General features: G+C 69.5%; 61 protein-coding genes, 1 tRNA gene and 2 pseudogenes (1 of these 64 running past the window's edge). 27 read left to right on the forward strand and 37 right to left on the reverse strand.

Translation table 11 applies throughout. The annotated features are described in order from the left end of the window. The 6 genes from RJT50_RS08490 to RJT50_RS08515 form a co-directional block, all read left to right on the forward strand. On the forward strand, window positions 1–314 hold the 3' portion of the coding sequence (locus RJT50_RS08490; protein ID WP_313695884.1) for a 4Fe-4S dicluster domain-containing protein. Its footprint begins 16 nt before the window's first position; only the last 314 of its 330 coding nucleotides appear in the window; its start codon lies off the left edge, out of view; its stop codon occupies window positions 312–314. A 171-nt stretch (window positions 315–485) separates the two neighbouring features. Continuing rightward, window positions 486–1,337 carry an electron transfer flavoprotein subunit beta/FixA family protein gene (locus tag RJT50_RS08495; RefSeq protein WP_313690768.1) on the forward strand — a complete coding sequence of 284 codons (852 nt, stop codon included), beginning with the start codon at window positions 486–488 and terminating at the stop codon, window positions 1,335–1,337. Between the two features lie 2 nt (window positions 1,338–1,339). Beyond that, the gene (locus tag RJT50_RS08500) at window positions 1,340–3,079 is read left to right on the forward strand and encodes an electron transfer flavoprotein subunit alpha/FixB family protein (protein ID WP_313690769.1); all 1,740 of its coding nucleotides are present in this window, start codon (window positions 1,340–1,342) and stop codon (window positions 3,077–3,079) included. 94 nt (window positions 3,080–3,173) lie between these two features. Further along, window positions 3,174–4,838, forward strand: a complete 1,665-nt coding sequence (locus RJT50_RS08505; protein WP_313695954.1) for an FAD-dependent monooxygenase — start codon at window positions 3,174–3,176, stop codon at window positions 4,836–4,838. Continuing rightward, on the forward strand, window positions 4,835–5,254 hold the full coding sequence (locus RJT50_RS08510) for a DUF8055 family protein (RefSeq protein ID WP_313690770.1): 420 nt from the start codon (window positions 4,835–4,837) through the stop codon (window positions 5,252–5,254). The genes RJT50_RS08505 and RJT50_RS08510 overlap by 4 nt, the downstream gene beginning before the upstream one ends. Window positions 5,255–5,314: 60 nt before the next feature. Further along, on the forward strand, window positions 5,315–6,049 hold the full coding sequence (locus RJT50_RS08515; protein ID WP_313690771.1) for a GNAT family N-acetyltransferase: 735 nt from the start codon (window positions 5,315–5,317) through the stop codon (window positions 6,047–6,049). Here RJT50_RS08515 and RJT50_RS08520 read toward each other — a convergent pair. Then, window positions 6,046–6,210, reverse strand: a complete 165-nt coding sequence (locus RJT50_RS08520) for a DUF8014 family protein (RefSeq protein ID WP_313690772.1) — start codon at window positions 6,208–6,210, stop codon at window positions 6,046–6,048. The genes RJT50_RS08515 and RJT50_RS08520 overlap by 4 nt on opposite strands. A 106-nt stretch (window positions 6,211–6,316) precedes the next feature. Here RJT50_RS08520 and RJT50_RS08525 point away from each other — a divergent pair, with 106 nt between their 5' ends. The 12 genes and pseudogenes from RJT50_RS08525 to RJT50_RS08580 all read left to right on the forward strand — a co-directional run bounded on the left by RJT50_RS08525 (window position 6,317) and on the right by RJT50_RS08580 (window position 14,766). Beyond that, complete coding sequence (locus RJT50_RS08525) at window positions 6,317–6,994, forward strand: cyclase family protein (RefSeq protein ID WP_313690773.1); 678 nt, start codon at window positions 6,317–6,319, stop codon at window positions 6,992–6,994. A gap of 217 nt (window positions 6,995–7,211) precedes the next feature. Next, window positions 7,212–7,574 (forward strand): 50S ribosomal protein L7Ae, encoded by a 363-nt coding sequence (gene rpl7ae, locus RJT50_RS08530; RefSeq protein ID WP_313690774.1) that lies wholly within the window; start codon window positions 7,212–7,214, stop codon window positions 7,572–7,574. 6 nt (window positions 7,575–7,580) lie between these two features. Next, complete coding sequence (locus RJT50_RS08535; protein WP_313690775.1) at window positions 7,581–7,805, forward strand: 30S ribosomal protein S28e; 225 nt, start codon at window positions 7,581–7,583, stop codon at window positions 7,803–7,805. A 3-nt stretch (window positions 7,806–7,808) separates the two neighbouring features. Next, window positions 7,809–7,970 (forward strand): annotated as a pseudogene (locus tag RJT50_RS08540) (50S ribosomal protein L24e); the annotation flags it as partial. 11 nt (window positions 7,971–7,981) lie between these two features. Beyond that, window positions 7,982–8,464, forward strand: a complete 483-nt coding sequence (ndk, locus tag RJT50_RS08545; RefSeq protein WP_313690777.1) for a nucleoside-diphosphate kinase — start codon at window positions 7,982–7,984, stop codon at window positions 8,462–8,464. A gap of 613 nt (window positions 8,465–9,077) precedes the next feature. Next, window positions 9,078–10,067 (forward strand): 2-phospho-L-lactate transferase, encoded by a 990-nt coding sequence (cofD, locus tag RJT50_RS08550; protein ID WP_313690778.1) that lies wholly within the window; start codon window positions 9,078–9,080, stop codon window positions 10,065–10,067. Then, the gene (locus RJT50_RS08555) at window positions 10,067–10,852 is read left to right on the forward strand and encodes a tRNA-dihydrouridine synthase (RefSeq protein WP_313690779.1); all 786 of its coding nucleotides are present in this window, start codon (window positions 10,067–10,069) and stop codon (window positions 10,850–10,852) included. The genes cofD and RJT50_RS08555 overlap by 1 nt, the downstream gene beginning before the upstream one ends. Next, entirely contained in the window at window positions 10,849–11,676 is an 828-nt protein-coding gene (locus RJT50_RS08560; RefSeq protein ID WP_313690780.1) for a triphosphoribosyl-dephospho-CoA synthase, read from the forward strand. Before RJT50_RS08555 ends, RJT50_RS08560 begins: the two co-directional genes overlap by 4 nt. Next, window positions 11,673–12,308: a DUF447 domain-containing protein gene (locus tag RJT50_RS08565; protein ID WP_313690781.1), complete on the forward strand. Its 636-nt coding sequence runs from the start codon at window positions 11,673–11,675 to the stop codon at window positions 12,306–12,308. The genes RJT50_RS08560 and RJT50_RS08565 overlap by 4 nt, the downstream gene beginning before the upstream one ends. Before the next feature lie 43 nt (window positions 12,309–12,351). Continuing rightward, window positions 12,352–12,549 carry a 30S ribosomal protein S17e gene (locus tag RJT50_RS08570; RefSeq protein WP_313690782.1) on the forward strand — a complete coding sequence of 66 codons (198 nt, stop codon included), beginning with the start codon at window positions 12,352–12,354 and terminating at the stop codon, window positions 12,547–12,549. 142 nt (window positions 12,550–12,691) lie between these two features. Next, on the forward strand, window positions 12,692–13,858 hold the full coding sequence (locus RJT50_RS08575) for a DUF63 family protein (RefSeq protein ID WP_313690783.1): 1,167 nt from the start codon (window positions 12,692–12,694) through the stop codon (window positions 13,856–13,858). Window positions 13,859–14,001: 143 nt separating this feature from the next. Beyond that, window positions 14,002–14,766: an SDR family oxidoreductase gene (locus RJT50_RS08580; protein ID WP_313690784.1), complete on the forward strand. Its 765-nt coding sequence runs from the start codon at window positions 14,002–14,004 to the stop codon at window positions 14,764–14,766. Between the two features lie 283 nt (window positions 14,767–15,049). Here RJT50_RS08580 and RJT50_RS08585 read toward each other — a convergent pair whose 3' ends face one another. Both RJT50_RS08585 and RJT50_RS08590 read right to left on the reverse strand, forming a co-directional pair. Beyond that, window positions 15,050–16,879, reverse strand: a complete 1,830-nt coding sequence (locus RJT50_RS08585; RefSeq protein WP_313690785.1) for an acetyl-CoA carboxylase biotin carboxylase subunit — start codon at window positions 16,877–16,879, stop codon at window positions 15,050–15,052. A gap of 145 nt (window positions 16,880–17,024) precedes the next feature. Next, window positions 17,025–17,687 (reverse strand): helix-turn-helix domain-containing protein, encoded by a 663-nt coding sequence (locus RJT50_RS08590; RefSeq protein WP_313690786.1) that lies wholly within the window; start codon window positions 17,685–17,687, stop codon window positions 17,025–17,027. A gap of 81 nt (window positions 17,688–17,768) precedes the next feature. On the opposite strand from RJT50_RS08590, the gene RJT50_RS08595 reads away from it, so the two are divergent. After that, on the forward strand, window positions 17,769–19,166 hold the full coding sequence (locus RJT50_RS08595; RefSeq protein ID WP_313690787.1) for a cytochrome P450: 1,398 nt from the start codon (window positions 17,769–17,771) through the stop codon (window positions 19,164–19,166). Here the strand turns inward: RJT50_RS08595 and RJT50_RS08600 are convergent. The 4 genes from RJT50_RS08600 to RJT50_RS08615 form a co-directional block, all read right to left on the reverse strand. Continuing rightward, on the reverse strand, window positions 19,163–19,420 hold the full coding sequence (locus RJT50_RS08600; RefSeq protein WP_313690788.1) for a DUF8022 family protein: 258 nt from the start codon (window positions 19,418–19,420) through the stop codon (window positions 19,163–19,165). The genes RJT50_RS08595 and RJT50_RS08600 overlap by 4 nt on opposite strands. Beyond that, the gene (locus RJT50_RS08605) at window positions 19,420–20,964 is read right to left on the reverse strand and encodes an acyl-CoA carboxylase subunit beta (protein WP_313690789.1); all 1,545 of its coding nucleotides are present in this window, start codon (window positions 20,962–20,964) and stop codon (window positions 19,420–19,422) included. The genes RJT50_RS08600 and RJT50_RS08605 overlap by 1 nt, the downstream gene beginning before the upstream one ends. A 110-nt stretch (window positions 20,965–21,074) precedes the next feature. Continuing rightward, window positions 21,075–21,947: an ATP-dependent ribose-1-phosphate kinase gene (locus RJT50_RS08610; RefSeq protein ID WP_313690790.1), complete on the reverse strand. Its 873-nt coding sequence runs from the start codon at window positions 21,945–21,947 to the stop codon at window positions 21,075–21,077. After that, on the reverse strand, window positions 21,948–22,979 hold the full coding sequence (locus RJT50_RS08615; protein ID WP_425499670.1) for a ribose 1,5-bisphosphate isomerase: 1,032 nt from the start codon (window positions 22,977–22,979) through the stop codon (window positions 21,948–21,950). Window positions 22,980–23,078: 99 nt separating this feature from the next. Between RJT50_RS08615 and RJT50_RS08620 the strand changes: the two genes are divergently transcribed. Beyond that, window positions 23,079–24,755 (forward strand): acetate--CoA ligase, encoded by a 1,677-nt coding sequence (locus tag RJT50_RS08620; RefSeq protein ID WP_313690791.1) that lies wholly within the window; start codon window positions 23,079–23,081, stop codon window positions 24,753–24,755. Between the two features lie 33 nt (window positions 24,756–24,788). Here RJT50_RS08620 and RJT50_RS08625 read toward each other — a convergent pair whose 3' ends face one another. From RJT50_RS08625 to RJT50_RS08690, 14 genes are all read right to left on the reverse strand, one after another. Further along, window positions 24,789–25,874 (reverse strand): methionine synthase, encoded by a 1,086-nt coding sequence (locus tag RJT50_RS08625; RefSeq protein ID WP_313690792.1) that lies wholly within the window; start codon window positions 25,872–25,874, stop codon window positions 24,789–24,791. Next, on the reverse strand, window positions 25,871–26,893 hold the full coding sequence (locus RJT50_RS08630; protein ID WP_313690793.1) for a 5-methyltetrahydropteroyltriglutamate--homocysteine methyltransferase: 1,023 nt from the start codon (window positions 26,891–26,893) through the stop codon (window positions 25,871–25,873). Before RJT50_RS08630 ends, RJT50_RS08625 begins: the two co-directional genes overlap by 4 nt. 59 nt (window positions 26,894–26,952) lie before the next feature. Beyond that, complete coding sequence (locus RJT50_RS08635) at window positions 26,953–27,564, reverse strand: HemK2/MTQ2 family protein methyltransferase (RefSeq protein WP_313690794.1); 612 nt, start codon at window positions 27,562–27,564, stop codon at window positions 26,953–26,955. Further along, window positions 27,554–28,864 carry a mechanosensitive ion channel family protein gene (locus RJT50_RS08640; RefSeq protein ID WP_313690795.1) on the reverse strand — a complete coding sequence of 437 codons (1,311 nt, stop codon included), beginning with the start codon at window positions 28,862–28,864 and terminating at the stop codon, window positions 27,554–27,556. The genes RJT50_RS08635 and RJT50_RS08640 overlap by 11 nt, the downstream gene beginning before the upstream one ends. Next, window positions 28,861–29,727, reverse strand: coding sequence for a 16S ribosomal RNA methyltransferase A (locus RJT50_RS08645; protein ID WP_313690796.1), 867 nt, complete (start codon window positions 29,725–29,727; stop codon window positions 28,861–28,863). The genes RJT50_RS08640 and RJT50_RS08645 overlap by 4 nt, the downstream gene beginning before the upstream one ends. A gap of 76 nt (window positions 29,728–29,803) precedes the next feature. After that, entirely contained in the window at window positions 29,804–30,463 is a 660-nt protein-coding gene (locus RJT50_RS08650; RefSeq protein WP_313690797.1) for a DUF655 domain-containing protein, read from the reverse strand. Between the two features lie 54 nt (window positions 30,464–30,517). Then, the gene (locus RJT50_RS08655) at window positions 30,518–30,874 is read right to left on the reverse strand and encodes an RNA polymerase Rpb4 family protein (protein WP_313690798.1); all 357 of its coding nucleotides are present in this window, start codon (window positions 30,872–30,874) and stop codon (window positions 30,518–30,520) included. Window positions 30,875–30,878: 4 nt separating this feature from the next. Further along, window positions 30,879–31,175 carry a 50S ribosomal protein L21e gene (locus tag RJT50_RS08660; RefSeq protein WP_313690799.1) on the reverse strand — a complete coding sequence of 99 codons (297 nt, stop codon included), beginning with the start codon at window positions 31,173–31,175 and terminating at the stop codon, window positions 30,879–30,881. Window positions 31,176–31,277: 102 nt separating this feature from the next. Next, window positions 31,278–32,309 (reverse strand): amidohydrolase family protein, encoded by a 1,032-nt coding sequence (locus RJT50_RS08665; RefSeq protein WP_313690800.1) that lies wholly within the window; start codon window positions 32,307–32,309, stop codon window positions 31,278–31,280. Beyond that, window positions 32,306–33,541, reverse strand: coding sequence for an HD domain-containing protein (locus RJT50_RS08670; RefSeq protein ID WP_313690801.1), 1,236 nt, complete (start codon window positions 33,539–33,541; stop codon window positions 32,306–32,308). Before RJT50_RS08670 ends, RJT50_RS08665 begins: the two co-directional genes overlap by 4 nt. 139 nt (window positions 33,542–33,680) lie before the next feature. Then, window positions 33,681–35,012: a glycoside hydrolase 5 family protein gene (locus RJT50_RS08675; RefSeq protein ID WP_313690802.1), complete on the reverse strand. Its 1,332-nt coding sequence runs from the start codon at window positions 35,010–35,012 to the stop codon at window positions 33,681–33,683. Between the two features lie 82 nt (window positions 35,013–35,094). Then, window positions 35,095–36,258 carry an HD domain-containing protein gene (locus RJT50_RS08680; protein WP_313690803.1) on the reverse strand — a complete coding sequence of 388 codons (1,164 nt, stop codon included), beginning with the start codon at window positions 36,256–36,258 and terminating at the stop codon, window positions 35,095–35,097. A 96-nt stretch (window positions 36,259–36,354) separates the two neighbouring features. Then, the gene (locus tag RJT50_RS08685; RefSeq protein WP_313690804.1) at window positions 36,355–36,804 is read right to left on the reverse strand and encodes an Lrp/AsnC family transcriptional regulator; all 450 of its coding nucleotides are present in this window, start codon (window positions 36,802–36,804) and stop codon (window positions 36,355–36,357) included. Between the two features lie 42 nt (window positions 36,805–36,846). Then, window positions 36,847–37,671: an inositol monophosphatase family protein gene (locus tag RJT50_RS08690; protein WP_313690805.1), complete on the reverse strand. Its 825-nt coding sequence runs from the start codon at window positions 37,669–37,671 to the stop codon at window positions 36,847–36,849. A 91-nt stretch (window positions 37,672–37,762) separates the two neighbouring features. Here RJT50_RS08690 and RJT50_RS08695 point away from each other — a divergent pair, with 91 nt between their 5' ends. Together RJT50_RS08695 and RJT50_RS08700 are read left to right on the forward strand one after the other, a co-directional pair. After that, window positions 37,763–38,032 carry a DUF8101 family protein gene (locus RJT50_RS08695; RefSeq protein WP_313690811.1) on the forward strand — a complete coding sequence of 90 codons (270 nt, stop codon included), beginning with the start codon at window positions 37,763–37,765 and terminating at the stop codon, window positions 38,030–38,032. Window positions 38,033–38,106: 74 nt separating this feature from the next. Then, window positions 38,107–38,358 carry a hypothetical protein gene (locus RJT50_RS08700; protein ID WP_313690813.1) on the forward strand — a complete coding sequence of 84 codons (252 nt, stop codon included), beginning with the start codon at window positions 38,107–38,109 and terminating at the stop codon, window positions 38,356–38,358. A 131-nt stretch (window positions 38,359–38,489) separates the two neighbouring features. On the opposite strand, the gene RJT50_RS08705 is transcribed toward RJT50_RS08700, so the two are convergent. Together RJT50_RS08705 and RJT50_RS08710 are read right to left on the reverse strand one after the other, a co-directional pair. Beyond that, window positions 38,490–38,573 (reverse strand) — tRNA-Leu (locus RJT50_RS08705). A gap of 51 nt (window positions 38,574–38,624) precedes the next feature. Then, on the reverse strand, window positions 38,625–38,909 hold the full coding sequence (locus tag RJT50_RS08710) for a hypothetical protein (RefSeq protein WP_313690814.1): 285 nt from the start codon (window positions 38,907–38,909) through the stop codon (window positions 38,625–38,627). A gap of 183 nt (window positions 38,910–39,092) precedes the next feature. Here RJT50_RS08710 and RJT50_RS08715 point away from each other — a divergent pair, with 183 nt between their 5' ends. Further along, window positions 39,093–39,578, forward strand: coding sequence for a DUF309 domain-containing protein (locus tag RJT50_RS08715; protein ID WP_313690815.1), 486 nt, complete (start codon window positions 39,093–39,095; stop codon window positions 39,576–39,578). Between the two features lie 77 nt (window positions 39,579–39,655). Further along, complete coding sequence (locus RJT50_RS08720) at window positions 39,656–40,480, forward strand: M14 family metallopeptidase (protein WP_313690816.1); 825 nt, start codon at window positions 39,656–39,658, stop codon at window positions 40,478–40,480. 1 nt (window position 40,481) lies between these two features. Here RJT50_RS08720 and RJT50_RS08725 read toward each other — a convergent pair whose 3' ends face one another. Then, on the reverse strand, window positions 40,482–40,736 hold the full coding sequence (locus RJT50_RS08725) for a hypothetical protein (RefSeq protein WP_313690817.1): 255 nt from the start codon (window positions 40,734–40,736) through the stop codon (window positions 40,482–40,484). Window positions 40,737–40,966: 230 nt separating this feature from the next. Continuing rightward, the gene (locus RJT50_RS08730) at window positions 40,967–41,251 is read right to left on the reverse strand and encodes a translation initiation factor eIF-1A (protein WP_313690818.1); all 285 of its coding nucleotides are present in this window, start codon (window positions 41,249–41,251) and stop codon (window positions 40,967–40,969) included. 285 nt (window positions 41,252–41,536) lie between these two features. Here RJT50_RS08730 and RJT50_RS08735 point away from each other — a divergent pair, with 285 nt between their 5' ends. Further along, complete coding sequence (locus tag RJT50_RS08735) at window positions 41,537–41,950, forward strand: carboxymuconolactone decarboxylase family protein (RefSeq protein WP_313690820.1); 414 nt, start codon at window positions 41,537–41,539, stop codon at window positions 41,948–41,950. 67 nt (window positions 41,951–42,017) lie between these two features. On the opposite strand, the gene trmB is transcribed toward RJT50_RS08735, so the two are convergent. Both trmB and RJT50_RS08745 read right to left on the reverse strand, forming a co-directional pair. Beyond that, window positions 42,018–43,055, reverse strand: coding sequence for an HTH-type sugar sensing transcriptional regulator TrmB (gene trmB / locus RJT50_RS08740; RefSeq protein WP_313690821.1), 1,038 nt, complete (start codon window positions 43,053–43,055; stop codon window positions 42,018–42,020). Window positions 43,056–43,265: 210 nt separating this feature from the next. Then, the gene (locus RJT50_RS08745; protein ID WP_313690822.1) at window positions 43,266–44,021 is read right to left on the reverse strand and encodes a proteasome assembly chaperone family protein; all 756 of its coding nucleotides are present in this window, start codon (window positions 44,019–44,021) and stop codon (window positions 43,266–43,268) included. A gap of 117 nt (window positions 44,022–44,138) precedes the next feature. Between RJT50_RS08745 and RJT50_RS08750 the strand changes: the two genes are divergently transcribed. Next, entirely contained in the window at window positions 44,139–45,143 is a 1,005-nt protein-coding gene (locus tag RJT50_RS08750; RefSeq protein WP_313690823.1) for a mechanosensitive ion channel family protein, read from the forward strand. Between the two features lie 80 nt (window positions 45,144–45,223). Here the strand turns inward: RJT50_RS08750 and RJT50_RS08755 are convergent, their stop codons facing one another. The 7 genes from RJT50_RS08755 to RJT50_RS08785 form a co-directional block, all read right to left on the reverse strand. After that, on the reverse strand, window positions 45,224–45,424 hold the full coding sequence (locus RJT50_RS08755; RefSeq protein ID WP_313690824.1) for a dodecin: 201 nt from the start codon (window positions 45,422–45,424) through the stop codon (window positions 45,224–45,226). Window positions 45,425–45,520: 96 nt separating this feature from the next. Further along, window positions 45,521–46,192, reverse strand: a complete 672-nt coding sequence (locus tag RJT50_RS08760) for a DUF2238 domain-containing protein (protein ID WP_313690825.1) — start codon at window positions 46,190–46,192, stop codon at window positions 45,521–45,523. Further along, entirely contained in the window at window positions 46,189–46,827 is a 639-nt protein-coding gene (locus tag RJT50_RS08765) for a hypothetical protein (protein ID WP_313690826.1), read from the reverse strand. Before RJT50_RS08765 ends, RJT50_RS08760 begins: the two co-directional genes overlap by 4 nt. Window positions 46,828–46,932: 105 nt before the next feature. Continuing rightward, a complete protein-coding gene (locus RJT50_RS08770; RefSeq protein WP_313690828.1) occupies window positions 46,933–47,886 on the reverse strand; it encodes a metal-dependent hydrolase in 954 nt (317 codons plus the stop codon). Between the two features lie 102 nt (window positions 47,887–47,988). Continuing rightward, window positions 47,989–48,543, reverse strand: coding sequence for a mechanosensitive ion channel domain-containing protein (locus RJT50_RS08775; RefSeq protein WP_313690829.1), 555 nt, complete (start codon window positions 48,541–48,543; stop codon window positions 47,989–47,991). Between the two features lie 66 nt (window positions 48,544–48,609). Then, window positions 48,610–48,852 (reverse strand): DUF5816 domain-containing protein, encoded by a 243-nt coding sequence (locus tag RJT50_RS08780; protein WP_313690831.1) that lies wholly within the window; start codon window positions 48,850–48,852, stop codon window positions 48,610–48,612. Between the two features lie 113 nt (window positions 48,853–48,965). After that, window positions 48,966–49,895 carry a DMT family transporter gene (locus RJT50_RS08785; protein WP_313690832.1) on the reverse strand — a complete coding sequence of 310 codons (930 nt, stop codon included), beginning with the start codon at window positions 49,893–49,895 and terminating at the stop codon, window positions 48,966–48,968. Between the two features lie 186 nt (window positions 49,896–50,081). Here RJT50_RS08785 and RJT50_RS08790 point away from each other — a divergent pair, with 186 nt between their 5' ends. Beyond that, a complete protein-coding gene (locus RJT50_RS08790; protein ID WP_313690833.1) occupies window positions 50,082–50,567 on the forward strand; it encodes an Lrp/AsnC family transcriptional regulator in 486 nt (161 codons plus the stop codon). Between the two features lie 37 nt (window positions 50,568–50,604). On the opposite strand, the gene RJT50_RS08795 is transcribed toward RJT50_RS08790, so the two are convergent. The 3 genes and pseudogenes from RJT50_RS08795 to RJT50_RS08805 all read right to left on the reverse strand — a co-directional run. After that, window positions 50,605–50,973: a HesB/IscA family protein gene (locus tag RJT50_RS08795; protein WP_313690834.1), complete on the reverse strand. Its 369-nt coding sequence runs from the start codon at window positions 50,971–50,973 to the stop codon at window positions 50,605–50,607. Window positions 50,974–51,092: 119 nt separating this feature from the next. Continuing rightward, complete coding sequence (gene hisD / locus RJT50_RS08800) at window positions 51,093–52,379, reverse strand: histidinol dehydrogenase (RefSeq protein WP_313690835.1); 1,287 nt, start codon at window positions 52,377–52,379, stop codon at window positions 51,093–51,095. Window positions 52,380–52,601: 222 nt separating this feature from the next. Next, window positions 52,602–53,285, reverse strand: a pseudogene (locus RJT50_RS08805) (protein sorting system archaetidylserine synthase); the annotation flags it as partial. Window positions 53,286–53,292 lie beyond the last annotated feature (7 nt).

Raw genomic sequence — 53,292 nt, forward strand, 5'->3', positions numbered from 1 at the left:
GGTTCGAGGACAATCGGGAAGTCGCCGAGGAACACGACGGGCACAAGGTGTGGGGGCCGGTCGAGGAACCCGAGACGCTCGGCATCCACGGCACGCACGTCGCCGTGGACTTCGACATCTGTCTCGGCGACGGCGCCTGCGTCGACGACTGCCCCGTGGACGTGTTCGAGTGGGTCGACACGCCCGGTCACCCAGAGAGCGAACTCAAGGCCGACCCGGCACACGAGGACCAGTGTATCGACTGCATGATCTGTGTCGACGTCTGCCCGGTCGACGCCATCGACGTCGACGCGGGCCGGGCCGGCCGACTCTGAGGGTCGGGGACGAGCGGGACGACGAGTTCGCGCCGGGAACGTCCGGCCGCGTTCGCTCCGTGACGACGTCCGCCTAGCGGCCGTGCCGTGGCGAATTCGGCCGATTCGGCAGTTCACCGCAGCAACAGTTATTAATTTTCGTTAGGAAACGGGGGACGACGAGTGTTTCCAATGCACACGGTAGTTCTGACGAAAGGTGTTCCCGACTTCCGCGAGGGGGTGGTGTCGTTCGACGAGGACGGCCACCTCGAGCGCGGGAACACCCCCACGACGATGAATCCGAACGACGAACACGCCCTGCGCGCGGCGTTACAGACCCGCGTCCGCCACGGCGGGCAGGTGGACGTGATGAGCATGGGCCCGCCCGGCTACAAGGACGTCCTGCGCGAGGCGATGGAGTCGGTGTACGCCGACGACCTGTATCTCGTCTCCGACAAACAGTTCGCCGCCGCCGACACCTGGGCGACGGCGATCACCCTGGCGACCGCCATCCAGCACCGGGGCGAACCGGACCTGGTGTTCGCGGGGTTCAAGACCGCAGACGGGGAGACGGGCCACACCGGCCCCCAGACCTGCTGGTGTCTGGACGTGCCGATCATCACCCACGTCGTCGCGCTCGACGTGGATCAGGAGGAGGAGCGAGTGCGGGCAAAGCGGCTCGTCGAGGGCGACGTCTCCGAGATTGAGACGGTCGAGGCGCCGATGCCGGCCTTCATCGTCGCGGACCCGGAGTTCGAGCCGTCCTACCGCACCGCGCGGGACCGACTGGAGCGCAAGCGACTCCGCGCCGACGCCCGCGACCGGGCCGAGACCGCCGAGGAGCACGTGACGATGTGGGACCACTCGGAACTGAACCTCGACCCGGACTACGTCGGACTGGACGGCTCGCCGACCATCGTGAGTTCCGTCGACCCCATCCCGAAGGCACCCTCCGAGCGGGAGGCGACCGTCGTCGACCCCGACGACGCCGATGGGATGTCCGCGGTCGTGGACGAACTCGCGCCGTTCGCGGGGGGTGACTGACCGTGCCGTCGTTCGACCCGTCGGAGTTCGACGTCTCCGAACTCGGACCGAAGGTCCAGGGCATCGAGGACGTCGAGGAACTGGAGGAGCTGCTCGCGGCCGAGGAGGATGGCGAGAACCGAGCGGCCGTCCTGACGGTCATCGAGAGCCGAATCGAGTCGCTCTCGGCGGACGACGAGGAGGGGGACGCGGACCTCGACCTCGCGGAGATGAGCGCCGCCGACGTCGGCAACGCGCTGCAGGGCATCGACGACGTCGAGCGACTCCGGGACATGCTCGACCGCGAGGAGTCCGGCGAGGATCGCGACGCCGTGACGCGGCTGATCCGGCGACGCATCGACTCGCTGGAGGGCGGGGACGGGGAGGATGAGGAGGCCGGCGACGAGGAACCCGAGAGCCCCGAGGAGCGCCATCCCGATCTCGACCACCCGACCGCCGACAAGCGGTACGTCAAGGCCCTCGAGAGTGGCTCCTTCGGCGACATGTGGGTGTACTGTGAGACGCAGGCGGGCGAACTGCTCGACGTGACGCGCGAGATGCTCGGGCACGCTCGCACGATGATGGACGACTACAACGAGACGTACGTCGACGACGACGCCGAGGACGAGCGCGTCGTCGCGGTGCTCATCGGCGACGACCCGGCCCGACACGCCGACGACTGCATCGCGCTCGGCGCGGACGTCGTCGTCTACCACGAGGACGAGCGCCTCGACCGGTTCCGACACAAGCCCTACACCGAGATCTTCGCGGACATGGCCCGCTGGGGTGCCGACCCGCCGAACCGGGCGGGCTCGGAGGGCCACGGCGGCGAGACGGCCGACTGGCGCGACTACGACGAGCCGCGGTACACGCTCTACCCCGCCACGAACAACGGCCGTGACCTCTCCGCGCTCGCGCAGGCCGAACTCGACTCGGGGCTCGCCTCGGACTGTTCGGGGCTCTACATCGAGGAGACGGTCATCTCGAACCCGGTGAAGACCGGCAGCGCCGGCACGAACCGGACGTTCGAGCGCGTGCTCCACATGAAGCGCCCGGACTTCTCGGGCTTCGAGTACTCGACCATCCTCTGTCTCGACAACCCGAACCGCGAGTTCCACCCGCAGGGCGCCTCGGTCATCCCGGGGAGCTTCGACCTCCCGGACCCCGACGATGACCGCGAGGGGCTGGTGGTCGAACACGACGCGGACCTCGATGACGACTGGTTCCGCGTCGACGTGACTGAGTTCGACCGGCTGGAGGGTGGCGTCGACCTCACGGGCCACGACGTGGTCGTCGCCGTCGGCCGCGGCATCGGCGACGACCCGACGCGTGGCATCGAACTCGCGGTCGACCTGGCGGAGGCGTTCGAGGACGCCGACGTCGGCGTCTCGCGGGGCATCGTCACCGGGTCGTACAACTTCGACGGCCACGTCGAACGGTACACCGAGGAGGAGCGACAGATCGGCGAGACGGGGCAGGTGATCGAACCGGAGATCTACATCGCGGCGGGCATCTCCGGCGCCGTCCAGCACAAGGTCGGCTGTGACGAGTCGGACACCATCGTCGCGGTGAACACCGACCCGGACGCCCGCATCTTCGACTGGTCCGACTACTTCATCGAGGGCGACCTGTTCGAGGTGCTGCCGGAACTCACGGAGGCGGTGAAGGCCGGGGAACTGAGCGTGGCCGCCGACGGCGGAATCGTGCGGGGCGGAACCGACGACGATGCTGCCGAGGGGCGACGGGGTGATTCCGATGAGTGACACACGAGACGCCACGACGGACCGGGGAACCGACACCGTGACCGACGGGGGGACGGCGACTGCGGCCGGCTCCGCGGGGGCCGACGCGGCCGACGTGACCGACGCCGAGCAGTTCGAGGCGGTCGTCGTCGGGGCCGGGCCGGGCGGCGCGGCCGCCGCAGCGGTGCTGGCGAACAACGGCATCGAGACGCTGGTGCTGGAGCGGGGCGTCGAGGCCGGCTCGAAGAACGTCTCGGGCGGGCTCATCTACGCCGAACAGTCGGCCGCCTACACCGTCGACGACCTGTTCCCCGAGTTCCGCGAGGGCGCCAGCGAGCGCCCGGTCACGCGGAACCACATGGACAACATCGCGGGCGAGACGGTCCACACGGTGGACCTGAAGGGCGTCCACGAGCACGACACCGAGTGGTGTGACTCCGTGCTGCGCCGACCGATGGACGCCTGGCTCGCGGAGCGGGTTCACGAGATGACCGCGGAGACGGGCGGCGGGCTGCTCACGGACGTCCGGGTGAACGGCCTGCTGTGGGACGACGGCGAGATCGTCGGCGTCACCTGCGACGAACTCGACCCGATCCGCGCGGATCTGGTCGTCGCGGCCGACGGCGTCAACAGCGAACTGGCCCGCGCCGCGGGCCTCATGGACTGGGACGAACCCGACGAGTGGTTCCAGGGCGTGAAGGCCGTCGTGGACGTCGAGCCGGACGTCATCGACGAGCGGTTCGGCATCGACGAGGACGAGGGCGTCGCCCGGCTGTTCGGCGGCGACCTGTTCGACGGCGTGCGCGGGGGCGGCTTCCTCTACACGAACCGCGACTCGCTCTCGATCGGGACCGTCTTCCACCTCGACAGCCTCGCGGACGAGCGCGCGGAACCACACGAACTGCTCGACAACCTGCTCACTCACCCGCACCTCGGCCAGTGGCTCCCGGACGAGTACGAGGAGCGCGAGTACTCCGCGAAGCTCGTGCCGGACTCGAAGAAGGTCGCCCACGGCTCGCCCCACCGCGACAGGCTGCTGCTGGTCGGCGACGCCGCCGGCCAGATGCAGGCTCAGGGGCCGATCATCAAGGGGATGAACCACGCGGTCAACGCGGGCGGGCTGGCGGCCGAGGCGTACGTCGAGGCCAAGTCGCGCAACGCGCCCCACCGCGCGGGCGAGCGGTACGAGACCAAGCTCCGCGAGGAGGGCGTGATGGACAAGCTTCGCCCGACCAGGTACGAACTCTCCCGGCCGCTCAGCGAGTCCGGCGTCGTGACCGGCGCGCTCGACGGCCTCGCTCGCTCGGCCGTCGGTCGGTTCGGCGTCAGGGCCGTCGGGGGGCTCACGGAGCGGGTGTTCAACTCGCCGTTCGCGCTCGGGATGCTCCCCGATACGCACACGTCCTACGTCACCGTGCCGACCATCCTCGCCGAGGAACTCGGCGAGCCCGTCACCTCGGAGAACGACGCCGACCCTCCGACCCTGGAGGAGCGAATCGGGGAGCTCACCTACGACACCGACGTCGGGAACCCCCACATCGAACTGCGCGACAACTCCTACGAGGCCAGCGGCGTCGCCGTCACGGCCTGCCCGGTCAGCGCAGACGGGTTCGGCGGGGGCTGCTACCGCGAGGAGACCGTCAAGTCGAACGGGAGCGAGGAGCGCGTCGTCAGCCTCGACACCCAGCCCTGCGTCGAGTGCGGGACCTGCGCGGTCGTCGCCGACACGACCTGGACGCACCCGCGCGGCGGCAAGGGCGTCGAGTACGATCAAGGATGACGGGAACCGGGACGGGGTCGGACGCCGCCGGCGACGGGGACGGCGCCGACGGCCGTCGCTCGGACGCGCTCCCGTCCATCGAACGGCTCGCCGCCGACGCGCGCGAAGCGCGCGAGGCGGCGGACGCACCAACGGACCCGCCCGACTCCGAGGCGGCCCTCGTCGCGGCCCGGGACGGGCTCGGACCGGTCGTCGCCCGGTACATCGCGGCGCGGACGGGGGAGACGGAGCGACTCTCGGCGCGACAGCTCGACGGGCTCGATCGTGCGACGAACGACTGGCTCGCGGCGTACGCGCGCCACCACGGCGTCGAAACCGACCCGGACGTCACCGTTCGGACGGCCGCGGAACTCGTCATCGAGACGCATGACGTCGTGGCGACGGCACGGCTGCTGACCGACGTTCCCGACCGCTGAGCCGCCTCGCACCGGGTTCGGGCACGTACAGTTAAGTGATGTTAATTGTTATCATCGTTCATGGAGTTGACCGAGCGGCTGTCGTTCACCGACGACGACCGAAAGGACCTGTACCAGTACGTCGAGCAGCACGGGACGGTGCGCGAGGACGCGGCCCGGCGCGCGCTCAACATGGACCAGACGGCGTTCGGCCACCACGTCACGGTGCTCCAGCGGGACGGCTACGTCAGGCGCGTCGACGGCAAACTCACCGTGGCGTACGGCGAGGAGGAGTCCCGCGAGCATAGCGCGGGCGGCGTGGACTACGTCATCCGCCAGGCCGGGCAGGCCGACCTCTCCGGCCTCGTGGACGTCATCCGCCGGGTCGCGGGCGACGGCAGCTACATCGAGGCCGAAACGGTCGCCGACGTGGTCGAGTCCGAGGAGGTCGTCCTCCGGCACAACCAGCTCGGCTCCCGGCTGTTCTTCGTCGCCGTCGTCGACGACGCGGTCGTCGGCTGGGTCCACCTCGACCTGCCCGAGGCCAGGAAGCTCGCTCACACGGCCGTGTTGACGGTCGGCCTGCTCGCGGAGTATCGGGACAAGGGAATCGGGGAGCAACTCCTCGCCCGGGGCGAGGAGTGGGCCACGGAACAGGGGTTCGAGAAGCTGTACAACAGCGTCCCCTCCACGAACGAGAACGCCATCGCGTTCCTGGAAGCACACGGCTGGGAGACCGAGGCGGTCCGGGACGACCACTACCGGATCGACGACGAGTACGTCGACGAGGTGATGATGGCCAAACGGCTCGACTAGGGCCACTCCGAGTCGGTCCCCTCCAGCGGCTCCGCGACGACGCCGTCCTGCTGGACGAGCGCCCTGGCGTGGGCCGCACAGACGCTCCGGTCGGCGTCCCAGGGGACGTGGAGGCGGACGCTCGCGGCCGCCTCACAGTCGTCCTCGGTACACTCCGCCATCGCTCGGTCATTCTCCGCCGCCCGTTATCGGTCTGTCGCCCGTGGGAGCGGTGACTCCGACTGGACTCCGTGGTGTTTTGTGGGCTCGGCGTCTCCCGCTCGACGAATGGCGCTCCACGACCTCACGCGGCCCATCGAGGACGGCATGGCCACGTATCCGGACGACCCGTCCGTCGCCGTGTCGCCCCACGCGAGGATGGACGCTGACGGCTACCGGGTCAGTGAACTTCGGCTCGGAACCCACGCCGGGACGCACGTCGACGCGCCGAGCCACGTGCTCGCGGGCGGCGCGAGCCTGGGGGAGTTCGACCCCGAGGCGTTCCGGTTCGACGCGCACGTCGTCGACGTGAGCGACCTGGGCGCGCGGGCGGAGATTCCGGCCGAGGCGGTTCCCGCGACCACCGCCGACCTCGTCCTGTTCTACACCGGCTGGGCGGCGCACTGGGGAACCGACCGCTACCGGGCACACCCGTACCTCTCGCGGCGGGCCGCCGAGCGCTGTGCGGGGCGGGGACTCGCCGTCGGGCTGGACTGCTTCGGGCCGGACCCGACGCCGCTCGCTCCCGGATTCGTCGTCGAGACGGACCGCGACGACGACGCCGAACCGGACCTCGACGGGTACGGGACGCCCGCTCATCGAGCGCTCCTGGAGAAAGGCTGCCTGATCCTCGAGAACCTCGTCGAGCTCGACGGGCTCCCCGAGCGGTGCTCCGTCACCGCACACCCGCTCAGCGTCGACGCGGACGGGGCGCCCGCGCGGGTCGTCGCGGAGACCGGCGAATAGGGTCGGGAGCCGGCCCCCGGCGGCGATCTCGGGACCCCGGTGTGAGCCCGCCACGCCACCGTGTATCGACGTCACATGGACGGGATACTTTGAAAGCGTTTATACGGCAACCCGGCCTACCGATGGAGTACAACCTTCCCGGGGTCGTGACCCTCCCCGTCGTCAGGGATTTACAGCGGCGGGGAAGTCGAGCCGCCGGGAGGGAGGAGATCCACAAATGTCAGTCTACGTCGACTACGATGTACCCGCGGACCTCGCGGAGCGAAGCCTCGACGCGCTCGAGGTCGCCCGCGACACAGGCACCGTCAAGAAAGGAACCAACGAAACGACCAAAGCCGTCGAGCGCGGCAACGCCGACCTCGTCTACGTCGCCGAGGACGTCGAACCCGAGGAGATCGTGATGCACCTCCCCGAACTGTGCGAGGAGAAAGGCATCGCCTACGTCTTCATCGAGACCCAGGACGACGTCGGCCACGCCGCCGGCCTCGAAGTCGGCTCGGCCGCCGCCGCCGTTACGGACGCCGGCGACGCCGACGAGGACGTCGAGGACATCGCGGACAAGGTCGAGGAACTCCGGTAACCGACCATGTCGGCTGAAGAACAAGAGAGCGGCTCCACGCCCGCCGAGGTCATCGAGATCGTCGGCAAGACCGGGATGCACGGCGAGGCCATGCAGGTCAAGTGCCGGATCCGGGAGGGCGACAACCAGGGCCGCATCATCACGCGAAACGTCCTCGGTCCCGTGCGGGAGGGCGACGTCCTCCAGCTGCGCGAGACCCAGCGGGACGCGGACGCGATCGGAGGTCAGTAACCAATGCCACAGCATCGAAACTGCGACTACTGCGGCGCGGACATCGAACCCGGTACGGGCACGATGTTCGTCGGGACGGACGGGAGCATCACGCACTTCTGCTCCGCGAAGTGTGAGAAGAACGCTGATCTCGGGCGCGAGGCCCGGGATCTGGAGTGGACCGAGGCGGGGAGCGAATGAGCGACGCCGCGGAACGCACCTTCGTGATGGTGAAACCCGACGGCGTCCAGCGGGGGCTCATCGGGGAGATAGTCTCCCGATTCGAGCAGCGCGGCCTGAAGCTCGTCGGCGGGAAGTTCATGCAAATCGACGAGGAGCTAGCCCACGAACACTACGGCGAGCACGAGGGCAAGCCGTTCTTCGAGGGGCTCGTCGAGTTCATCACCTCCGGGCCCGTCTTCGCGATGGTCTGGGAGGGCGCGGACGCGACGCGGCAGGTCCGCAGCATGATGGGCGAGACGGACCCGGCCGAGTCTGCCCCGGGGACGATCCGTGGCGACCTCGGGCTCGACCTGGGTCACAACGTGATTCACGGTTCCGACCACGAGGACGAGGGCGCGAACGAGCGCGAGATCGCGCTGTTCTTCGACGACGAGGAGCTGGTCGACTGGGACCTCGACGCCGCGGAGTGGGTGTACGAGGACGCCGGCGGTCACTGAGTAGCTGCACTGACTTCTGCGGCACGTCACTCTCGAGCTCCGTGCGATACCGTCAACAGCATCGGTGCGACCGTTGTGACGACCGCGGAAGCCCCCGCGACTCTCGGCTCCCGCGACCACGCTGCGCTCCTCGCTCCCTCCGGTCGCTGTGGTGCTTGCGGGGTCGGGGTTCCCCGAGAGCCGCGGCCCCTTCCAAGTCCCACCCTGCCGGCTTTCCGGCCGAGCGTCGGTCCTCTGACCACCGGCTGCGCACGCCGGGGGTAGTCCAGCGTAACGCTGGCCGGCCGACGGTCGGTGGGATGCGGCCGGCGCACACGCGAGCGACCCGTGGGAGCGAGCCTGCGCCCGCGGGAGGCGTGGGGAGCATACGCGATGTAGCCCGACCTTCCACGGGACGGGACCGAAAGGGGCCGAGCGCTCGAACCGTCCCGGACGACGCAAGCACCGCAGCGACCGAGGGAGTGAGGAGCGCAGTGAGGCCCGGAGGGTCGAGCGCCCGGGGCTTTCGAGGTCACGGTATTGGTCCCCACGGTCTGCTCACCAACCTCCCAGCCACACGCACATGGCTCCGGTATCGCAAGGGTCCAAGTCCCCCCGGACCCACCGAACACCCATGGTCACGTTCCTCGCCGGCGGCACCGGCACGCCGAAGTTGCTGGAGGGTGCCGCCCCCGTCTTCGCCCCCGCGGACACGACGGTCGTCGGCAACACCGGCGACGACGTCGAACTCGGGGGGAACCTCGTCTGCCCCGACGTCGACACGGTGCTGTTCGCCGGCGGCGGCGTCCTCGACCGCGAGCGCTGGTGGGGAATCGCCGACGACACGACGGCGACCCACGACGAACTCGCGCGACTCGCGGAACGGGCCGACCTCGAACCGGGGCCACGATACCTGCCCGACGAGGCACAGACCGCCGGCCGCGACATCGCGCGCTGGCGCCGGTTCTCGGGCGTCGCGGAGTTCATGGAGATCGGCGACCGGGACCGCGCCGTCCACGTCACTCGCACCTCGCTGCTCGACGAGGGCCGCTCGCTCACGGAGGTCACCCGGACCCTTGCGGCCGCGTTCGAACTCGACGTCGACCTCGTGCCGATGAGCGACGACCCCGTGGCGAGCATCGTCCACACCCCCGAGGGGGAGATGCACTTTCAGGAGTTCTGGGTCGCGAGACGCGCCGAACCGACCGTCGAGAACGTGGAGTTCCGCGGGGCCGACGCGGCCGAACCCGCGGCCGCGGCCCTCGACGCGCTCGCCGACGACGTGGTCGTCGGCCCCTCGAACCCCGTGACGAGCATCGGGCCGATGCTCGCGGTTCCGGGCATCGAGGAGGCCCTGCGGGAAACCCGCGTCGTCGCCGTCTCCCCGTTCGTCGAGGACGAGGCGTTCTCGGGACCCGCCGCCGACCTCATGGAGGGGGTCGGGTACGAGTCGAGCACCGCCGGCGTCGCCGACGCCTACCCGTTCGTCGACGCGTTCGTGCTCGACGACTCGGACGGGACCGACCTCGACCGGCCGGTCGTCCGGACCGACACGCGGATGGACGAGGAGGCTGACGCGGAGCGGGTCGCCGGCGCCTGTGACACGGCGCTGGAGGCGGTCTGATGTCCGGCTCCGGGCGACCGTTCGACCCGCCAGTCGCGCTCGCGTCGCTATCGGGCGAGTCCGTCCACGAGTGGGCCGAACGCGGTGCGGAGTACGCCGGGGCGGCGTTCCTCGGGGGCATCGCGATCGACGAGGAAAGCCGGGAGGCGGCCCGGGCGATGGTTGCCGACCGCGACCGAACCGAGTTTCTGCCGGCGGACCCGCTGGCGTGGATCGACCGCCAGCTCTCGGCGCTCGCGGATGCCGACGTCCGGCCCGCCGTGAACGTTCGAAGCGCGACCGTCCCACCCGTTCGCGCCGCAGCCGAAGCCTGTGTAGCCCACGGCGCGATCCTCGAAATCAACGCGCACTGTCGCCAGGCGGAACTGTGCGCGGCGGGCTGTGGCGAGACGCTGCTTCGTGATGCCGACAGGCTCGCGGAGTACGTGAGGGCCGCGAGCGAGGCGGGCGCGACGGTTTCGGTCAAAGTGCGCGCCGAGGTGGCGGGCGTCGAACTGCGTGAGACGGCCGCCGCCGTCGAAGCCGCCGGCGCCGACTGTCTCCACGTCGACGCCATGGACTCGGAGGGCGTGGTCGCGTCGGTCGTCGAGGCCGTCCCCGACCTGTTCGTCGTCGCGAACAACGGGGTCAGGGACGCACGAACCGTCCGCGAGTATCTCACGTACGGTGCCGACGCCGTGAGCGTCGGCAGGCCGAGCGACGACCCGCGCGTGCTCCGGCGCGTTCACGACGCGACCGCCGAGTGGTTCACCGAGTCCGAGCAGAGACGGGAGGTCCAGCCGTGAGCGACCACGCCGCGAACGCCGAACTCGCGCTGCTGCTGGAGGTCGCCGGGACCCCGAAGCCGGGCAACGTGGACCGCCAGCGCGACCTGCCGAACCTCCGGTTCGAGCAGTTCCTCGCCGGGGCGGTCGGCGCGCGGGAGGGACTGGAACGCGCCGCCGCCGGTGAGCCGGTGGGAGAGGCGTTCGAGACGGCGGTCGCCGGGATGAGCGAGCGATCGGGCGACAACACGCAGTTCGGTTGTCTCCTCCTGCTGGTTCCCTTGGTTCGTGCAGCGGCTGCGGGCGATCTCTCGCGGGCGGGCGTTCGCGGGGTCCGTGCGGAAACCACCGTCGCGGACGCGGTCCGCTTCTACCGGGCGTTCGACCACGTCGACGTCGCGGTCGCGGACCCGCCGGAGGGGATGGACGAACTGGACGTACGCCGCGGGGGCGACGCGGCGGCGACGCTGCGCGACCGCGGACTCACGCTCGCGGACGTGATGGCCCGGTCGGAGGGGGACGCGAACGCACGCGAGTGGGCCGAGGGGTTCCCCCGGACGTTCCGCGCGGCCGAAGCCATCCTCGCTGACGAGGGGCCGGTCACCGACCGCGCCGCCCGCGCGTTCCTCGACCTGCTCGCGGAGTCCGAGGACACCCTCGTCCGGATCAATCACGGCGAGTCGGTGGCCACGGAGATCCGCGAAGGCGCCCGCGAAATCGGTTCGCTCGCCGAGGCGGAGGCCTGGGCCGACGAACTCGTCGAGCGGGGAATCAACCCGGGGACCACCGCCGACCTGACTGCGGCGGCGCTGTTCGTCGCGCTCGAACGGGGAGTCGAACCGTGACCGACGAGGACTCGATCCCGAGGGCGAACGGGACCGTCGAGTGGCCGGTGCGCCTCCGGGGCGTCACCGAGTCCGTCGTGGCGACGCTCGGGCCGAACGACCTCTGGAACCTCGCGGCACTGGGGCTCCACGCGCCCGAGGAGGACGGCCGTGACGCGGGCGACCCCGTCCGGGCGCGAACCTGGGGGCACACCAGAACCAGGCGGAACTTCGAGGCGCGTGGCGAGGGCGTCGTCCAGTTCGTGACCGATCCGCGGGAGTTCGTCGACGCCGCGGTGACCGTTCGGGAGGAGCCGGAACCGGTGCTCGACTCGGCCGAGGCCTGGGCCCGCGTCACGGTCGAACGAGTCGGTTCCGGGACGGAGGGTGACACGGAGTGGCTCGACTGGCACCTCGCCCCGGTCGAGACTGTTTCGCGGGAGCCCGAACCGACGACGATCGATCGCGGCTTCGCCGCCGTGATCGAGGCGACGGTCGTGGCCTCCCGGCTCGACGTTTCCGGATACGACACGGGGGAACTGCTCGACCGACTCGCGTACTTCGCGGACGTGGTCGATCGCTGTGGGGGACCGCGCGAGCGGGCGGCCTTCGAGACGCTCTCGACGGCGACCGAGTGGCGGAAGCGCCGGTGAGCGTTTCGAACGCTTTTAGTTCTCGTCAGGAGAACCGTTCCACATGGCGATCAAACCGAAGTACATCAAGCAGCTGGCGAACGTGCTGCTCGAGGAGTACCCCCAGTCGTTCAACCAGGACTTCGAGACGAACAAGGAGAGCGTGGAGACGCTGACGAACGTCGAATCCAAGGGCGTCCGGAACCGCATCGCGGGCTACATCACGCGCAAGAAGTCCGGCGCGGCCGCGAAGGCGGCGTAATCGGGTCACCGTTCTCGCTCGTACCGTCGACGGTCAGCGACGGCGTCGACCGGATCCGGCCACGGTGGAGGGCGGTCCGGCCCCGCGACCGCGTCGCGCTCGGGACCGACACCTTGAACGATGAGGCGGCCCCCGCTCCGCTATGTCACGACTCGCGGACAGGCTCGGAACCTCCACGCTCGGCGCGTATCTCCTCGCCGTCGGTGCCGGTGTCCTGGCGCTCGTCCTCGGTTCGTTGCTGTTCCCGCGGACGGTGTACGACGGCTTCGTCTGGCACTACTTCTGGGGGCCCGTTCAGGCGGACGCGAACAACGCCGTCTGTGCCGTGCGGGAGGCGGGAGAAACGGTGTATCTGGGGAGCGCGTCGGCCTGCGGGTCGGCGGCCGAGCCGGTCGCGTACCCCGGCTACACGCTCGTCTCCGAGGCCGGCTACGTCATCGTGTTGCTGGTCGCACTCTCGGGGCTCGTGTTGCTCCTCCGGGAACTGGATCTGGGGAGCAGGATCGACTTCTTCTACGCGCTCGTGCCCTTCTTCCTCTTCGGCGGCGCGCTCCGGGTGCTCGAGGACGCCGACAACGCGCTCGGCGACACGCTGTTCCCGTACCCCTGGGACACGCTGCTCATCTCGCCGATCATCTACTTCACCGTCTTCTTCATCACGCTCGCCACCATTCTGGTCGCGGTCGCGCTGGTCCAGCGCGACGTCGTCTCGGATCACAACCGGGTGGTCCTGTGGACCGGCATCGGCCTGAACGTCCTCACGGTCGGCGCGCTGTTCGTCCTCGGGCTCGGCGGCGTCGGACCCGCGACGTTCCACCCGCAGGTGCTGCTCGTCGCGCTCGGACTGACGGCGGTCTCGACCGCGGTGGCCTGGTACGGGACGAAGCGGTACGCGCCCTGGGTCCACCACGGCACGGGAACGGCCGGCGTCGTCGTCATCGCCGCTCACGCGCTCGACGGGGCCGCGAACGTCATCGGCCTGAACTGGATGTCCGCGCTCGTCTACGGCGGCGGGTTCGCCCCACGGCCGCCCAGCGTGAACGGGAACCTGATTCCGAAACACCCGGTGAACGCCGGCATCGTGAACTTCGCGCAGGCGAACTTCCCCGACGTGGTGCTCGCGACGCTGGGCGACGCCTGGCCGTTCCTGATCGTGAAACTCGTCGCCGCGGTCGCCGTCCTCGCCATCTTCGAGGAGGAGATGTTCGAGGAGTCACCCCGCTACGCGATCATGCTGCTGATCGCAGTGACGGCCGTCGGGATGGGGCCAGGATCGCGTGACCTGCTGCGGGCGACGTTCGGGGTCTGAGTCGACCGTTCTTTCACGCCGTCGGCACCACCCAGTTCCCGGGCGGAACCGCTTGCCTGAACCGTGGACGCCCGGCCGGGACGTGTCACTGAACCTACCTCCGTCAGTAGTGTTTTCATCGTTCTCGGGGTAGTCTCCCGACGATGAGTTCGTTTACCGACTCGGTCGTCGTGGTAACGGGTGCCGGATCCGGGATCGGCCGGACGACTGCGCTCGAGTTCGCGGATCGCGGCGCGAACGTGGTCGTCGCCGACGTCGATTCCGGCGGCGGCAGGGATACGGTCGAGGCGATCGGGGACGCCGGCGGTGAGGCGTCGTTCGTGGAGACCGACGTGACCGATCCCGCCGCTGTACAGGAGATGGTCGACGTCGCCGTCGCGGAGTACGGGCGGCTCGACTGCGCGTTCAACAACGCCGGAATCGGCAGCGAGCAGATTCCCGTCTCCGAGTACCCCGCCGAGCAGTGGGAGCACATCATCGACGTGAACCTTCTCGGGGTGTTCAACTGTATGAAGGCGGAGCTCGCTCGGATGAAACAGCAGGACACGAGCGACGCTATCGTGAACAATTCCTCGGTGCTCGGGAAGGTCGGCTTCGAAAAGTCGTCCGCGTACACTGCGGCCAAGCACGGTGTCCTCGGGCTCACAAAGTCTGCAGCCCTCGAAAACGGGGAAGCCGGTGTCAGGATTAACAGCGTGTGTCCGGCGTTCATCGACACTCCCCTCCTCGAAAAGGGGAACGTCGTGAACGACCCCGAGACGCTCGAGGAACTGAAGGGACTGCACGCGATGAACCGTCTCGGAACGCCCGCGGAGGTGGCGCAGGCGGTCGTCTGGCTGTGCAGTGACGAGGCATCGTTCATCACTGGTGAGGCACTCGGCGTCGAAGGGGGCTATCTCAGCCGGTAACCAGCGGCCGAAGACGTGGGGCGGTCCGGGCCGGCTTTCCGCCGCAGTTCGCTGGAGTCCGCACTCGGAGTCCGATACCAATTTCACCCCGCTTCCGTTCGCCGAATCCGAACGTCCGGTTCGGGAGCAGAGCCAGCGGCTCGTTCCATGCGCGTTTGTCGGACGACGGTCGGACCCGCGACGGTGACGACGTGACCATCGGGGACGATCTGACCGATCGCGGACGGTAACGGCGTACCCCGTCGTACGCCACCGGGAGAGTGCCGGACGCGTCCGATTTCGCCTACTCCAGCACGATGAGGGGGTCGCCCATGTCGACGCTGTCGCCCTCCGCGACGAGCACCTGACTCACTACGCCGCCGCGGTCGGCGACGACGTCGTTCTCCATCTTCATCGCCTCGAGCACGCAGACGACGTCGCCCGCGGCGACCTCGTCGCCCTCCGCCACGTCGACCGAGAGGATCGTCCCCTGCATCTCGGCCGCGACGGTCTCGCCGTCGCCCTCGATGGTGACCGACTCCTCCTCGGACTCCTCGGCCACGTCCGGGCGCTCCATCCGCCCCGACCCGCCACTCGACGGGGTCGGGATGGCGGGCGCGCCGCGTTCCTCGAGGCTCACCTCGAAGCGCTTCCCGTTCACCTCGACGGTGAAGTCGCGCTCGGTGACCTCCTCGTCGTCGGCAGCCTCGGCGTCGCCAGTGCCCCACTTCTCCTGGGCCTCGGCGAGGCGGTCGCGGTCGAGTTCGTCGTCGAGGTACTTCGTCGTGTGCTCGCCCGCCAGGAAGCGCTCGTCCTCCAGCATCAGGCGGTGGAACGGGACGATCGTGACCACGCCCTCGACGTCGTACTCGGCGAGCGCCCGTTTCGAGCGGTCGACACACTCGGCGCGGTCCTCGCCCCAGACGACGAGCTTCGCGATCATCGAGTCGTAGTCCGTCACGACCTCGTCGCCCTGGCGGAGGGCGTCGTCCATCCGGACGCCGATTCCGCCCGGCGGGTCGTACGTCTCCAGGCTGCCCGAGTTCGCGGGCGCGAACTCCCGTGCGGCGTTCTCCGCGTTGATGCGGAACTCCATCGCGTGGCCCTCCAGTTCGACATCCTCCTGTGAGAAGTCGAGTTGCTCGCCGGCGGCGACCCGGAGCTGACGCTTCACGATGTCGATGCCCGTCAGCTCCTCGGTGACGGTGTGTTCGACCTGGATGCGGGTGTTGACCTCGAGGAAGTAGAAGTTCGTGTCGCCGCCGAGCAGTTCCCCGTCGCGCTCGGGATCCTCCTCGACGAGGAACTCGACGGTGCCGGCGTTCGTGTAGTCGGCGGCGGCGACGCCCTGCCGGGCGGCCTCGCCGATGCGTTCGCGCAGGTCGTCGGTGAGCGCCGGGGAGGGCCCCTCCTCGATTACCTTCTGGTGGCGGCGCTGGAGCGAGCAGTCGCGCTCGCCGAGGTGCCGCACGTTGCCGTGGTGGTCGGCGATGATCTGGACCTCGATGTGGCGCGGGTTCTCCAGGTACCGCTCCAGGTAGACGGAGTCGTTCGAGAAGTACGCCTCGCCCTCACGCTTGGCTGACTCGAACTGCTCGTCCGCCTCGTCGGCCGACTCGACGACCTTCATCCCGCGGCCGCCGCCGCCTCCTTCCGCCTTGATGGCGACCGGGTAGCCGTGTTCGTCGCCGAACTCGCGGACCTCGTCGGCCGATTCGGCCGGGTCGGTCGTGCCGGGGACGATGGGGACGCCGGCCTCCTCCATCACCGTTCGCGCCTTCGTCTTCTCGCCGAGCGTCTCCATCGAGTCGCTGGCCGGGCCGACCCACGTGATGCCGTCGGTTCCCTCGACGCGCGCGGCGAAGTCGGCGTTCTCCGCGAGGAAGCCGTAGCCGGGGTGGATCGCGTCCGCGCCGGCCTGCTCGGCGGCGTCGATGACGGCCTCCTGGTCGAGGTAGGAGTCGGCCGCGCGGGCGGGACCGACGTTGTACGCCTCGTCGGCGTGCCGGACGTGTCCGGAGTGCTTGTCGGCCTCGGAGTAGACGCCCACGGTGTCGATACCAAGCTCCTCGCAGGCTCGCATCACGCGCACTGCGATTTCGCCGCGGTTCGCGACGAGCACCTTCTCGAACATTCTTGAGGGACCATTCCCGGGTACGCCTACTCAAACCGTCGGTTCGAATCCGGTCCAGCGCGGTGAGTGGCGAAGCGCCGAGCGAGCATGACCGGATTCGGGATGGGAAGGGGCTTGCCGGGACCGCGATATGAAGCCGTCCCGGTCAGCCGTCGCCGAGCGCCCGCCCCACCAGCGTTCGTTCGGCCTTCCGGAGGTGCGCGCTCGCCGTCGCCTCCGAGACGTCGAGGGCCGCAGCGACCTCAGCAAGCGAGCCCTCGCGGGGGACCTCGTAGTAGCCCGCGGCCATCGCCGTCCTGAGTGCCTCCCGCTGGCGACCCGTCAGATCCGTCCCGACCCCGCCGAGGCGGCGGTCCAGGCTGCCGACGTGGTGGACGGTCTTCCGGATCGACTCGGGCGTCTCCTCAAGCATCGCCCGGAGGTCGTCGGCTCGCCCCACGATGGTCATCCGCATCCGCGCCCGCTCGTCGTACACGATGGGGTGGGTGACGACGAGGTTCCGTTCGGCGAACGCCTGCCGCCACGCACGATCGGCTTCCCGCGTCCGCTGTTCCACGTAGGCGTAGAACCGGCCCCGGTCGACGACGGCGAGTTCCCAGTCGCGGATCGACTCGACCTCGTCGATCGCGTCCCGATAGGCGTCGACGTCGCCGTGGACGAAAAACAGCGCGTACTCGAGGCGCTCCGTGTCGTGGAGCTGCCAGGCGACCAGCTCCTCGCGCCGGACGTCGTCGGTGGACGCGAGGAACTGCTGCATCGGATGCCGCATCCACTCGGGCTGGTCGAAGGTGACCTCGAGCGAGCGCACGTGCAACAGTTTCGGATGCTATTTAAAGAAGCTAGTGGCTTCGTGAGAACGACGACGGGGGCGGCCCGCCGACGTCCGAGTATGGCCCAGTCAGATGCGACCACGGGCGGGGACGACTCCGGTCGCGACGACGCCGCCGCCACGGCGGACCTCGGCGAACTCCCTCCACCACCCGGGCCGGACGGGCTCCCGGTCGTCGGCAACACGTTCCAGTTCCTCGGGGACGTGTGGGCGTTCTACGACACGCTCGCCGACCACGGCGACGTGGTCTCCTACCGCGTCGCCGGCTACGACTTCGTGACGCTGCTCCACCCGGACCACGTCGAACGGGTTCTGGTCGGCGAACCGGACCGGTTCCGGAAGGGCGACGTCCAGCGTCAGTCCGGGATCGAACTCCTGGAACGGGGGCTCCTCCTCTCGGAGGGCGAGCAGTGGCGGCACCAGCGGGAGACGCTCCAGCCGATGTTCTACCGGAACCGCGTCGAGTCGTTCGGCGAAACGATGGTCGAGGAGGCCGTAAGGACCGTCGATTCGTGGGACGACGGGACCGTACTGGAACCTCGGTCGACGTTCTCGGAACTCACGCTCCGGATCCTCTCGCGCACGCTCGTCGGGGCAGACCTCGGCGACGAGGACGACGTCGTCCGCGAGGCCGCGAGGGCCATCCAGGCCAGATCCGACGCCGGCGCGCTCTCCTCGTTCCTGCCCCACTGGCTGCCGACGCCGCGGAACCGCCGGTTCAAACGCGCGACCGCCGAGTTCGACGACCTCGTCTCCGGGCTCATCGACGAACGGCGCGAGGAAGGGCCGGGCGAACACGAGGACCTGCTCTCCACGCTGGTTGCGGCCGGTGACGCACCGGAGGGACCGTCGGATCGGGAGATCCGCGACCAGTTGATGACGTTCCTGTTCGCCGGCCACGAGACGTCCTCGCTGGCGCTCACCTACGCCGTCTACGTGCTCACACAGCACCCGGACGTCACAGCGCGGCTCGAGACCGAAGTCGACGACGCGCTGGGCGAGTCACCCCCGACGGTCGCGGACGTTCCCCGGCTGGAGTACACCGAACGGGTGATCCGGGAGACGCTCCGGCTGTACCCGCCGGCGTACGTCCTCTTCCGCCGGACGACCGAGGACGTCGCCTTCGACGGCCACCGCGTCCCCGCCGGGACGGAACTGACGCTCCCCGCGTTCCGCCTCCACACCGACCCCCGATTCTGGGAGAACCCGGAGGCGTTCGACCCGTCGCGGTGGGCCGAGTCGGAGGGGAAGCGACCCGAGTACGCCTACTTCCCGTTCGGCGGCGGCCCGCGCCACTGCATCGGGATGCGGTTCGCGATGCTCGAACTGAAGATACTGCTGGCGACGTTCGTCCGGCGCGTCGGGTTCGAACTCGTCTCCGACCCGGACCTCTCGTTCGACGCCGCGGCGACGCTCCAGCCGAGCGATCCGCTCGAAGTCAGGGTGACCCGGCGTTAGAACCGGTCGGACCGCCCCGTCGCCGCCCAGGCGTCGGTCGGAGCGCCGTCCGGCACGCGCTCCGTGCGGCCCTGGAGCGACTCGGTTCGGCCCGCGAACGCCCACCGTTTGCCGTCCCAGGTCTCCGCTCCGTCGGCCGACTCCACGGCTGCGGCGGCTTCACGGTCGCGGAGGTGCGCGCTGACCGCGGCCGCGATGGCGGCGGCCTCGTGATCGTCGGCCGACTCCGGGATGGCGAGGTCGCGGGCGTCCATCAGATGGGGATGTTGCCGTGTTTCTTGTCCGGCAGCGAGTCGCGCTTGGATTTGAGCATCTCAAGGTCGCTGACGAGCCGCGGCCGGGTTTCGGGCGGTTCGAGCACATCGTCGATGAACCCCTTGTCGGCGGCGGTGTACGGGTTGGCGAACTCCTCGCGGTACTCCTCGATGAGGTCGTCCCGGCGCGCGTCCGGGTCATCGGCCTCGTCGAGTTCGTCCGAGTAGAGGATGTTCACCGCGCCCTGGGGCCCCATCACGGCGATTTCGGCCGAGGGCCACGCGTAGTTCACGTCGCCGCCGATGTGCTTGGAAGCCATCACGTCGTAGGCGCCGCCGTACGCCTTCCGTGTGATGACCGTCAGGAGCGGGACGGTCGCCTCGGAGTACGCGTACAGTAGCTTCGCGCCGTGGCGGATGATGCCGTCGTGCTCCTGGTCGGTGCCGGGCATGAAGCCGGGGACGTCGACGAACGTGAGGATGGGAACGTTGAACGCGTCACAGAAGCGGACGAAGCGCGCGCCCTTCTCGCTGGCTTCGATGTCGAGCGTGCCGGCGTTCACGCGGGGCTGGTTCGCCACGATGCCGACGCTGTGGCCGTCGAGGCGGCCGAACCCGGTGACGATGTTCTTCGCGAAGTCGGCGTGCGTCTCGAAGAATGAGCCCTCGTCGACGACGCGGTCGATCACGTTCGTCATGTCGTAGGGCTTCCGCGGCTGGTCGGGGACGATGCCGTTCAGTTCGTCGTCGGCGCGCTCGGGGTCGTCCCAGGGGTCGACGCGGGGCGGGTCCTCGACGTTGTTCTGCGGCAGGTACGAGAGCAGGCGGCGCATGTCGTCCAGGGCGTCCTCCTCGCTCTCCTCGGCGAAGTGGGCGACCCCGGAGGTCGAGCCGTGGGTCGTCGCGCCGCCCAGTTCCTCGAAGGTGACCTCCTCGCCCGTGACGGTCTTGATGACCTCCGGGCCGGTGATGAACATGTGGCTGGTGTCTTTCACCATGAAGACGAAGTCCGTGATCGCGGGCGAGTACACCGCGCCGCCGGCGCAGGGCCCCATGATGGCCGACAGTTGGGGGATGACGCCCGACGCCTCGGTGTTCCGGCGAAAGATCTCCGCGTAGCCCGCGAGCGAGCCGACGCCCTCCTGGATCCGCGCGCCCGCGGAGTCGTTGAGGCCGACGACGGGCGCGCCGACGTCCATCGCCTTGTCCATCACCTTGCAGACCTTCTCGGCGAACACCTCGCCGAGCGACCCGCCGAAGACGGTGAAGTCGTGGGCGAACACGAACGTCTTCCGGCCGTTCACCTCGCCGTAGCCGGTGACGACGCCGTCGCCGTAGATCCGCTTTTCCTCCATCCCGAACGTGTGCGTGTCGTGGGTCCGGAACTGGTCGAACTCGTGGAACGTGTCGTCGTCGAGGAAGTAGTCGATCCGCTCGCGTGCGGTCATCTTCCCCTTCTCGTGCTGGCTCTCGATTCGGTCCTCGCCGCCGCCGAGCAGCGCCTCCGCACGTTTCTCGCGGAGTTCCTCGATGCGTTCTTCCATCGTCATCGCGGACCACCGTTCCTGGACATTCGTTGCGGTGAGGTGTGGCCAGCCACAGGAAAAGGGTTCCGTAACAGGCGGCTTCTCCGGCCACCGTCGACCGGAGCCGTTCAGGCGGTCTGCTCGTCGATGAACGCCTCGACGGCGGCCCACGAGACGTCCGCCCGCGCGCCGACGCATCCGGACGCGATGGCGCCGCAGGCGTTCGCCACCGCGAGCGCGCCCTCGCCCGTCTCGCCCTCGGCTCTCGCCGCGAGAAAGCCCGACGCGAAGGCGTCGCCCGCGCCGGTCGTGTCGAGCGGGTCGATGTGGTAGCCGTCGTGGCTGACGGTCCGGCCGTCGCGCCGCAGGTCCGCGCCGTCGGCACCCCGCGTGATCACGAGGTCCGCGTCCGCCCGAACCGCGTCCATCCCGGCACCGTTGACGAGGGCGGTCGCCTCGCGCTCGTTGAGAAAGAGCAGGTCCGCGAGCGGCAGCGTCCCCGAGAAGTCCCGATCCGCGAACCGTCGGCCGGGGGAGAAACTGACCTCGACGCCCGCGGTCCGGCCACGCCGTGCGAGTTCGGCGGCGACCGCGGGCGGCTGGTTCGTGAGGTGGAGCAGGTCGACGTCGAGCGCGCCGTCCGGGAGGTCCGACGCGCGATACGCCTCGTTGGCCCCCTGGTTCGAGAGCATCATCACCTCGCCGCCGCCGTCGACGACGAGGTACTTGACCGCCGTCTCGCCGGCCGACTCGACGAGGTGCGTCTCGACGCCGGCCTCGGCCAGTTCCCTGCCCGCGAGCACGCCCGACTCGTCGCTCCCGACCGACCCGAACAGCGACGCCTCGTGATCGAGCCCTTCGAGGTTCACGGCGACGTTCGCCGCGCTGCCGCCGCCGGCCTGGTGGTGCTGCTCGATGGTCACCTCGCCGTCGGGCGCGGGGAGGCGGTCGACGCGGAGGGTGACGTCCCAGTTGACGTGACCCGCACAGAGCACCTGCATCTACGGGCGCTCCGCTCCCCCGTCCGGTTCGACGTCGGCCAGACCGGCCCGGTCGTCCGCGCTCGCGGCCGATTCCTGCACCTCCCACGGCCGGGTCGCGGACTCGCCGAACAGTTCGCGCATCAGCGTCACGACGCTCTCGGGCGGGAACTGGCCGCTCTCGGTGACGATCGCGTCGAGATATCTGGGCGGCGTCACGTCGAACGCCGGGTTCTCTACGGTCACCTCGCCGATCTCCGCGCGCTCCTCGGCCGAGATGACCTCCGCCTCGTCGCGCATCTCGATCTCGACCGTGTGGCCGGTGAGCGTGTCCGGGTGGAGCTTGATCGTCTGGGCGGCGACCATGATGGGGACGCCCCGTTCACGGGCGTTGACGGCCAGCCCCGAGGTGCCGATCTTGTTGATGACGCTCCCGTCGGCGGCGATGGCGTCCGCCCCGACGACGACGTGGTCGGTCTCGTCGAGGTACCGCCGTGCCGCCGAGTCGACGACGAGCGTCACGGGGACGCCCATCTCGCGGAGTTCCGACGCGGTGATGTGGCCCTGTCGGCGCGGGCGCGTCTCCTTCACGATGGCCGAGAGCTCCTTGCCCTGTTCGACGGCTGCTCGGACACACGAGAGCGCGTCCGTCGAGTGACAGTGGGTCAAAATGGTGTCGCCGTCGCGGAGGCGGTTCGCGCCGATCTCGCCGAGTTCGTCCTGGGCCGTGTCGAGCCGTTCGGCGAAGTCGGCCGCCGCGGTGGTCACTGCTGCCCTCACATCGTGGACGGTGTCGCCCTCCATCCGCCCGAGGACGTACCGGAGCGAGTTGGGGAGCGACACCGCGGTCGGGCGCGTGTCGTAGAGGCGCCTGCCCGCGGCGCGCATCGTCGCGCGGAACGCGTCGGGATCGTCGGCGTCGACGGCGCGGGCCTGGGCCGCGAGCGCGTCCGCGGCCGCGGCCGCGATCGTCGCCGCGCCGCGCGTCTCCATCGTGGCGATGTCCTCCGCCGTCTCCTCGACGGACTCGTGGAGGTCGGCATCTCCGGGCATGACCTCGGCGTAGGCGACGCCGGATAAAGAGTGTCCGGGTGACGGGCGCGGATCCGAACGGAGGGTGGTTTCATTGTCACGTCCCGGCTACGGGACGCCATGACGTGGCACGTCGAACTCGACTACCAGGACTACGAGACCGCCCGCGAGGAGTTCGAGTGGACCGTCCCGGCCGAGTACAACCTCGCACACGACCTCCTCCGAAAACACGAGGACGTCCACCGACCCGCACTCCACCAGTCGTACCCCGACGGCCGCGAGCGGACGTACTCGTTCCGCGAACTCGACGACCTGTCCGACCGGGTCGCCCGCGGGCTGGCGAACCGGGGCGTGGGGCGCGGGGACCGGGTCGGCGTCGTGCTCCCGCAGGTGCCCGCCAACCCGCTCACGCACCTCGCCTGCTGGAAACTCGGCGCGGTCTCGATTCCGCTCTCGGTGCTGTTCGGCCCGGACGGGCTCGAATCGAGGCTCGGGGACGCCGGCGCGGTCGCGGTGGTGGCCGACGAGGAGGTGCGCGACGCGGTGTCGACCGCCGTGGGGAACTGCCGGGGGCTCGACCGTCACGTCGAGGTCCGGTGGCGCGGTGAGGCGAGTGAGGACGCCCCGGCGTGGAACGCTGAAGACGGCGACGACGGCCCGGACGAGCGCTTCGCCACGCTCCTGGGGGAACCCGCCGGGTTCGACAGGGTCGAGACCGGGCCCGACACGCCCGCGGTCGTGCTCTACACGAGCGGCTCGACCGGCCCGCCGAAGGGCGTCCTCCACACTCACGACGTCTGGGTCGGCCACTGTCCGGCGTTCTTCATGTACGTCGAACGCGACGTCGAGGGGACGTACTGGACGCCGGCCGACTGGGCCTGGATCGGCGCGCTCGGCGACCTGCTGTTCCCCGCCTGGCACTACGGGCAGCCGGTCGTCGGCCACCCGATGGGCCCGTTCGACCCCGAAACGGCGGTCGAACTCATGGATGAATACGACGTCACCGACGCGTTCCTGCCGCCGACCGCGATCCGGATGCTGATGAGCCACGGGACGGGGTCGGTTGACCTCTCGCTGGAGACCGTCTGTTCGGGTGGCGAACCGCTCACGCCGGAAATCCTGGAGTGGGCCGACGACGAAATGGACGGCCTCGTCGTCAACGAGCTGTACGGCCAGACGGAGGCGAACCTGCTCGTGACGAACTGCCGGGACTGGTTTTCCGGGCGTGCCGGGAGCATGGGTAAACCCGTCCCCGGCCACGAGGTCGCCATCGTCGACACGGAGACCGGGGAACGAAAACCGCCCGGCGAGGTGGGAGCGATCGCCGTGCGTCGGGCCGACGACCCGGTCGTGTTCTCGGAGTACTGGAACGCCCCGGAACGGACCGCCGCGGCGACGCTCGACGGCTGGCATCTCACCGGCGACCTCGGTTCGCGCGACGAGGACGGCTACCTGTGGTTCAAATCCCGCGACGACGACGTCATCATCACCGCGGGCTACCGGGTCGGTCCCGGCGAGGTCGAGGGCGCGATCCTGAACCACGCCGACGTCGAACAGGCGGGCGTGATCGGCGTCCCCGACGACACCCGCGGGGAACTGATCAAGGCGTTCGTGGAACCGGCCGCGGGGGTCGACCCCGACGACGAACTCCGGGAGGAGATCCGTTCGCTCGTCCGCGACCGGCTCGCCAAACACGAGTACCCGCGCGAGATCGAGTTCCTCGCGGGGCTCCCGCAGACGACGACCGGAAAGATCCGTCGCCGGGCGCTCCGCGACCGGGAGGGGAGCGGCGACTGACTCGCGCTGTGGATGGGGCCGAAACCCGTCGGGTCAGTCGTCTGCCGGTGCCGTCGTCCCGTCGGCGGCCGGAACCTCGATCTCGCCGGCGTCGAGTTCCGCTTCGAGCTCCCGGGTCGCCCGCACGAGGTTCTCCATCTTGCCGTAGGCGATCTCGCGGGGGAGCAGTTTCAGCCCGCAGTCGGGCGAGACGGTGAGTTTCTCGGGCGGGACGACCTTCAGGCCCTCGCGGATGTTCGCCTTGATCTCCTCGACCGACTCGACCTCGGCGACGTGGGCGTCGACGACGCCGAGCGCGAGGTCGGGCGCGAACGCGCCGTCCGCGAAGACGTCGATCTGCTCGTAGTCGCCGTTACAGAGTTCGACGTCGAACTCGTCGATCGGGTAGTCGTTGATCTCGGGGTAGACGCGCGAGTAGTCGCCGTAGCAGACGTGGAGCCCGATTCGGACGTCCTCGGGGACGCCGGCCACGATACGGTCGAGACACTCGCCGACGATGGCGTGGTCGTCGGGCGTCGTCGCCAGCGCCGGCTCGTCAATCTGGACGTAGCGCGCGCCGGCCTCGACGAGCTTCTCGACCTCCTCGTTGACGAGGTCCGCCAGATCGTACGCGAGCGCCTCGTTGTCGTCGTACGCCTCGTTGAACGACCAGTTCGCCAGCGTGTACGGGCCGGTGATTGGGACCTTCACCGGGCGCGAGGCGACCGCGTCGGTGAACGCGAACTCGTCGACGAGCCACGGCTCGTCGTACTCGACCTCGTCCACCACGGAGGGCTTGTCGAAGTAGTTGTGGCCCCACACCTTCACGGGACCGTTGAACTCGTAGCCCTCGATGCGCTCGGCGAAGAACTCGACCATCTCCTCGCGGCGCATCTCGCCGTCGACGACGGTGTCGAGGCCAGCCCGCTCGTGTTCGTGTGTGATGACGCGGCAGGCGTCGTCGTGGGCCTCCGTGAGGTCCTCGGCGTCGAACTTAGAGTCCGAGTCCTCGGCGAGGTCGCTCGCGCGGTTCAGCCACTTGGGCTTCGGATACGAGCCGACGACCGTCGTGAGCAGGAAGTGCTCGTTCGGGTGGTCCTCGGGTCGGAACCCCTCGCGGTTCTCCGGGTTCCGGCTCACGCCTCCACCCCCTCGACGGCGGCGAGGCGAGCGCCCTCGGCGAGCGCGCCGAGCTTCTCCAGATGCCTGTTCGTCGGCAGGTAGAACGGCTCCGTGTTGTAGCTCACGTACGTCGTCTCGAACGTCTGGCCGGGTACCTGCTCGTGAACCCACTCGACGCGTTCCGCGACCGTTTCCGGCTCCTCGACGAGCGTGTTCTGGCCGTCGACGACGCCGAGCGCGACGTCGGATTTCGTCCCGAGTTCGTTGATGCATTCGAGGTTCCGCTCGCGGTCTGCGGCGACGAAGTCGAAGCCGATCGCGTCCACGTCGGCGTCCATGAGGTGCGCGTACGGCTTCTCCGCGAACGCCTCCCAGTACGTGTGGACGACGACCTCGGCGTCCGTGGCGGCCACGACCGTATCAATCGCCTCGCTCGCCCGCTCGTCCGCCCCGTCCGCCGGCGCGTTCGTGACGAAGGAGGGCTCCAGCAGGAACAGGGTCGCGTGGTCCGGGAACTCGGCGACCTCGCCGGCGAGGAACTCCGCGACGGCGGCGAGGAACTCGGCGTCGTCCCCGTAGTGCTCGTCGGTCGCCAGGTCGGCGAGCGTGTACGGGCCCGGCAGCACGGCCTGGAGCAGCGAGCCTGATTCGTCGCCGAGCAGGTCCGCGGCCGCGGCCAGTTCGGCGGCGACGTCGCCCGAGGGGGTCAGTTCGCCGACGACCCGCAGATCACGGTAGAAGTTGTTGTTGTCGTAGTAGCGAACGATGCCGCCCGTCTCGACGTTCCCGTGGACGGTCAGCGGGTGCGCGAGCATGTCGTCCCAGCGGCCCTGTCCCTCGACGATCCGGTCCAGCTCCGCGTCCCGCTGGTCGTCGACGAGTTCGGCGCGAACGCGGTCGTAGGCGGCCGCGATCTCGCCGCCCTCGCCGCCGGAGACGAGATCGCCCTTCTGGTGGCCCTTCAGCTCGGAGAGTTCGTCCTTCGACCGGTCGGGGAGCGGGTACAGCCCCGGCGTGGTCGAGACTACGTCGGTCATCACCTACCGATACCCGATACCGACGCATAATACTTCCTACTGAGGTTAATGCTCCATAGTTATCTCTCCTCGAGCGCGAGCACCGACAACGTTTCGTACGGGAACGACTCCTCGAGGACCGTCTCGGCGTCGAACCCGCGTTCGACGGCGTACGCGACGACGTCGGCAAAGCCCGCGAGCGAGGAAACCAGCAGGAGAACGGTTCCCGACGGTGCCAGTACGCGGGCGACGTCGTCGAGGAACGGCTCGATGAGCTCCCGGCCCGACTCGCCGCCCGAGAGCGCCGCCTCCTGCCAGTCGTCCCACTCGGCGTCCGGGTCGGTCGGGAGGTACGGCGGGTTGAACAGCACCGTGTCGAACGCGCCGTCCCGGAACGCGTCGAGGAGGTCCGTCCGGACGGCTTCGAGGCCGCGCTCGCGCGCCCGTCGACAGGCGTGCGGGTTCACGTCGCTGCCGATCACGCGGGAGACGTCCTCCAGGGCCGCCGTCCGCTCGGCGACCCACCCCGAACCCGTACCGACTTCCAGGGCGACGCCGTGGGCGCGCCGTTCGGCCGCCGTCGCGAGCAACCCGGAGTCCTCGGCGGGCGCGTACACCGGGTCGCCGAGCCCACGACGCGCGGCGAGTTCCTCCCGCGTCGTCCGCTCGGACCCCCCGTCGTCACTCGGCATCGTCGCTCCCCGTCGCCTGGTCGTCGCTCACCGCCTTACCGCTCCCGTCACTCCGTTCCCCCTCCTCGGGCGACCCGTTCGTCTCGGCCGCGTCGGCGCCGTTCGAGGCACCGTCGCGTCCCGGCGCCGCAGGCACGTCGAACCGCGAGTCCGCGCCGCGGGCCGACAGTTCGCGCTGCGGGAACGGGATGACGACGCCGCCCTCGGCGAACGCCGACTTGACGGCCGCGATGACGTTCGTGCGCGCACGCCACATCTTCCGGGCGCTCGGGTTGTCGATGTGGAAGCGGAGCCGCAACACGACCGCCGAGTCGTCGAACTCGGGGAGCACGACGTGCGGGGTCGGCTGGTCGAGTACGAGGTCCTGCTCGGCCATCGCGCCCTCGGCCAGGTCGATCGCCGTCTCGATGTCCGTTTCGTAGTCGACGCCGACGTCGACGTTGATCCGGAGCCGACCCTTCCTGGATCGGTTGAGGATCTCCTCGCTGGTCACCGTGTCGTTCGGGACCATCAGGAACTCGTCGTCGAACGTGCGGAGCTGCGTGTTGACGATGTTGATGTCGGTGACGACGCCCTCCTGGTCGCCGATCCGGACCCAGTCGCCGAGTTCGAACGGACGGGAGAACAGCACGACGAAGCCGGCGAGTACCGCGCCCAGCGTCTGTCGCGCCGCGAGCCCGAGGACGATGCCGGCGAACCCTGCCCCGACGAGGAGGCCGCCGACGTTGACGCCCCAGAGCCCGAGCACGAGCATCAGCGCGACCGAGTAGATGCTGACCTGGGCGATGTGGTGGCCGATCTGTCGCTGGTGTCGGGAGATCGTACCGCGGCGCTTCCCGGCGCGCTTGACCGCCCGCTTGGTGATCCGTGTGAACGTGTACGCCCCGGCCAGGATGACGACCGTGAACATCGCGCGGGCGACGTCTCCCTCCCGGAGGCGGAGCGTGCCGAACGCGTACTGGATGACCGTCGACCCGCGCCAGACGACGACGAAGAACACGCCGACGAACGCGGTGAAGACGGCCATCGTTCCCGCCTGTGCGGCCTCCACGGCGGTGTCGTTGAACCGCTCCTTCAGGGAACCGCCGGCGGACCTGATGAGCTCACCCAGGAACAGCAGGACGAGCGCCGCGATGAACGTCCCTGCCAGTTGCGCCTGGAGGGTCGGAAACGTCGCGTGGATCGGGTCGGTCAGCTCCGGGGGGAGCGGCGGAACGTCCACCGCCGTCTCGTTACCGGACGGGAACGGTGTCGACGTCGCGGTTCCGTTCGTCCCCCCGCTTCCGCTCTGACCAGTCACTGTCCATCACCGACGGCGCTTTCCTCGGTCGCCGTGCCCGCGAGCGCGGCGAACGTTTCGGGCGGGAGGTCGCCCGGTCGGCTCGAGAGCGTCTCCTCCGCGACCGCGTCGACGACGGCGTCGGGGTCCTCGAGTCCAGAGATGTGGGCCGTGTTCCGGATGGCGTTGCGAACCGTCTTCCGCCGCTGGGTGAACAGCGCCTTGACGAAACGGAGGAAGAACGCCTCGTCCGCGACCTCGTAGCCGGGCGCCCGTGGGGTGCATCGCACGACGGCGCTCTCCACGCGGGGTTGCGGGTCGAACGCCTCGCGCGGGACGGTCTCGACGAGTTCGACGTCGGCGTAGTGTCGAGCACTCACGGAGAGCCTGCCGTACTCGGCGGTGCCGGCCTCGGCGACCATCCGCTCGGCGAACTCGAGCTGGAACATCAATACGAGCGGGCGGCCCTCGGGGAGCAGTCGGAACGTGATCTCGGAGGAGACGCCGTACGGGAGGTTGGAGACGCAGGCGGAGAACTCCGGGAGGTCGAGCGAGAGCGCGTCGCCCTCCAGAACCGCCAGTCGGTCCTGGGCGACGGCCTCGGCGAACTCCTCGCGGAGGAACGCGGCGAGGTCGGGGTCCCGCTCGACGACGGTCACCCGGTCCCCGGCGGCGAGCAACCTGTCGGTGAGCGCGCCCGTTCCGCCGCCGATCTCGAGCAGGTGCGAGCGGTCAGTTCCGTCCGGGAGATGGCTCGGAACCCTGTCGAGAACCCTGTCGTCGACGAGGAAGTGCTGGTCCCGGTCCGGGTTCCCCCTGACCCCCGCGCGCCGGCGGAGACGGTCCGGGTCCCGAAACGTGGACTCGGACTCGAACTCGGTCATCGCCCCGGCGTTCGGAGGCGGCGGGTGTAAATCCGTCTATCCGACCAGCAGCGGGTCACCGATTCCCGATCGGCGTTCAGTCCTCCTCGCTCCGGCCGACGAACGTCTTGTACTTGAGGTCCTCGTCGCGCAGCTCCTCCATGATGCGCTCGACGAGCACCTCGCGCGGGTGGTGGAGCCCGGAGACGCGCTCGGAAAGCTCCTCGAACGACTCGAACGGACCGCGCTTGCGCTCGTCGAGGATGTTGTTCCTGAGCTTCTTGCCGATCCCGGGAAGGAGGTTCAGCTGGTGGAGCCGGAGGGTGATCGGCCCGGCGTCGTTGTAGAAGTCGACGAACCGCCGCTCGTTGCGCTCGATGAGCTCCTCGACGGCGTACTCCAGTTCGCCCTGTGCGTTCCGCGTGAGATCGTCGAACTCCACCTCCCGAATGCGGTCCACGACTGCCGGGTCGGGTTCCGGGTGGACCGCGAGCCTGTCGCCGATCGACACGTCCGCCTCGTCGGCGAGCCGGAACTCGAACAGGCGGAAGTCACGCTCGCCGAGCGCGTACGCGAGCGCGGGCTTCTGGTGGGGTGGTCGGTTGTCGTCGGGGTCCCCGTTCGGCAGGTGATCGAGCACGACCGCCTCCCCGGTCTGTTCGGCCGGGTCGGCGGGCGACTCCGCCTCGGACGCCGGCACGTCGGACTCGTCCGCGTCGGCCGAGGGATCCCCTGGTGACGACTCCTCGTCGGTCATACACACCGGTACACCGGGCAGGTCCTTAAAAGGTGGTCGCGGAACGGCTCGCCCTCAGGCGTACCGGGCGACGACGTTGAGGATCTCGTCGAGTTCCTCGCCCGAAAGAGCGTACCGCTCCTGGGCGTACACGGCCCGCAGCTCCGTGCGGTCGCGCGGCAGCAGGTCGGCGATCTTGTAAGCGGTCGCCTCGTTCACCTTCTCCAGCTCCTGCAGGTCCTCGACGAGTTCGAGCGACTCCTCGGCGTCGAGGACGGCGAACCGGTTGACGTGCTCGATGGCCCGCGCAAGCTCGTAGCGGAGTTCGCGGTCCTCCTCGGTCGCGCGCTCGGCCTCGACGTCCGCGAGCAGCTCTTTCGCCTCGGAGACGGTGAGGTACTCCTCGTCGAGCTTTTCTTTGAATATCGTCATGTGCTCAGTCGTTCTGCTGGGCGCGGAGGTGTGCGGGCTTGGCGATCAGCGTCTTGACGACGCTGCCGTCGGTGATCTCGACCTTGTACGCGCTGCCCTGTTCGCCCACGACGGTTCCGGTGCGGCCGTTGAAGCGCGGGTGGAACCTGCCGTCGGGCACCGACGGGTCGAGCGCGAGGTGGACGGTCTGGCCCTCGTCGAAGTCCGCGATCGCTCGCTGGGGTGGCGACGTTCCCCGGTCCCGGGGGTCGTTCGAGAGCTTGCCACGCGTGCCGTGAAGAGGTCCGTTGGAGCTCGGCATAATCCTACGAGGTGTTTTCGCCGGTTCGCTTATAAATGGTGCGTTCTGTTCCGCAGGTGTGAACCCTCCGCACGGCCCCGACACGGCACGGTCCGTCCGCGGTCAGCGGACGATCCGCTTCACGTCGGACGCGCCGGCCCGCCGGACGACCGCCCTGACGGGGTCACGGACGCCCGTCAGGTTGTCCGAGTCGCCGTCGAGGACGACGACCGGCCCCGGGCGGCCTTCCTCGATGAGGCCGCAGTCGAGGTCGGCGATCTCCGCGCCGTTCACCGTCGCCATCCGGAGCACCTCGACGGCGGTCGCATCGGTGAGCTTCGCGGCGAACTCCATCTCGCGGAACATCGACGGCGAGTTCAACATCACGTTGTCCGTGCCGAGCGCGACCGTCGTCCGGTCGAGCAGTTCGCGGAGCGGCGCGACCCCGACTCCGGTCACCAGGTTCGACCGCGGACAGACGACGACCGGAACCTCCGCATCCGAGAGCCTGTCGAGGTGAACCGGGTCCGGATGGACCATGTGGACGAGGACGTCGGGGTCGAGGTCCATCGCGGCGTTGATGTCGTCGGGGTCGCGCTCGCCGGCGTGGATGGCGAACAGCTTCCCGGCCCGTCTGGTCGCGTTCCGGGCGGCGTCGAAGTCGCCGTCGCGTGCCCCGCTCGCGCCGTAGCCGTCCGAGCTCGGGTGTTCCATGGCGTCGATGGATCCCCGACCCAGCACCACGCTCTCGATGGGGACGTCCGCCACGGCCTCCCCGATGGCTTCGACGCCGTCCACGTCGCCCTCGCGGAACTCGACGTGTGCGGCCGTCCCGGTCTCGGCCATGAACTGCAGGCTCCGACGCATCGCCTCGACGGTCTCATCGTGACTCGCGTCCCGAAGCAACCGGTGTTTGAGCCCGTCCGGCGGCGCGACCAGTTCGTCGAGCGAGAGGCCGCCGCCGGCCTCCTTGGCGATCGAGTCGCCGATGTGGGTGTGGGCGTTGACGAAGGCGGGGAGGATGACGTCGCTCGACCCGGTCGCGGCCGCCTCGACGGCAGTGACCGTCCCGTCCTCGACGACCACCCGACCCTCGACGGGGTCGAACTCCCGACCGACGAGCACGGTTCCCTCGAACGTTTCGGGCCCAGTCACGGCTTCCCTCCGTCGAACTCGTCGAGCGTCGCGGTCACGCCCGGGGTGACGTCCGCGACGAGCGCGCCCTCGATGTCGAGCCCCAGCCGTTCAGCCGCCGCCTTCCCCACTCGGTCGGTCGCGTCAGCCGTGGTGTAAACCCCCAGCCGCCACTGTTCGCGCTGGGCGGTCCGAAGGGCGGTCACGAGCGGCGACTGCTCGCCGAGCCGGCGGACGTCCCCGTTCACCAGGACTTCCGTGGTCGACTCCGTCATCGTCGGCTCGGCGGGAACGTCAACGATGACCTCCTCGGCCGAGAGCTCACAGCGCTCCGCGACGTCCGCCTCGACCGCCCGCAGTTCCTCGTGGTCGGCGGCGAGCACGGACTCGGGCACGTCGCCGTACTCGGCCCAGACGGCGCGCTTGTAGAGGTCCCGCGAGTCGTACCGCCTGGCGAACGCGGCCGTGTCGTCGGTCACCCGGAGCGCCGTCACGAGGTCGTAGTCGTCCATTCGCCTGACTTCCCCCGCGTCGATGTCGGGCTGGTCCAGCAGGCGCTCGGTCGCGTGCCGGAGCATCGCCTTGCTGATGCGGGCGACCGGGTGCGTGTAGACGGTCGGGTTCATCAGCGCGCGGGCGAGCAGCAGCGACTCGGCCGTCTGGACGTTTCCCTCGTCGAGCACCAGTTCGTCCCCGACGAACGTCAGTTCGCGGACGAGCCGTTCGTGGTCGATGGTGCCGTACGGGACGCCGGTGTGGTGGGCGTCCCGCACGAGGTAGTCCATCCGGTCCACGTCCAGTTCCCCCGAGACGAGTTGCCCGTACTTCCCCTCGCCGGCGATGAGGTCGGCCACGCGGGCCGGGTCGATGTCGTGGTCGGCGAGGACGTCGCCGACTTCGGTCCGGGCGATGAGCCGGTCCACGTCGTCGTGGTACAGTCCCGTGTGGCGGTGGAGCAGTTCCTCGACGTTGTGGCTGAACGGCGCGTGCCCGACGTCGTGGAGGATGGCTGCCGCGCGGATGCGTTCGGCCTGGATTCCCTCCACGGAGAGGTGTTCGAGCGCGCGCGAGGCGAGGTGGTAGACGCCGAGGCTGTGCTCGAACCGCGTGTGGTTCGCGGATGGGTAGACGAGCTTGACCGTGCCGAGCTGTGCGATGCGGCGGAGCCGCTGGACCTGCGGCGTGTCCAGCAGGTCCGCGGCGACGCCCTCGACCTCGATGTGGTCGTGGACCGAGTCCTTGATCGTCGTCATCGGTCGCCTCCGCGACGGTCGCCTCCACCGTCCCGCGCGAGCGGTGCGGACGCGGGAGGAGGAACGAGTCGGGTCATACCCCGCGTTTGGCCGCCATCAGTTAAAAACAGTTGCCGATCCGGGGCGTCGATACACCCGGCTACTCCGTTCGGTCCGCGGTCGAGCGCTCGTCGACCCGCGCCGCGACCGAGCGCAGTACCGAACACGTCCCCTCGTGCCCGGGACAGACGAACCCGACCGTCTCCCCCTCGCCGGGTTCGGTTCGGTGGTAGTCGAGTCGGCTCCGGCTCATGAGTTCCCAGGCGACGATGCCGTCGATGTCGGCTTCCAGCGCCGCGTCGTGCCACTCGGCGAACAGCTCGTTCCGCCGCTCGATCTGGCCGGCCGCGTCCGACTCCTGCAGGTTCACCCGCCACCCGTACTCGCCGAGATACACCGGTTTCCCCACGTCCTCGGTCCCTCGCCGCGTCCGGTCGGTGATGTACTCGACGCCGAACGACTTCGGGTTCGACATGTCCCAGTTCTGTGGCCAGAGGTGGATCGAACAGGCGTCGATCCCGTCGACCGCGTGGGCTCGCGTGTAGAACTCTCCGGGCGATTCCGTTCCGAGGAAGACGTCGCTGCCGGTCGAAACGAGATGGTCGTCGTCCAGTTCGTGGACGAAGGCGGCTGACTCCTCGAGCCACGAGAGGAGCAGTTCCCCGTCGGCCTGGACGCGCGGCTCGTTAGCGAGTTCCCACAGGAGTATCGTCGGGTCGCCCCGGTACTCGCGGCCGGTGATGGTGTTGGTCCGCGTGAGCAGGTGCTCGATGAACCCGCGGTAGAGTTCCTGTGCGCGGTCGAGCGCGTAGAAGTCGGCGTGCTCCCCGGCGTCCTCGACCCAGTCGACGTACTGGTTCATCCCCGTCGCGCCCCAGTTGTCCACGAGCGGCAGGATGACCCGGATCCCGCGTCTGCCCGCCTCCGCGACGATGTAATCCAGGTGGCGGAACGCCGACTCGTCGAACGTGCCGGGTTCGGGCTGGAAGCTGAGGTCACAGCCGTCGACCGACTCGGCACAGTTCGACTCCCCGCCGGCGGACCCGATCTTGAACCGGATGGCGTCGGCGTTCAGCGTACTCGCCGACTCCAGCACGTCGTCGACGCGGGATTTACTGGTGTACCCCTCCGCCAGACAGCAGTTGGCCACGCCGCTGAACACGTACCGCTCCCCGTCGACGACGAACTCGGTCCCGTCGCGTTCGACGAACGCGGTCGGCGTCTCGTCCCGTGGCGTCGGTTCGGGTTCGGCCGACTCCGTTCCCGTCGGCGTCGCGTCGGTCTCCGCGGGCGAGCCCGTTCCCCGGGGCGAACCGGTTGGGGCCGCAGTCGTCGGCCGATTCCCATCGCCCACGCAGGCGGCGAGCCAGCTCGTCAGGCCCGCACCGAGCGCGGCCAGTACCCGACGTCGTGGTGGCGAGCCGTCATTCATCGGCGGCTGTTACGAGGTTTCGTAGGTAAACCTTCCTGCCGCGTCACGGTCGACGTCCGTGTCGGATCCCGTCGAGTCGCTCTCACGGGTCCGCCACACGCACACCCAGCACCTGCTCGGCGGCCGCGGCGACCTCGTCGACGTGCTCTGCGGGCGCGTACACGCCCATCCGCCAGCCCGCGCGCTGGGCGGCGCGAAGCCCGGACACGAGTTCGGAGGCGTCCTCCAGCCGCTGCGGGACGCCGTTGACGACGACCCTGCTGCCCGCCTCCGTGAACGCCGGGCGGCCGGGGACGTCGACGACGACCTGGCGGTCCGCGACGTCCGCGAGGTCGGCGATCTCCCGCTCCGCGCGCCGCTCGGCCTCGTGGTCGAGTTCGACCACGTCGGTGGGAACGTCGGCCAGTTCGGCCCAGACGGCGCGCTTGTACAGGTTCCGGTACTCGATGCGGCGGCCGAGTTCGGGCACGTGCTCGCGGAGCGCGACGAGGAGGTCGTGGTCGGCCATCCGTCGGAACGTCTCGACGTCGGTTCCTTCGTCGATGAGCCGCTCGGAGGCGCGTTCGAGCATCGCGCCCGCGATTCTGGAGACGTGGTGTCTGTACACCGTCGCGTCCATCAGCGCGCGGGCGAGCAGCAGCGACTCGGCCGTCCGGACGTTCCCCTCCGCGAGGACGAGCGTCCCGTCGCTGTACCGGAGTTCGCGGACGAGCCGTTCGTGGTCGATGGTGCCGTACGGGACGCCGGTGTGGTGGGCGTCCCGCACGAGGTAGTCCATCCGGTCCACGTCCAGTTCCCCCGAGACGAGCTGGCCGAGTTCGCGCTCGCCCCGGACGAGCGCCGCGACGTACTCGGCGTCGAGTCCGTGGTCTGTGAGGACGTCGCCCACGTCGGTCCGCCCGAGCAGTTCGCCGACCTCGTCGTGGTGCTTGCCCGTGTGGCGCTCAATGACCTTCTCAGTCTGGTGGCCGTACGGCCCGTGGCCGACGTCGTGGATGAGCGCGGCCGCGCGGACGTGTCTGGCGCGGTCGTCCTCGACCCCGAGCGAGTCCAGGGAACGGGACGCGAGGTGGTAGACGCCGAGGCTGTGCTCGAACCGTGTGTGGTTCGCGGAGGGGTAGACGAGGCGGACGGTGGAGAGCTGTTTGATGTGGCGAAGCCGCTGGACGGCGTCGGTGTCCAGTAGGTCGACGGCGACGGGGTCGAGCGTGATATAGTCGTGGACGCTGTCCTTGATTGCCTTCATCGTCGCTACGGTCCGGTGCGTCCGTCGTGGTGAAACGTTATCGGTGACGGACCGAAGCCGCGGGTCGGGGTCGCCGCGGCGCGCGGAGCCCCGTTCTCACACGGGGACGCCCGTCTCCTCGTAGGCGGTGCCGAGGATGACCATCGTCTGTGACCGGTCGAACCCTTCCATGCCGGCGATCCGTCCGAACATCAGCTCCCGGAGGTCGTCGGTGCTCTCGGCGTAGACGCGCATCATCACGTCCCACTCGCCCGTCGTCAGGTGGACCTCACGGACGCCCTCCACGTCCCTGAGACGCGCGAGCGCCTCGTCCTCGTGTCCCTGCTGGACCCTGAGGCCGACGAGCGCCGAGACGCCGTACCCGAGCGAGCCCGGGTTCACGTCCGCGTGGTAGCCGCGGATGACGCCGGCGTCCTCCATGCGGGACACCCGGTCGTGGACCGTCGCGCTCGACATGTCGATGCGCCGTGCCACCTCGCTGAACGGCGTTCGCGCGTCCTCCTGGAGGATCTCGAGGATGGCCCGGTCCGTCTCGTCCAGTTCCATACGGGGGTTCGGGAGGGACGGTACTTCGACGTTGCGCTCGCCTCAGGGACCGTCACCTCCGGCTCGGTCCCGAACGTCGTCGACCGCGCGCGCCGCAGCCAGCACCTCGTCGTGGATCCGTCCGTTCGAGACGACGAGCCCCCGGGAGTCGTGGGTCCAGCGGTCGCCCTCCAGGTCGGTCACCGTTCCACCGGCCCGTCGGACCATGTGGACGCCGGCGACCGTGTCCCACGGGTTGCACTCGACGTTCGTGATCGTGCCGTCGAGCGAGCCGTCGGCGACCATCGAGAGGGTCACCTGCGCGGAGCCGAACCGGCGCATGTCCGCGAAGCGGTGGACGATCTCCGAGCACGCGGCCGCGTACTCGTCGCGTCGGTCGAACGACCACCAGATGGTCGGCGCGACGACTGCCCGTTCCGGGTCGGAGACGTCGCTCACGGTGACCCGCTCGCCGTCTCGGTACGTTCCGTCGGCGTCGGACGTGTACGCGTCGTCCATGGCGGGAAGGACGTTCGCGGCTGCGACCGGTTCCCCGTCGAAGACGGCAGCGACCGAGGTGGCGAACAGCCGGACGTCCCTGACGTAGTTGTTCGTCCCGTCGATGGGGTCGATGACCCAGGCGGGACCCTCCTCGGGGATCACCTTCAGCTCGTCCTCCTCCTCGCCCACGAAGGCGTCGTCGGGGAACGACTCTCGGACAGTCCCGATGACTCGCCGCTGTGCGGTCCGGTCGGCTTCGGTCACGACGTCAGTCTTCCCGCCCTTCGTCTCCACCGCGATGCCCCTGCGGAACTGCTCGTCCGCGACGCTCGCGCCGGCCCGGGCCGCGCGTTCGGCAACCTCGACGCGGTCCGTTCGTTCGCTCATACCCTCCTCGGACGGGGAGCCCACCGGAATATCCGTCGGTTCCGCGCGGGCGACTGGTGGATTTAGGTGCGTTCGTGGCGAACCCTCCCCCGTGAGCGACGAGGGGACCGATCACCCGCCGGGCGTCCACACCGCGCTGGGCCACCTGGTGGCCGACGCCCGCGAACACGCAGCCAGCGGCGAGACGGCCGCCATGCTGGACGCCCTCGACGTCCTGGGCGACGTTTGCCGGACCGAACTCCGCGAGGGATCGCTGCGGGACCGACTCCTCTTCGGCTGTTCGCGCGTCGAGTACCACGCCGACGCGGACCCCGAGGTCGCCGTCGAGTACCTCAGAGCCATGGGGCGACTGCTGGAGTGACCGACCCCGCCGTCTCGATTAACTCGATTCCGACTCAGCGTGAACTTAACTGGACGGACGTCCTAAGTTGGTTCATGCGCCCGAGGGAAGCGGTCCGACAGCTCGAATACGCCATCGACGCGACCACCACGGACGGCGGCCGGCGCTGTGCGGTCACGTACCGCCGCACGTTCGAGCGCGTGGCTGACGACGGGACCGGCGCGGACGTCGCCGACCTCGCCGCGGCGCTCGGCACCGAGGTCCGGCAGGGTAACCGTCCCTCCCCCGTCGAGGCACGGCGGGAGGCCGATCGGGTGCTGGGCGTGGCAACGGACGGCGGTCGGTAAGGAACTGGTCGGTCCTCGTGGTGTCGTTTTTTCCGACGCTCGTTCGATACGCGGAGCCGTGGCTCGTTAGCGATCGTAGCGAGTGTTGCGAGGGAAGAGCGCCCCTGTGGCGCCTTCCGCACTGGGAGCAGTGCGAGGGATGCGATTTGAACGCATGGACCTCTACAGGAGCGGATCTTGAGTCCGCCGCCGTTTCCAGGCTTGGCTACCCTCGCACGCGTTCGCCAGTCCCACTCGGCCGATGTAAAACGTTCCGACTCCCCCGCTCACCGCGGTGCCGTCCCCGCCTGCCGGAGCGACATGTAGAACACGATGCCGAGCGACCCGAACTGCAGTCCGATCTCCAGCCGCGTCGGGTCGCCCCCGCCGCGAACGAGGAACGTCCCGAAACTCGCGGCCGCAAGCGCCATCGCGATCAGAAACAACAGCGCGGGGCGGACCCCGTCGTCGGTCAGGACCGCCCACGTTCGCTCGAGAAGCCGGCGGGGCATCGAGACGACGGCGGTACGGAGGGCGGCGAGCAGCGACAGGCCGCGGCGAACCGGGTTCACGGTCTGTAGTCCGCTCACGCGAACATAAATCCACCCCGACGCCGCCCCGTCGGTCACGATCCGTCTCCACGCCAGTCCTCTGCACCACCCACTCCCACACCAGTTACCCGGCACTACCCACTCTCACATCGGTCACCCGACGCGACCGCCGCGCTAATGTCCGTCGGACGACCACGTGTAGACATGGACGAGCACACCCGTGATCCCAGCGTCGCGCCGCCGCTCGGGAACCCGTCCGGCTGGCGTGCCGACGAACGGGTGTGGGAGCACGCGACCCTCCGGCGTGCGACCGAACACGGCGTCCGCCTGTTCAACGCGGACGAGTACCACGAGAGCCACGACTGCTTCGAGGACGAGTGGTACAACTACGGCTCGGGTTCGATCGAGAGCGCGTTCCTCCACGGGATGGTGCAGGTCGCGGCGGGCGCGTACAAGCACGAGGACTTCGGCGACGACGGCGGGATGCGGTCGCTGTTCACGACCGCGCTCGAGTACCTCCGCGGCGTCCCTGCCGACTTCTACGGCGTCGACGTGGTCGACGTGCGCGAGACGCTCGCCGCATCACTCGAGGAGCCGAGCGAACTCGACGGCTGGCGGCTCACGCTCGACGACGAGACGCCCGACGCCTACGAGGCCGACTACGCCTACGTCGAGTCGCTCGACCACTGAGGGGGGTGTCGACCCGCGACGGACGCCGTCGCTCGGGGAATCGTGGCGGGTAAATACCCCGGGGCCAACCGGTCGGTATGCGGATTCACCAGCTCGGTGACGGGGTTCCCGAGGTCGCCGTCGTCGGGGGGATCCACGGCGACGAGCCCTGCGGCCCGGCGGCCGTCGAACGGCTCGTCGCCGAGGCCCCGCCCGTCGAGCGCCCGGTGAAACTCGTCGTCGCAAACGAGGAGGCGCTCGCCCGCGACGAGCGGTTCCTGGACGAGGACCTGAATCGGGCGTTCCCCGGCGACGCCGACGCGGACGGCCACGAGGGGCGACTCGCTCACGACCTCGCTCGCGAACTCGAGGGCTGTACGACGCTCGCGCTCCACTCGACCCAGTCGTTCGCCGACCCGTTCGCGCTCTGTGACACGGTCGACGAGATCGCGCGCGCGGTGGTCCCGCATCTCCCGGTCGACACGCTCATCGAGACCGACCTGTTCACTGAAGGGCGGCTCATCGAACACCCCCACACCGTCGAGGTCGAGTGCGGGCTCCAGGGCAGCGACGACGCCGCGGACAACGCCTACCGGCTCGCGCGATCGTTTCTCGCGGCGACGGGCGCGCTGGACGCGCCGACCCCGGACGGGTCGAACCCCGAGGGGCCGACCGGCGGGGAGGACGCGACCGCGGACGACGTCGCCGTGTTCCGCCTGCTCCAGCCGGTCGGCAAGCCGCCGGCCGACGAGTACGAGGTGTTCGTCGACAACTTCGAGCGCGTGGAGACCGGCGAACGGTTCGCCGTCGCCGACGGGGAGACGTTCACCGCCGACGAGCCGTTCTATCCGGTGTTGATGTCCGCCGGAGGGTACGCCGACGTGTTCGGCTACGCCGCTGAGAAGGTCGGGTCCCTGGAGTAGCTCAGGCCGAGATCTCGTCCAAGTCCTCGAGTTCCTCGATGTCGTCCGACATCAGCTTGCGCGCGCCGAACGCGAGCAGTGCGAGCAGCACGAGCACCCCGAGGGCGGCGACGCGTGAGCCGCCCGACTCCGATTCCTCACCGGCGACGTCGCCCTCCTCGTTTTCGTCCTCGTCGGACGGGGACGCGCCGATGGAGCCGCGGGGACTGAAGTCGATGCCCTCGTCGATGTGGAGCTCTAACAGCGTGATGTCCATACACCGCGTACGGCGACGATCGGCTTATCCGTTGGGGCGGCCGATCCTGGCGCCGCGTGGTCCGTCAGGTCGGGGACGGATTCGTTCGATCCCGGGCCGGTGCCATTCACTCAGGTTCGGGGCTGCTGGGAGCCACTGCCCTCGAGACGGCGCGGCCGCTCGTGAACGAACGGTCGTCGTCCGGCGGTATCGGCTCACCGGAGAACTGTCACGTCAGGCCCGACGGACGATCACTCGATGTGACCTTCCTGGCGGAGCTGGTTCGCGTCCTCCTCGGAGTAGCGCCACTCGACGTTCGCCTTCTCGTCCTGCCAGTCCCACGGCTCCGCGATGACGACGTCGCCCTCGTTGATCCACGTCCGGTACTTCATCCGACCGGGGATCCGCCCCATCCGCGTCTCGCCGTCCACACAGCGGAGTCGAACGTGGTTTCCGCCGAGGTGCTCGGTCACGACCGCGAACACCTGATCGCCGTTGGGCATCCGGAGGTTCCGGCGCCCGGTTTCTTCATTCACGTGTGTAATTGGGGCGTTACACGGATAAGTCATTGGAGAGCCCCGCTAGCGTTTGTCACGGTGGCGTCTCGGACGAGTCGAGCGAACGGGCCGCGAGGGCGACGCTCCGACCGACGTCGGGAGTGTCGGCGACACGAGCCACCACTTCCACGGCGAACCGCTCACCAGCCGTCCGTAACTGGTCGTATCGAACTATCGTGTCTTCCCACGAACGGTTCCGTGACCTCCGTGAGCGGCGTTCGGGGCGAGCGCTCGCACCGCTCGGGGAGGTCGAGGAGGACGAAGATGGCAACCACATCCGGAGACGGGACGATCGAGGAGACGCGCCGGGACGTGGAGGAGACGCTCGGGTTCGTGCCGGGCTACTTCGACGCGCTCCACGACGAAGACCTGACGAACGAGTGGCCGACGTTCAAGCGGTACGCGTTCGAGGAGACCGAGATCCCGGCGAAGTACCGGGAGCTCATCGGCCTCGCCATCGCGGCGAACGTCAAGTGCCCCTACTGCCAGCACTTCCACCTGGAGTCGGCCAGGATGCACGGGGCGACGGACGCAGAACTCGCCGAGATCTCCTTCCTGGCGAGCTGGACGGCGCGCTACAGCGCGATGATCCACGCCCAGGACTACGACCTGGAGACGTTCGAGGACGAGTTCGACCGGATCGCCGAGCACCTTCGGGAAGGAACGGAAGCGGACTAGCGATCCCGGGTACCGGGTCCCGCCCCGAACCCGATTTACCGGACCCCGTCGTCGACGGAACGTTCGATCAGGCGCGATCGAGCCTGATCTCCTGTCCCTCGATGTCCTCCAGGGCGGCGACGAGCCCGCCGATCGAGACGCGGCCTCCGTCCGGGTCCTCGACCGTGATGGAAGCGACCTGTTCCGAGGCGTCGAACTCGTACTCCACGACCGGCCCTTCGACCCTGACGTCGGTTCCCGTCTCGACGTCCCTGCCGGTGATCGCCGCCCTGAAGTTCCCGTCGAGTTCGTGGACGTCCTTGACCGCCCGGCGGATGGAGGCGTACGTCCGAGGGAACGGTCGCCCCTCCCCGTCCGCGGCGATGCTGTCGGCTGTGCTCCACAGCACCGTCCCGAAGAAGCCCGAGACGAGGAAGCCGAGCGCGGAGCGATTGAAGATGACGCCGTAGCGGTCCCGATCGTCCCGCAGCGCGTCCTGGGTCGCGTACATCGAGTACTCGCCGTCTGCGACCGCGATGACGGGCGTGGTGATGCCGCGTCGCCCGCGGACCTCGGTGGCGACGGCCTCGTAGTCGAACTCCCCGGGCGAGGGCGCGCGCGAGGCGGGCGTCACGAGCAGTTCGATCGCGACGCCGTCGGCGATCCGTTCCGAGAGCGTCTCGCGGAACCGTCGCAGCAGGTCGGGCGTGAGCGACACGGCCAGTTCGTACTCCGCGCCCTCGATGACCTCCTCCAGGTAGCGCAGGATCGTCGAGCGCGACTTCACCAGCGAGACCGCCTCCGTGTCCCGCGTCGGCGCGGTGTATCTCGCCTCCAGTTCGTCGACCATCTCGGCGAGCGACGAGCGGATGTCGCCGAACGCCTCGTCGGGGTCGACCGCGACGATCTTCATCGGGCGCGACTCCCGGAGCTCCACCAGCCCGCGGTCCGAGAGGCTCCTGACGGTGTCGTACACCCTGGGCTGTGGGATGTCGGTCTCCGAGGCGATCTCGCTCGCGGTCAGTTCCCCCCGTTCGAGCACGGCGAGGTAGGCGTCGATCTCGTACTCCCCGAGGTTGAAGCGCTCCCCCACCCGCTCCATCGTCGAGCGCAGGTCGTCGGCCATACGAGCACCACCGTCCGAGGGTATATGGCATTTACTGACTCCCGAGTAGTACCCGCTTTCGAAAGCGGGTCACAGGCGGTCGCCGTCGGTGGTCACCGTCCCGCGTCGTCCGCTCGGCCGCCGTCACCTCGATCTAGCGTCACACCGGTCGACCGCGTCGGGCATCGGCAGTCCCACCCGCCCACCGACGTTCCGACGGTACCGTTCCGGTCACATGTACATCCGATCGAGCGGCTGATCCTCCTCGGCTGAGTCCTCCAGCCGTTCCGCGAGGCTCTGGTAGTGCTGGTGAACTTCGTCCGCGAACGCCCGGAGCGGGGCGGTGTCGACGCCGAGCCCGTACACGGCCTCGACGGCCTCCAGCAGCCTGATGGTCGCCTCGACGTCTGGCACCTCCGCGTGGACCGGCGTGACGTACACTGCGACGCCCAGCGAGGAGTCCATTCCGCGAGCCATCAGCGCGGCGTTCGTCCCGTCGAGGAACCCGTTCCCCATCGGCGGCACGTCCGGCGCGTCGGGGCCCGAGAGGTGGTCGTCGACGTAGTCGTCGCTTGCGACGTAGAACGTGCGGTGGTCCTCCGGACCGTGTGCGAACGGGACGCCGGACAGCACCGCGATCTCGTCGACGCCGTCCCGTTCGGTCCACTCCAGGACGGCCCGCGAGAACGGCTCCGCGGACGGCACCGGAACGAACAGTTCGCCGACGAGGACGGTCACGTCGAGCCCCGGCCGGGAGTAGAGCCGCGTCGGGTATCGCGGTCGACCGCCCTCGAACGGCGTGATGGTGGGGAGCCCTTCGGCGCGGATGTGTCCGCTCGATTCGAGTTCCAGGTGGTCGACGAGGTAGTCCACCGCCGTCAGTCCCACGAGCCCGAACCCCGAGAATCCGGCGAGGAGAGTGGTCGACTGGCTCGGATCGCCCTCGACGTGGAACGTGGGACCGGAGTCGGTGTGTGGGTTCGCCATCGCCGGAAGTAGGGCCCTCGCGGAGTTAGTGATACCGGCAACCTGCGATGGCTCGTCGGTTCCTGGGGCCGACCGCCGAGGGCAACGCTTTTTCACCGGGGAGTCCTCGCCGGGCGTATGCAGACCGGGACCTCGTCGCCGACGCCGACACGGACCCCGGTTCCGGGCGACGGTCTCGTCCGGTCGCTGCCCGGTTACTACGCCGACTTTCTCGCGTTCCCCGGTGCCCGCGCCGCCGTCGTCCTCCTGTTCATCGGGCTGGGCGCGCTCGTCTCGCGGTACGCCATCCGCCTCCTCGGCAGGCCGATCGCCCAGCGGTTCGTCAGACAGAGCGTCGCCCAGACCGTCCTCCGGGGGGTCCGGGTCGCCATCGTCCTGCTGTTCGGGTTCACTGGGATCGGCGCGGCGGGCATCGAGATCGGCAACATCGTCCTCTCGGTCACGGTGTTCTCGGCGGTCGTCGGGATCGTGCTCGCGCCGATCGTCGCCTCCATCGTCAACGGCCTGTTCGTGCTGGCGGACCAGCCGTTCGAGATCGGCGACATGGTGGAGTTCGGCGACGGAACCCGCGGGTTCGTGGACGACATCACCCTCCGGTACACGAAGGTGTTCACGCTGGACAACACGTTCGCCGTCGTCCCCAACTCCGTCGTCCGCGAGGACAAGGTGAAGAACTTCTCGGCCGAGGACGAGCGGACGCGACTCACCATCGACGTGACCGTCAGCTACGAGTCCGACGTCGGTCAGGCGCGTCGGCTCATCGAGCGCGCGGCGGCGGACTGTGAGGACGTCATCGAGGGCGGTCCCGACATCCGCATCGGCACGGCCCGCTACCCGGCGAGTCCGACCTGTTACATCGACAGGTTCGGCGACCACGGCGTCCACCTCAAGCTCCGGTACTGGGTGCGCCGACCGTACAAACTGCTGGCGCTCCGGTCGCTCGTCCAGACCGCCGTCTGGGACCAGTTGGCCGACGACGACGTGGACGTGACCATCCCGTACCCGCACCAGCACCACGTCTTCGACGAGACGAGCGGGACGGCCGACGTCCACGTCGAGCGCCACCGCCCGCCCCGCGAACGCGACCCGCGGCGGTCGGCGGACGGTTCGGACGGGAACTGACCGTCGCCGGACGGCTCCGGGACGACTGCGTGAGCAGCCTCGTCGTCGGGCGAGGCTCGACCCGCCCGCGTTCGGATCGGTTACTCCTCGAGTTCGAACGCCACCTCGACCTCGGACTGGTACTCACGGCCCTCCACGGACGCCACCTCCACGCCGAGCTCCTCGACCGTGATCCAGTGGACGTTGTCGAGCGTCTCCTCGGCCCTCTCGATCGCGTCGTCGGTCGCGTCGTCGAAACTCTCGGTACTCCGGCCGATCAGGGTGATCTTCTTGAACACCATCCCACACCCTCGTTCGTCCGCGGCGGGCAAAAAGCGGGCGGCGGTTCGCCCCGGCGCCAGACGATCAGTCGACGGTGTTGGCTCGGGGCCGGCGTGTCAGGTCCCGGAGCGCCGACGGTCGAGCCGTTCGGTGAGCGCCCCCGTGACGTCGGTGAGGTGGGCGGTTCCCCAGACCGCCACGACGACGCCGCCGAGGGTGTCGAACACGAGATCGAGCAACGTGTCCTCCAGCCCGTACTGCGTGAGGATCGAGGTCGTCCCCATCGCCGCGGCCGACTCGCCGATGGCGAACTCGATGACCTCCCAGAACACGCCGAAGGCCAGCACGAACAGCAGGATGAACACGAACATGAACCGGGGAGGCAGGTAGACGGCGTCGCTGTGCTCGTCGATCGCCCTCGTGACGGTGTAGCCCGTGGCCGCGACGACCGACGAGGAGAGCGCGTGCGTGAGGTGGTCCCACCACCAGACGTTCCGGTAGAGGTTCCCCTCCGCGCCCACGCCGGGAACGCCGACGGTGCCGATCGCGTGGAGGAACACGGCCGAGGTGATCCACAGCGTCAGGCCCGCGTCCATCGGCAGGTCGTACTCGCGCTCCATCACCGCCGGGAGGTAGGAGACGGCGAGGGCGACGCTCGCGTTCACCATGATGCCGGTGTTGCCCCGCTCCAACCCGACGAACAGCAGCCCGACGAGGACGAACTGCATCAGCCGCGAGGCGAGCCGCTGGTTCCGCTCGGAGATGCGGAGCCGGTCACGAACGTTCACGAGTCGGGCACCTCCACGGGAACGCGGATCTCCGCCCGGGAACGCCGTCTGAAGTAGAACTCGAACAGCAGCCCCGCGATCACCCCCGCGAGCGTCGCCGCGACGAAATCGAGCATGAGCGCGTGCTCCACCACGGCCTCCGGCCGACCGCCGAGCAGGAACTCGCTCCCGAGGAAGAGGTCGGACACGTACCGGAGCACCGCCCAGATTCCCGCGGCGGCCATCGTCGTGATGGTGACGAAAAAGACCGCGAACGTGTGGCTCATCCGGACCGGGGTGAACACGTCCATCTCGACGGCCACGATGAGCGCGACCGACGCGACGGCGAGGTAGGTGATCACGCGGCCGGTGAACGTGATTCCGGCGACAGTCTGGCCGGCCACGAACACCCGACCGACGGCCGGGAGGCCGGCGAACAGCACCACTTCCCAGGGGAGCATCGCGGTCGCGTCGCGGAACGCGGTCGGCGGGACGAGTGCGACGACGACGACGAGCAGGACGAACACCCCCCAGACCGCCTGCCCGGCGAACAGTTCGCCCAGCGCGACGGCCGAGATGAGGAGCAGGACGGACCAGCCGATCGCCGCGTTGAGTCGGCGGTCCTCGACGACGTTCCGGAGCCCGCTCGCTTCCATGGCCGGTACGTTGACACGGTGGTGTCAAAACGCTTCTGTCGGTCGACCGTCGCCGTCTTTCGATTCCTCACGACCGGACCGAACGACCGTGACCGGCCGATCCGATCAGCCGATCGTGACGAGATACACCACGGCGTACGCCAGCGCGGCCACCGTGATCGCCGTGAGCCCCGTGTAGACGGCTCGCTCGGGCCCAGGTCGCGAAAACTCGCGCGCCCGGAACCGGACCCGCGGGGCGATCCCCACCAATCCGACCGCGAGGACGCTGAAGACGAACGGATACGAGAGGTCGAGCGTCGGCGCGGGGATGAGGAACGCGAGCCCCGCGTACGCCGCGCCGGTCGCCGCCTTCGGGTCGATCCGGGGCACGCGCGGCCCCTCCCGCAACCGGATCCACACGAGCAGCGCAGCCCAGACCGTCGCCAGTTCGATGCCGAACGCGGCCAGCAGGTGCAGCGTCGGATCGGGGTGGAGCGTCACCGTCTCCAGCGGAAGGTCGGAGATCGGGTAGAACAGCGCCGGCGGCTCCCCCGTGAAGAAGTCACCGAACGGGTGGCTGACGAGTCCGACGAGCGCGAGCACGAACGTCGCTCCGGGGCCGAGGGTCGTCCGCGAGGCGACGACCGTCGCCAGCACGAGACACGCGGCTGCGAACGCGAACGTGACCGTGGCCGCGAGAGCACCCGTGAGAATCGTCGCGGCCGCGACCAGCACGGCGGCCAGGGCGACCGCGAGCAGCCGCGCGAGCGGCCGCCCGTCGACCCACGCGGCCGCGGCGAGGGCCGCGATGGGGGCGACGACCAGCGAGTGGGTGACCGCCCTGTGGACGACGTTTCCGGTCTCCCAGAACGTCGACGCGAGAGCCAGCGGGCCCGCGTCGAGTGCACCCGACCCGAGCGCCCCGCCGAGCCCGACGAGCGCGTAGCCGATGTCGACGTCGGGGACGGCGGCGAACGCGGCGGCCACCGCCCCGTAGGCGAGCGCCCGCCGCGGGTCCGTTACCCGGCCGGCCAGGCCGGCGACGAGGGCGAACGCGAACAGGGCGTGGCCGACGAACATGCGCCGGCGTTCGTGGCGCGGGAAGATAAGCCTCGTGCCCGCCGCGTCGCGTGGTTACACGGGACACCGTCCCACGGTCCCGGTCACCGTGTCGCCGTCCGGTCACGTCGTCCCGGCTCGGTCGTCCAGTTTCGTCCACTTCTTCTCGATCTCGGCGTTCCCGCGAACGACCGTGTCGTCCGCGACGGCGAGGCGCGTCTTGCGGAGTTCGATCGACCGGACCTCCCCGACGGTCCCGCCGATGTCGACGCGGTCACCCGGGTTGAAGTCCGGGTCCCGCAGGAGGTAGATGCCCGCCACGGCGTCGGCGATCATGTTCGAGGTGGCGTACGAGACGCCCAGCGCGAAGAAGCCGGCGGCGGTTCCGAGCGACTGTGCGATGCCCTCCAGGCCGACGACCGAGAGGAACGAGAGGCCGACCCCGAACCAGAGGAACACGGCGACGACGGTCGCGAGGAACTGTCGATACACCGGCGAATCGCCCGGAACCGACCGGCGGAGCAGCGCACGAACCGCGCTCATGACGAGTTTGACGGCGACGAATGCGACGGCGAGAAACAGCAGGCCCGCGAGAATCCGGGGGAGGGCGTTCTCGATCGACCGGAGCAACTCGACCAGCGCGACACGGACGACGCCCGAGACCGATTGCAGGAGCATGTCGGGGCGTGCTCACGGTCGACACTTAAACACCGACGAGCGTGAGCCGACGGGACCGTCCGCCGCTCACTCGTGGGCCGCGTCCCACTCCTCGGGTTTCCGGATGTTGCCACACTCGTTGCACTCGATGCGCCCCATCGCGTCCATCGCGTTGTTGACCGTCTCGCAGTTCCCGCAGAAGTAGCCCCAGCGCGTCTCGCCGTCCGGGTCGGCGTAGACGTGGAAGAACGGTGCCTCCGCGCCGCGCTCGCCGGCCGCGCGGTCGACGTACAGTTCGCCGGCCGGCGTCTCGACGACCTCCAGATTCATGCCAGTCGGTTCCGCGCCGTCGCGGAAAACCGTTCCGGGCCGGCACGGATGCTCCCGGGCCGTTTCGGACGCCGCCGGACCGGCTCCCGCGGCTCGGACGCTGCTGGACCTGCTCAGACGCTGCCGGCGGCGCGCCGCACGCCGGAGACGAACCGGCGGAGTTCGGCGTGTTTCACCAGGGCGAACCCGGCGAGGATGCAGGCGAAGCCGACGAACGTCCGCGGTCCGACGACCTCCCCCAGGACGGCCCAGGAGACGGCGGCGGCGACGAGCGGTTCGACGTAGCCGACGAGGTTCAGTTCGGTCGGCCCGACGGCCGCGAGCAGGTGGAAGTAGACGAGGAACGCCACCGCCCCCGCGAGGACGGTGAGATAGAGGAACGCGGCGATCGATCTCGGCGTCCAGACGACGGCCTCGAGCGACTCCCCACGGACGCCCGCCCAGACGTGAAGCAGTCCAGCGCCGCCGAGCATCGCCCAGCCCTGGGTGGTCCGGAGCGGGAGCGTCCCGGATTCGGGCGCGAGCACGGTGCCGAGCGCGAACGCCACCGCGCCGGCGAGCACGAGCAGCACGCCCGTCGCGCTCGTCCCGACGAACCCGGCGGGTCCGATTCCCGCGACGACGGCGACGCCGAGGAACCCCAGGAGGACGCCCCCCGTGCGCGCCCCGTCGAGGCCCTCCCCGCCGCGGAGCGCGGCCGCGAACCCGGCGGTCAGCACGGGCGTCAGCCCGATGAGGACGGCCGCGACCGCCCCGCTGACGTGCTCGATGCCGAGAAAGAGGAACCCGTGGTAGGCCGCGAAGACGAAGACGGCCGTCACCGCGACGGGGAGCCACTCCCTGCCGCGCGGTCGCCAGCGATCGACCGTCGCCGCCGAGTACGCCAGGACGAGCAGTCCAGCGACGTCGTAGCGGAGCGCCGCGAACGACAGCGGCGGGAAGTAGTCCAGTCCGACCTCGATCCAGACGAACGAGCCGCCCCAGAGGGCCGCGAGGACGGCGAACAGCGCCGCCGGATGGACGGCGCGAGGGTCGAAGTTCATACGAAAATCGAACGAGCTAGCTGTAGTTAAACTTGTCTACAATAGATTAGGGTATTGCTGTAGAGCATGCTCTCATATCGGATTTCTTCACGATTATTCTCTCAGTATGTCGTCCGCCTCGGCGCCCGTCACGGTGCCCGGAGCCGGAGGCTATTTGCCGTCGGCCCCGAGTCACTGCCCACGCGAATGGACGAGCGCGACGTCACCATCCTGAAGGCCATCGCGGACCTGGAGACTGGAAGCCCCGAGCGGCTGCACGAGGAAACCGGGATTCCGGTCTCAACGATCCACTACCGGCTGAACAAGCTCAGGGAGTCGGGCGTCATCGAGAACGACCTGTACGACGTGGACCTCGAGGCCGCCGGCCTCGGCGTGACCGTCGTGCTCGAGGTGCTGACCGACTACTCGGGCACCCACCACGAGGTCGGCGAGAAGCTGGCCGACATCGAGGGGGTGACGCAGGTGTACTTCACGATGGGCGAGACGGACTTCATGGTCATCGCCCACCTCTCGGGCAGGGAGATGGTCGAGCGGCTCATCACCGACTTCGAGCGGCTCGACGAGGTCGACCGGACGAACTCCACGTTCGTCGTCTCGACGGTCGCGGACACGAACTCGGCCCTGCAGAGCTACGGCCTGGAGACGCTCGTGGCGGAACTCGCCGACGAGTGAGCACCGGTCAAAAGTTCGAACCGAGGCGGCAGTCGGGCTACGTCCGGAACGACTCGCCGCAGCCGCACTCGCTCTCGATGTTCGGGTTCTCGACGTGGAAGCCGGCCGCTTGCAACCCGCTCTCGTAGTCCAGTTTCGAGCCGCCGACGTAGTTCAGCGACGAGGGGTCGATGAACACGCGAAGCCCGTGCTGTTCGGTCACGCGGTCGTCCTCCTCCGGCTCGGTGTCGAACCGCATCCCGTACGAGAGGCCGGCACAGCCGCCCTGCTGGACGAACAGGCGGAGCCCGCCCACGTCGGTGTCCATCCCCTCGCTCTCGAGCAGCGAGACGGCCTCGGCCGCCGCGTCGGGCGTCACCGTCACCGGCGCGGCCGCGGCATCCCCCTCGGACGCGTCAGTACTCATACGTCGTCCTCGTTCACGGACGGGGTTAACTGTGACGCCGCACCCGCGGGCCCCGACGGGCGGTCGATCCGCTCGTCCCCGCGCTGGGTTCGCACGACCCTGCGTTCGGGTCGCTCGGCCTACCGGTCGATCCGCTCGTCCACGCTCGCGGCGTGACCCTCCAGTCCCTCCGCGGTCGCCAGCGTCGTCACCGCGTCCGCGATCTCCGCGAGGCCGTCCTCCGATAGCCGCTGGACCGTGGACGACCGGAGGAACGTGTCGACCGAGAGGCCGCCGTGTGCCCTCGCTCCCCCGTTGGTGGGCAGCACGTGGTTCGTTCCGGACGCGTAATCGCCCGCGGCGACCGGCGTGAACGGGCCGAGAAACGCCGACCCGACGTTCGTGACCCGGTCCAGCAGCGCCTCGTCGTCGTCGGCCTGGATCGAGAGGTGCTCGGGCGCGTACTCCTCCGTGAACAGCACGGCCTCCGACATCGACCGCGCGACCAGAACGCCCGAGGCGTCGTTGCCGAGCGCGGTTGCGATGGTGTCGGACCGCTCGCGCGAGCCGAACTGTTCGTCGATCGACTCCGCGACAGCCTCCCCAACGGACTCGTCGTCAGTCACCGCGACGACGCTCGCGTCCGAGTCGTGTTCGGCCTGTGCGAGCAGGTCCGCGGCGACGAACTCGGGGTCGGCGGTCTCGTCGGCCAGCACCAGCACCTCGGAGGGACCGGCGACGAAGTCGATCTCGACGTCGCCCCGGACCTCGGCTTTCGCCGCGCTGACCCACTTGTTCCCCGGGCCGACGACCTTCCGGACGGGGTTGACCGTCTCGGTGCCGTACGCGAGCGCGGCGATCCCCTGTGCCCCGCCGACCGAGTACACCGCGTCCGCGCCGGCCTCGTGGACCGCCGCGAGCGTGACCGGGTTCAACTCCTCGGCCGGCGGCGTGGCGACGGCGACGTGATCGACGCCCGCGACCTTCGCGGGGACGATTCCCATGATGGCAGAGGAGGGGTACGCCGCGGCTCCGCCGGGGACGTAGACGCCGACCCTGTCGAGCGGTCGGAACCGACGGCCCAGCTCCCGACCGTCCGCGAACTCGCGGGTCCAGTCCTCGGGCACCTGCGCCTCGTGGAACTCGCGGACGTTCGAGAGCGCGGTCTCGATCGCTGCCATCGTCCCGTCGTCGACCGATTCCGCGGCACGCTCGGCCTCGTCGGTCACGTCGATGTTGGCGACTTCGACGCCGTCGAACTCGCGGGAGAACTCCCGGAGCGCGACGTCGCCCTCCCGGCGAACGCGGTCGACGATGTCGGCCACGTCGCCGCGAACGCCGGCGACGCCGGCGTCGCGCTCGAAGAACGCCCGGCGCTCCTCGGGCGAGAGATCCGCGACGGGGCGCGGTTCGACTGCTGGTGTCATGTCGTCGGCTCCGGCCCGGCCGGGAAAAGTCGTTCCGGTCGCGGGGACGGCTCGCGTGTGTTGGGCACGTCAGGCCCTGACGTCGCTCTCGACGACCTCCTCGCCGCCGTCGTCGGGCACGCTATCGTCGCCGTCGTCGGGCACGCTATCGTCGCCGTCGTCGGCCACGCTATCGTCGCCGTCGTCGGCCACGTCCTCGCCGGCCGCGCCGTCCTCGTCCACGTCGCGCCAGTAGAACCTCGGCCCGAGCGTCATGTACCCGAGCGCCAGGAACAGCAGGGCGAACGCGAACACGTCGCCGGGTCTGCCCCACAGGAGGATAGCGCCGGCCTGGACCCCGCCCATCACGAGCGCGTCGCGCCAGTGGAGATCAGGGTACTGGATCGGCGTCACCATCAGAACCGAGAGAACGGCACCAAGCCCGAGCAGGAGCGTCGGCGAGCCCATCCCCGCGAGCGTGCCGGCCGCGACGATGGTCGCCGCGAGCGTCGTCTGCACGCCGTGGGTCGTCTTCTCGCCCTCATCCTCGACGGTGTAGACGCCGAGTCGGACGACCGCCATGGCGACGTACAGCGCGGGGACGAGCGTCGAGGCGACGAACAGCGCGGGCGACCCCGCCCAGGTCCACTCGCCGGTGGCGACGACCGCGACGAGGAACGCCGGTGCGACGCCGAACGACGCCACGTCCGCGAGCGAGTCGAGGTGTGGGCCGACGGCAGTGCCGCCGTACTTCCTGGCGAGCACGCCGTCGAGGCCGTCGGCGACCGCGGCGAGGAGGATGAGTCGGGCGGCGACTGCCGGGTCGAACGTGGCCGCGAGCGCGGCCAGCGGCCCGAGCGCGGCGTTGCCGACGGTGACGACGTCGGCCGCGCCGAGCCGCGAGAGGAACCGGGGCCGCTTCGACATGGTCCCA

Origin of the sequence: Halobaculum sp. XH14, from assembly GCF_032116555.1 — an archaeon.
GTDB classification, from domain to species: Archaea; Halobacteriota; Halobacteria; order Halobacteriales; family Haloferacaceae; genus Halorarum; species Halorarum halobium.

What these genes read in the sequence shown, in the direction of transcription:
- RJT50_RS08585 (WP_313690785.1), bottom strand. Translation starts at nt 16,879, where the DNA reads ATGTTCGAGAAGGTGCTCGTCGCGAACCGCGGCGAAATCGCAGTGCGC.
- RJT50_RS08720 (WP_313690816.1), top strand. Translation starts at nt 39,656, where the DNA reads ATGCGGATTCACCAGCTCGGTGACGGGGTTCCCGAGGTCGCCGTCGTC.
- RJT50_RS08615 (WP_425499670.1), bottom strand. Translation starts at nt 22,979, where the DNA reads ATGCCCGGAGATGCCGACCTCCACGAGTCCGTCGAGGAGACGGCGGAG.
- RJT50_RS08790 (WP_313690833.1), top strand. Translation starts at nt 50,082, where the DNA reads ATGGACGAGCGCGACGTCACCATCCTGAAGGCCATCGCGGACCTGGAG.
- rpl7ae (WP_313690774.1), top strand. Translation starts at nt 7,212, where the DNA reads ATGTCAGTCTACGTCGACTACGATGTACCCGCGGACCTCGCGGAGCGA.
- RJT50_RS08750 (WP_313690823.1), top strand. Translation starts at nt 44,139, where the DNA reads ATGCAGACCGGGACCTCGTCGCCGACGCCGACACGGACCCCGGTTCCG.
- RJT50_RS08630 (WP_313690793.1), bottom strand. Translation starts at nt 26,893, where the DNA reads ATGACCGACGTAGTCTCGACCACGCCGGGGCTGTACCCGCTCCCCGAC.
- RJT50_RS08700 (WP_313690813.1), top strand. Translation starts at nt 38,107, where the DNA reads ATGCGCCCGAGGGAAGCGGTCCGACAGCTCGAATACGCCATCGACGCG.
- RJT50_RS08655 (WP_313690798.1), bottom strand. Translation starts at nt 30,874, where the DNA reads ATGACGATATTCAAAGAAAAGCTCGACGAGGAGTACCTCACCGTCTCC.
- hisD (WP_313690835.1), bottom strand. Translation starts at nt 52,379, where the DNA reads ATGACACCAGCAGTCGAACCGCGCCCCGTCGCGGATCTCTCGCCCGAG.
- RJT50_RS08785 (WP_313690832.1), bottom strand. Translation starts at nt 49,895, where the DNA reads ATGAACTTCGACCCTCGCGCCGTCCATCCGGCGGCGCTGTTCGCCGTC.
- RJT50_RS08595 (WP_313690787.1), top strand. Translation starts at nt 17,769, where the DNA reads ATGGCCCAGTCAGATGCGACCACGGGCGGGGACGACTCCGGTCGCGAC.
- RJT50_RS08795 (WP_313690834.1), bottom strand. Translation starts at nt 50,973, where the DNA reads ATGAGTACTGACGCGTCCGAGGGGGATGCCGCGGCCGCGCCGGTGACG.
- RJT50_RS08635 (WP_313690794.1), bottom strand. Translation starts at nt 27,564, where the DNA reads ATGCCGAGTGACGACGGGGGGTCCGAGCGGACGACGCGGGAGGAACTC.
- RJT50_RS08645 (WP_313690796.1), bottom strand. Translation starts at nt 29,727, where the DNA reads ATGACCGAGTTCGAGTCCGAGTCCACGTTTCGGGACCCGGACCGTCTC.
- RJT50_RS08570 (WP_313690782.1), top strand. Translation starts at nt 12,352, where the DNA reads ATGGCGATCAAACCGAAGTACATCAAGCAGCTGGCGAACGTGCTGCTC.
- RJT50_RS08735 (WP_313690820.1), top strand. Translation starts at nt 41,537, where the DNA reads ATGGCAACCACATCCGGAGACGGGACGATCGAGGAGACGCGCCGGGAC.
- RJT50_RS08580 (WP_313690784.1), top strand. Translation starts at nt 14,002, where the DNA reads ATGAGTTCGTTTACCGACTCGGTCGTCGTGGTAACGGGTGCCGGATCC.
- RJT50_RS08495 (WP_313690768.1), top strand. Translation starts at nt 486, where the DNA reads ATGCACACGGTAGTTCTGACGAAAGGTGTTCCCGACTTCCGCGAGGGG.
- RJT50_RS08680 (WP_313690803.1), bottom strand. Translation starts at nt 36,258, where the DNA reads ATGAAGGCAATCAAGGACAGCGTCCACGACTATATCACGCTCGACCCC.
- RJT50_RS08715 (WP_313690815.1), top strand. Translation starts at nt 39,093, where the DNA reads ATGGACGAGCACACCCGTGATCCCAGCGTCGCGCCGCCGCTCGGGAAC.
- RJT50_RS08770 (WP_313690828.1), bottom strand. Translation starts at nt 47,886, where the DNA reads ATGTTCGTCGGCCACGCCCTGTTCGCGTTCGCCCTCGTCGCCGGCCTG.
- RJT50_RS08685 (WP_313690804.1), bottom strand. Translation starts at nt 36,804, where the DNA reads ATGGAACTGGACGAGACGGACCGGGCCATCCTCGAGATCCTCCAGGAG.
- RJT50_RS08765 (WP_313690826.1), bottom strand. Translation starts at nt 46,827, where the DNA reads ATGGAAGCGAGCGGGCTCCGGAACGTCGTCGAGGACCGCCGACTCAAC.
- RJT50_RS08775 (WP_313690829.1), bottom strand. Translation starts at nt 48,543, where the DNA reads ATGCTCCTGCAATCGGTCTCGGGCGTCGTCCGTGTCGCGCTGGTCGAG.
- RJT50_RS08670 (WP_313690801.1), bottom strand. Translation starts at nt 33,541, where the DNA reads ATGACGACGATCAAGGACTCGGTCCACGACCACATCGAGGTCGAGGGC.
- RJT50_RS08620 (WP_313690791.1), top strand. Translation starts at nt 23,079, where the DNA reads ATGACGTGGCACGTCGAACTCGACTACCAGGACTACGAGACCGCCCGC.
- RJT50_RS08675 (WP_313690802.1), bottom strand. Translation starts at nt 35,012, where the DNA reads ATGAATGACGGCTCGCCACCACGACGTCGGGTACTGGCCGCGCTCGGT.
- RJT50_RS08650 (WP_313690797.1), bottom strand. Translation starts at nt 30,463, where the DNA reads ATGACCGACGAGGAGTCGTCACCAGGGGATCCCTCGGCCGACGCGGAC.
- trmB (WP_313690821.1), bottom strand. Translation starts at nt 43,055, where the DNA reads ATGGCCGACGACCTGCGCTCGACGATGGAGCGGGTGGGGGAGCGCTTC.
- RJT50_RS08745 (WP_313690822.1), bottom strand. Translation starts at nt 44,021, where the DNA reads ATGGCGAACCCACACACCGACTCCGGTCCCACGTTCCACGTCGAGGGC.
- RJT50_RS08725 (WP_313690817.1), bottom strand. Translation starts at nt 40,736, where the DNA reads ATGGACATCACGCTGTTAGAGCTCCACATCGACGAGGGCATCGACTTC.
- RJT50_RS08525 (WP_313690773.1), top strand. Translation starts at nt 6,317, where the DNA reads ATGGCGCTCCACGACCTCACGCGGCCCATCGAGGACGGCATGGCCACG.
- RJT50_RS08605 (WP_313690789.1), bottom strand. Translation starts at nt 20,964, where the DNA reads ATGGAAGAACGCATCGAGGAACTCCGCGAGAAACGTGCGGAGGCGCTG.
- RJT50_RS08780 (WP_313690831.1), bottom strand. Translation starts at nt 48,852, where the DNA reads ATGAATCTGGAGGTCGTCGAGACGCCGGCCGGCGAACTGTACGTCGAC.
- RJT50_RS08555 (WP_313690779.1), top strand. Translation starts at nt 10,067, where the DNA reads ATGTCCGGCTCCGGGCGACCGTTCGACCCGCCAGTCGCGCTCGCGTCG.
- RJT50_RS08690 (WP_313690805.1), bottom strand. Translation starts at nt 37,671, where the DNA reads ATGAGCGAACGAACGGACCGCGTCGAGGTTGCCGAACGCGCGGCCCGG.
- RJT50_RS08660 (WP_313690799.1), bottom strand. Translation starts at nt 31,175, where the DNA reads ATGCCGAGCTCCAACGGACCTCTTCACGGCACGCGTGGCAAGCTCTCG.
- cofD (WP_313690778.1), top strand. Translation starts at nt 9,078, where the DNA reads ATGGTCACGTTCCTCGCCGGCGGCACCGGCACGCCGAAGTTGCTGGAG.
- RJT50_RS08520 (WP_313690772.1), bottom strand. Translation starts at nt 6,210, where the DNA reads ATGGCGGAGTGTACCGAGGACGACTGTGAGGCGGCCGCGAGCGTCCGC.
- RJT50_RS08535 (WP_313690775.1), top strand. Translation starts at nt 7,581, where the DNA reads ATGTCGGCTGAAGAACAAGAGAGCGGCTCCACGCCCGCCGAGGTCATC.
- RJT50_RS08600 (WP_313690788.1), bottom strand. Translation starts at nt 19,420, where the DNA reads ATGGACGCCCGCGACCTCGCCATCCCGGAGTCGGCCGACGATCACGAG.
- RJT50_RS08755 (WP_313690824.1), bottom strand. Translation starts at nt 45,424, where the DNA reads ATGGTGTTCAAGAAGATCACCCTGATCGGCCGGAGTACCGAGAGTTTC.
- RJT50_RS08610 (WP_313690790.1), bottom strand. Translation starts at nt 21,947, where the DNA reads ATGCAGGTGCTCTGTGCGGGTCACGTCAACTGGGACGTCACCCTCCGC.
- ndk (WP_313690777.1), top strand. Translation starts at nt 7,982, where the DNA reads ATGAGCGACGCCGCGGAACGCACCTTCGTGATGGTGAAACCCGACGGC.
- RJT50_RS08515 (WP_313690771.1), top strand. Translation starts at nt 5,315, where the DNA reads ATGGAGTTGACCGAGCGGCTGTCGTTCACCGACGACGACCGAAAGGAC.
- RJT50_RS08575 (WP_313690783.1), top strand. Translation starts at nt 12,692, where the DNA reads ATGTCACGACTCGCGGACAGGCTCGGAACCTCCACGCTCGGCGCGTAT.
- RJT50_RS08510 (WP_313690770.1), top strand. Translation starts at nt 4,835, where the DNA reads ATGACGGGAACCGGGACGGGGTCGGACGCCGCCGGCGACGGGGACGGC.